The following is a 53,517-nucleotide window of genomic DNA, read 5'->3' as shown; positions in this document are numbered from 1 at the left end:
GCCGATGGTCTTTGGCGTCGTCTCGGACCGGTTGGAAACGCGAATGCCGTTGGTTCTCGGTGCAGTCATAACCGTCACTTTCGTTTGGGTGATGTTCGCCGTGTTCGGGACTGTAAACCTCCTCGTAGTCGGGGCGCTGTTCTTCACCGCACGGTTCATGGGTGGTGGTGGAGCGCTTACATTCACCGTTATCAAAGAGCGGTTCGATCCGGCCGCCGCTGGGACTGCCATTGGAGCGATAAACTCGATGGGCTGGTTCGGTGCGGCAGTCTTTCCGGTACTGTTCGGGGCCATGCTCGATGCATTCTGGACGGGAGAAACGATCAACGGAGCGCGTGTCTACACGGAGACTGGATACAGAATCGGATTTGCGCTTGCGGCTGGTGCTACAGTTCTCATGGTAGTGTGTGCGTTCTGGGCCATACAGCGACTCGATAGCTGATCGATAGTCCTCACGACATCCTGAGCAGGGTCCATCGGACATTCCATACGTCCGCCACGTGAACGAAACGATGGTGTCACACTCGCGGCACGCGTCTAACGGCTGGTGCAGTCGGAGTCAAACGAAATCATCTGCCGCAGGAGTCGTTCGATGACGCCTCCCACTCGGTTCATCGAGCGCCACACCCTCCCCGGCCGACTCGCTTTGGGACTCGCTCCCGCCGGTCGCTCACCGCGTCGCTCGTCCCTCGCACGGGAATCCAGTCGGCGCTCGCTGTCGCTCGCACCCGACCGAAGCGTGCGCCGTGTGGTTCGTCCGGCCAGTCCGTCGTGGTCCGGGCTCGCCGTCGCTCCGATGCCGTGGAGCCGATTCACGGGGGCGACCCGAACCCGTATGATTGAAGCGTCCGCGCCGGAAGGTCAGGGTATGACCAGACCCTCGTTCGTCATCGGCATCGCGGGGGGGACGGGGGCGGGCAAGACGGCCGTCGCACGCGAGGTGAAGGAGGCCGTCGGCGAGGCCGTCACCCGGATTCCGCTCGACAACTACTACCGCGACCTCTCGCATCTCCCCATGGCGGAGCGCGAGGACGTGAACTACGACCACCCCTCCGCGTTCGAGTGGGACCTCCTCGCAGCGCAACTCTCCTCGCTCGTGGCCGGTGACTCGGTGGAGATGCCCCAGTACGACTTCACCGCCCACAACCGGAAGGAGGAGACGGTGACCGTCGAACCCACGCCGATAATCATCGTCGAGGGCATCCTCTCGCTGTACGAGAGTGACGTGCGCGACCTGTTCGACCTCTGCGTTTACGTCCAGACCGACGCCGACGTCCGCATCCTCCGGCGCATCCAGCGCGACGTCATCGAGCGCGGCCGGGAACTGGAGGGCGTGATGGACCAGTACCTGAGCACCGTCAAACCGATGCACGAGCAGTTCATCGAACCGACGAAGAAACACGCCGACGTCATCATCCCGGAGGGGCTGAACCGGTCGGCTATCGACCTCCTCATCAAGAAGATTCACGCCGAGGTGCGCGAGAACGGCGAGCGCACCCTCGAGGCCTGAGTCCCCCACCGCCCTCCGGCCGGTCCCCGACAGTTATTCTCCCCGCACCACGAGTCCCGTCCGATGGACACCAGCTACCCCCCGCAGGAGGGCGACACCTACCGCTACGAGCGGACGTTCACTCACGGGGACGTCGAGCAGTTCAGCGAGGTGACCGGCGACGACCAGGCCATCCACTCCGAACCCGACGAAGAGGGCCGACTCGTCGTGCAGGGTCTCCTCACGGCGAGTCTCCAGACGAAAATCGGCGGGGACCTGAGCGTCCTCGCCCGGGCGATGGAGTTCTACTTCCGGCGGCCCGTCTACACCGGCGAGACCATCCACTGCGAGTGGGTCACCGACTCCGTCGAGGAACGCGAGGACCGCTACGACATCGAGGTGGCGGTGGAGTGTGCGCGCGAACGCGACGACGAGACGGTGCTCACGGCCGAAGTGACGGGGATCATCTGGAAGCAGTAGTCAGTTCCCCCGCCGGTCGTCCGCGGGTCATTCGGCCGCCCGGGCGAGACGCTCGAGTGCAGACTGTGTTTACCGACAAATACCGTCCCGTGACTGCCCCCGTCTCGTGGCTCTCGACGCCACGTGACACTCGACAGCACCGACCAGTCGTGTCTCTAATACTGCATGTTCTCTATTGACACCCTTATACTCATCAAGACACAGTGTGCTATATTATGTTGTGGTAGCAAGGCCTTAAGATGCTTCACTCCCGACCGCCGGATAGACATGCCCGAGACCATCGCCCCCGAACAGGAAGAAGCGGAGACAGCCGAAACCGACGTCGAGGAGGAAGTCGAGGCCGAGGACGCCGAGACGGAGACCGAGGACACGTACGACTTCCCGACGCCCGGCGGCCTGCGCGGCCTGTAAACCGGCCGTTCCGACGCTCGATTCTTCTTCGAGACCCGACCGAGCAGCGGCGCACCACGGCACACCCGGCGAGGTTAACACCGCCCCGCGAGTGGTGACGCCATGGACATCCGCGGTGCGGTCGTCGACCTCGACGGGACGGTCTACCGGGGCGGACGACTGCTCGACGGCGCGCGCGAGGGGGTCGAGGCCCTCCGCGACGGGGGAATCGACTGCCTGTTCGTCACCAACAACCCGACCCGCTCGCCCGAGGCGTACGCCGAACGCCTCGGGTCGCTCGGTCTCCACGTGCGACCCGAGCAGGTCTGTTCGGCGGGGTCGCTCACCGCGACGTACCTCGCGGAGCACCACGCGACGGACGACGTCTTCCTCATCGGGAGCGACGGCCTCCGCGAGATGGTCGCCGACGCGGACGTGCGGACGACCGACGACCCCGACGCCGCGGACGTGGTCGTCACCTCCCACACCTACGACTTCGACTACGACGACCTGACCGAGGGTCTGTGGGCGCTGGACGGCGCGGACGCCTTCGTCGGCACCGACCCCGACCTCACCTACCCCGGCGAGGACGGCCGCGACCGGCCCGGGTCGGGGGCCATCACCCGCGCGGTGGCCACCGTGGCCGAACGCGCCCCCGACCACGTCCTCGGCAAACCCTCCGAAGAGACGCTCGACATCGTACGCGAACGCCTCGGCCACCCCCTCGACCGGTGTCTCGTCGTCGGTGACCGCCCGGACACCGACGTCGCCCTCGGCAAGCGCGGCGGGATGACCACCGTCCTCGTCCTCTCGGGGACGACCACGCGCACGGACGTCGACCTCGACGGCGAGACGCCCCGCCTCGTCGCGCCCGTCGAGGGAGACCTCGACCCCGACTTCGTGGTCGACGGACTCGGCGACCTCCCGACCGTGCTACACGGTGTCGTCTGACATAGGTTTAAGTAGACGGACGCCGGACACAGTGATATGAGGAATCAGGACAGTCCGTACCTGTTCGGCGAGGTGGACGACGACGTGATAGACGACGAACCGACCGAACCCGAGACCGCCGCGGTCAGCCGCGAGACGGTCATCGTGGAGGGGTCGGCGATGAGCTACCGGTCGTACCAGGCTCGCCGGGGTCGCGAGTGACCGATCCGCCGGTCGCCTAGCCCTGTCGCCGCATCGCCCACACAGTTCTCCCTTCGAGACCGACCCGTCACCGACGGGTCTGCCGACGACGTCCGGTGGAAAAAACGGTTCGTGGAGCGGTGGCGTTCCAGCGTCCCCGTACTCTAGCGCGCCGGTGTTCCGGTAGGCCAGTGGTCAGGTGTACTCCCGGCGGAAGCCCTTGAACTCCGCCCGGTGGGCCTCCTCGTCGGCGAGGATGGTCACCGCCAGGTCCTCCGTGACGGGGTCGTCCGCCTCCTCGGCGGCCGTGATGAGCTTTCGGTACGTCTCGATTGCGCTGTTCTCGGCTTCGATGACGCCGTCGATGACCGACAGGACGTCTCCGGGGTCCTCCGGCGGCTGGAGGGACTTCTGGTGGGGGTCGAACTCCATCGACGCCGGCGGGCGGGCGTCGAGCTGTTTCAGGCGCTCGCCGAGCATCTGGGCGTGCTGGAGTTCCTCCTGTTCGGCGTCGGCCCGGAGGCTCTCTTTGACCTCCTCGGCGCTGACGCCTTCGAGGACGATGGCGTTCGTCAGGTAGTTCATCACCGTCTCCATCTCGTCGCTGTACGCCTGTCGCAACAGGTCGATTACTTCCTCGTTGGTCATGGGGGGTGGGCAGTCGGATCACACGCGTCCTCGCGGCCGGACACGGACTGGTCGCCCCTGTCCGATCGTCCGCAACACGCGCGCGTGTCGCTGTCCGGTTGGACAGTACTCTCCCCGGGGCCTTGGTCGCTTGCCCCCACCGCGTCGGGTAAACTCCCCGCCGTCGGTCGGGAGTTCCATACGGTTTTTTGTGTCCCACCACCGATAGTTGCGCTGTCACATGGCAGACCGACAGGAACTCCGCACGCAGATGATCGACGCGTTCGAAGGTGCCGACTACCCCATCAACAGCCCGATGGACCTCGTCCCGGCGCTCCCCAACGGCCCCTCGACGAAGTTCGAGTCCGGCGACTTCTCCATGACGGCCATGGAGCTGAACACGAAACTCGGCGGCGGCGACTTCCCGTACGACTCGCCCGAGGCCTTCGTCGACGACATCCTCGACCAGCTCGAGGACCAGGGCCACCTCGACTGAAACCCCGTCCGCGACCACCTCGCGTTTTCAGCGCAGCCACGTCAGCACAGCGGCGCAGACGGCGAACGTCCCCGCCCCGAGCAGGAGGTAGTTCGCCACGCCGTTGCTCGCGCGCACCAGCCCCAACGAGTAGCGCCGCCGCGACAGCGGCCAGAGGAGCGGGACGCCCGCCGGGGTGACGACGTCGGCGGCGAGGTGCGCGACGATACCGTAGACGCCCACGAACGCGGCGAACGGGGCGAGTCCCCCGCCGACCCCGACCTGTTCGGCGAGCAGGGCCACCGCTCCGCCGAGTGCCGCACCGACCGCGAGGGCGAACAGGAGCGTGTGGGTGATCCCTCGGTGGCTGACGAACGGGAGGCGGAAGTCGACGTCGGGGAGGCGCGACAGCGAGAGGACGCCCACGCCCCCGGCGAGGGCGAGCGCGGGGGCCTCGGCTTCCGACAGCAGGACGAACGCGACGGGGGCGTAGAGGAGCAACGAGACGCCCCAGTGGCCGGGCCAGTACATGCCCAGAGGTCCGGACCGGGGGCCAAGAACGTGGCGACACCTTATGCTCGTACCGCGTGAAGTGGAGCCATGTCGGTGCTCCTGCTGTCGGTTCTCGATACCCTCGTCGACACGTTCGGGCCGTTTCTCATCCCCGTCGCCGTCTTCGCGGCCGGACTCGTCGGATACGGCGTCCTCTTCGCGCTGAGCAGGTTGTGGTAAGGGCTTTACCCCCGGCGACGGCACTCCGGGTATGGCAGAGGAACCCATGCGGAACTTCCCCGTCCCCGACCGCGACGAGTTGCCCGAGGACCTCCGGGAGCGCATCGACGAGGAGACCGAACGCGCGGGCTTCACGCCCAACGTCTTCTCCGCGTTCGCGTACAAGCCGAGTCACTTCCGAGCGTTTTTCGACTACCACGACGCCCTCGTCGAGGACACGGCACTCGAACGCGAGGAGATAGAGATGCTCGTCGTCACCGTCTCCGGGGTCAACGACTGCCTGTACTGCGTCGTCGCCCACGGCGCACTCGTGCGTATCTACGCCGACGACCCGCACCTCGCCGACCAGTTGGCGACGAACCACCGCTCGGCGGACCTGAACCCCGCCCACCGCGCGATGCTCGACTTCGCCGTGAAACTCACCGAGTCGCCCGGCGACGTCGAGGAGTCGGACCTCGAACGCCTGCGCGACCACGGCTTCTCCGAGGAGGCCATCTGGGACATCGGGAGCGTCGTCGCCTACTACAACCTCTCGAACCGCCTCGCAACGATGGCGGACATGCGACCCAACGAGGAGTTCTACACGCTCGGACGCTGAGGCCGAAGTGACCGGGACCGCTCCACTGTCACGCCGGTCGACCCGAAACGCGAAGCGGACCCAGACCTAAGTGCTAGACAGATACTACTCCGAAACGAAATTTTAGATGCCCTCGACACGCTCGACGCGCCCGTCGTCGGTGGCGTCCCACGCCGAACGGCGAGGGTGGTCGAGCCGTCGCGACGGGACGACCCTCGTCCGGACCGCGAACGGTCGTCGTGTGACGCCATCCGGCGCTCTGCGGGGCGCTCCTCCGCGGCTCTGGCTGCTACTCCTGTAACCCAAACGTATATGTCGGGACATTCCTACGCCACGAGCGTGGCTCAGCGCCCGGAGACGGGTGGCTGCCACGTGGTCGGTCACATGGGAGTGTGACTCTCGGGCGATACCGCCCGAACCTTTCTACCTTCACTAGTCACGACGCCGCCGCCCCCGACGCGGGGCGGTCACGTCCGACGAGTTGGACGACGCCGACCCGACCACCCACCGACTCCTCGGTGAGGACGGCGGCCCCCCATCTCGTCGGAAGGTTAAACAGTCTCTAACTCCTGATTGTTTCGATGGCAGACCACCGCGACGCCCTCGCACTCGAGGGTGTCAGCAAGCGCTACGGCGACGTGCTCGCCCTCGATTCGCTCTCCCTGCGCGTCGGTCGCGGCGAACTGTTCGGGTTCCTCGGACCGAACGGGGCCGGGAAGAGCACCACCATCTCGCTCCTGACGGGCCAGCGCGTCCCCGACGAGGGTCGAGTCAGCGTCCTCGGGACCGACCCCGCCGCCGACCCCGTCGCGACGCGCCGACGTCTCGGCGTCCTCCCCGAACGCGAGGACCCGCCGAGCTACATGACGCCCCGCGAGTACTTCGCGTTCGTCGGGCGGGTCCGCGACCTGGAGGCGGGGACGGTCGCCCGGCGGGTGGACTCGTGGGCCACGCGACTGGGCTTCCGCGAGAAACTCGACACGCTCTCGACGGACCTCTCGCGCGGCCAGCGCCAGAAGGTGATGATCGCCGGCGCGTTCCTCCACGGCCCGGACCTCGTGTTCATCGACGAACCGCTGGCGAACCTCGACCCCATCGTACAGGAGCGCGTGAAGTCGTTCCTCGTCGAGTACGTCGAGGCGGGCAACACCGTCTTCCTCTCGACGCACCACATCGACGTAGCCGAGGAGATCTGCACCCGCGTCGGCATCCTGCGCGAGGGGGCACTCGTCGACGACCGACGGCCGACGGGCGACGGGTCGCTCCTCGATAGCTTCGTCGCGGGGGTCGAGGGGTCGTGACGGGCCTCCTCCGCGCCATGCTGCGTGAGGAGTTCCGCCTGCACGCCCGCCTGTTCGGCGGGGTGCGCTTCGCGCTCTTCCCGGCGTTCGTCGCCGCCCTCACGGTGGGGGCGCTCTACGGCCTCGACCTGACGGGCACCGACACGGGGACCGTCCTCGCGGGCCTCCACGCCCTCGTGGCGCTGTTCGGCGTCCAGACGGGGCTCGTGGGCCTGCTGAGCGCGGACGCGCTGGACGACCTGCTGGGCGACGTGACGCTCCTCGTCTCCGCCGCCCGCACGCTCCCCGTCTCCGAGCGCCGGGTGTACGCCGTCTTCCTCCTGAAGGACGCAGTCTACTACTCGGGGCTGTTCGTCCTCCCCCTCTCGTTCGCCGTCGGCGGGTACGCACTGGCGACGGGCGACGGAGCGCTCGCGGCGACGGCCCCCCGCCTCGCGACGACGCTCGCCGCCACGTTCGTCCTCGGCCTCTCGGGCACGCTCACCCTCGTCGGGACGGTACGGCGCGGGACGGTCGGGAAGGCGGCGGTCGTTCTCGCCGTCGCGGCAGGGACGGCGGTCTACCTCTCGGGCCACTCGCTGTGGACGTGGACGCCGTACGGTGCCTACGTGGCCCCCACGTCCCCTCGGGTCGGGGCGGTCCTGTCCGTCGTCCTCGGGTTCGCCGTCGCGGGGTGGTGGTCGTTCGACCCCACCTACCGCCGCCCCGAACGCCGCGTCGAAGCACGGTTCGCGTGGCTGGCCGACCGCCTCCCGGCGGACCCACACGGCCTCGCGGCGCGCTCCCTCCTCGAACTCCACCGGAGCGGGGGCGGTCTCCTGAAGGTCGTCCTCTCGGCGGGGCTGGTGTCGGGGTTCGCCGTCGCCGTCCTCGACCTCGCGGCGACCATCACGGGCCGGACGCCGGACGCGGCGGTGACCCTCGGCGCGCTGCTCGGCCTGACGGCGTTCACGACGTACAACTGGCTCACGCAGTTCGACTCGCTGGAGGGCTACCGCGTCCACCCGCTGTCCGTCGCGGACGTGTTCCGCGCGAAGCTCGTGGGGTTCTGCGTGCTGCTCCCCGTCGGCGGCGCGTTCTACCTCGGAGCCGCCGTCCTGCTCGGCGGGTCCCCCGCCTCGCTCGCACTCGGCGGGGTCCTCTACGCCGGTCTCTCGCTGTACCTCTTCGGCCTGACCGTCTACCTCACCGGCGTCGAACCCAACGAGTTCCTCTTCGATTCGTTCCTGTTCGCCCTGTTCACGGCGGGCGCGGCCCTCGCGCTCGTCCCCGTCCTCGTCGTCGGTCTCGTCGTGCCCGTCTCTCCGGGGCTGACGGGCGGTCTCGTCGTTCTGGCCGCCGTGCTCGGCGTACTGGGGTACGGGCTGGTCGGCAGGGCCGCCCCGCGCTGGGAGGCACACCTCCTCCACGGCTGAGAGCGAGACCGACCCGGGGCGGGGGCGTCGTCGGCCGACGCTCCTCGTCCTCGCGGCGGGCTAGTCGCTGACGGGGTCGAAACGCGAGAGAAGTCGATACCGTTACTCGTCGTACATCGGCTGTACGGCCGGCAGTTCCACGTTCTGCTCGCGGCGCGCGAGCGTGCGGAGGGTACGACGCATCTCACCGAAGTCGGGCATGCCCGATGTTGGTGTCCGTGACATGATAGTAGCAACGACGGATTCGAGGGTGTTTGTTATGCCTGCGTATGCAACAGTCAATGAGGTCTTAACTCGTTGAACTGTCCGAAATTTCGTGGGAAAATCGGCCGCTCTCGCCGTTTTCGGCGGTCCTGACGGCGAACTGGTGAACAGAGGTGCGCTGGCCGTCGGTATCGAGGGGTCGAACCCGTCAATGGCGGTCCGGCAGATTCGACGACGTCCGTGGCACGACTCTCTCGGGGTCTCGACACGTCGTCGCCCCGCGTCGGTCCCCCGAGCACTCCACCAGAGGATGAAATGACCGGGTGAGGCGCGAACCGGTCGCAAGCGGTCGCTTCTGTCGGACTCCGCCGCGATTCGAACGCCGAAACGTGGGACGGAAATGGACCCCTAACGGCCATCCGGGTAGTGGTCGACGTCGGCGGGTTCGGCCCGCGTCGTTCTCGACCCCTGGACTGTCTCGGACGGTACGGAGCAGTCGGACGAGTGACCGTTCGGTTCCGGACACCTGTCGAAATGTCTACTAGCTTAGTCGATGGGCTTATCTATCATCATTCCTCTCGGTATGTCATGCACCGACGGGGAGGGAAGGGGGAGACCACTCGCCCGGTTTCGAGGTGGTGGGCGTGACGAGCCTCGCCGCTCTGACCACCCTGACGTGGACGTTCAGGCGCGCTATCCTGCTGACGGTCCTCGGGTGGCAGGCCACCTACGCGACGCTCGGGGCCATCGCGTCGGAGCAGGCGGTGCTCTCGCTCGTCACCCTCGTGGTCGCCCTCGTCCTCGCGGTGTCCGTGGGCGTGTTCGCCCGCGGTCGGACCGCCCTCGTCCCGATGAGCTTCGGCGCGGGGTACACGTTCGCCGCCGCGCTGACGTTCGCGGTGGCGGTTCCCCTCGGCGTCTTCGGGCCCGTGCCGAACACCGACGCCTATCAGGTCGTTCCGTGGCGGGCCGTCGCCGCCGTGATGTACTTCGCGCTGTTCGCGGGCCTGCCGTGTTTCGCCCTCGCGGCGTGGATGCTCCTCACGGGCCGCGACGGTCTGCGCTCGCACGGGTTCGTCCCCGACGTGACCGAGTGACTCCGGCGCGTCCCCGCCGCACCGGGTCGTACGACCCGCTCGGTCGGACCGCGATAGCTCTCCCGGATGACTGTCGTGTGAAAAGCGGGTGTGAACTGCCGACTCTCAGTCGTCGCTCTCCTCGGCGACCAGCAGACTGTCCTCGAGCGCTTCCGCATCGAGGTCCGCGGGGTCCGGTTCGATCTCGACGTCGACGTCGGCCTCGGGAAGCGTGCTGGCGAGTTCGTGGTCGTACAGACGCTGGGTGAGTTGTCGCTCCTTCTCTAACCCTTTGCGCTCGCGGCCACGTTTCGTGTCTGCCATGTCGGACCATACCATGTCCGAGGTCATGAATCTTTCCTCGGCGCGCGCCGGGGTTCAGGGGCGGACGACGGACTTCCCGAACAGGTCGCGCGACTGCATGTCCGCGAACGCCTGTGCCGTCTCGTCCAGCGGGTACTCCTCGCCCACCACGGGGTCGAACGCGCCCTCGGCGACGAGGTCGACGAGTCGTTCGAGGTCGGCCTGCGTCCCCATCGTCGACCCGACGATGCGGTGGTGCGAGAGGAACAGTCGGGCCACGTCGAACGTCGACTCGCCGCCCGCCGTCCGCCCACAGACGACCATCCGACCCGCGCGCCGGAGGACCCGCAGGCCCGCCTCGGTGTACTCCCCCGCGAGGTGGTTCAGGACGGCGTCGACGGTCTCGACGGACTCCCGGACCGCCTCGGGACCCCCGGCTTCGACGGGTTCGTCACACCCCAGTTCGGCGAGTCGGTCCAGTTTCTCGGGCGACGTCGACGTGCCGACGCTGTGGACGCCCATCGTGTCGAGCAACTGGACGCAGGCGACGCCGACACCACCCGTCGCCCCGAGGACCAGCACCCTGTCGCCCGGCGAGACGTCCGCGCGGCGAATCATGTGCCACGCCGTCATGTAGGCCGTCGGGATGGCCGCCGCCGCCGTCGCGTCCACCCCGTCCGGGAGGGCGACGAGGCGGTCGGCCCGGACGCACGCCCGTTCGGCGAGGCCACCGTGGAACAGCGAGAAGCGCTCACAGAGGTTCTCCGGCCCCTCGCGGCAGAACTCGCAGGTGCCACACGTCTCGTTGGGACAGAGGACGACCCGGTCGCCCGGTTCAACCGACGAGACGCCCTCGCCGACGCTCGCCACCACGCCCGCGACGTCCAGTCCCGTCACGAACGGGAGGTCCTCACCGCTAACCATCGCGGAGTCCCCCTCCAGAATCCAGAGGTCGTGGCGGTTGATGGCGCAGGCCTCGACGTCTACCACGGCCTCGCCCGGCCCCGGTTCCGGGTCGTCGTGGTCCTGAATCTCGACACCGTCCGGGCCGACGAGGTCGGCGAAGGCAGCGACTCGCATGGGCCACCCTCACACGGCGGGGTCTTCAGTCCTCGTACTCCGGCCGTTCCGCGTAGAGGATGGGGTCGCGCGTCCCGGCGTTCCGGAACGCCTCCAGCCGATACGCACAGGAGTCACACGTCCCGCAGGCGGGTTCCTCGTCGCGGTAGCACGACCACGTGTGCTCGAACGGGACGCCCAGTTCCAGCCCCCGTTCGACGATGTCGGTCTTCGACCACTCCGCGAACGGCGCCTCGATTCCGACGTGGGTGTCGGGGTGCGTGCCCACGTCCACGACTCGCTGGAACGCCTCGAAGAACGCCGGTCGGCAGTCGGGGTAGCCCGCGAAGTCCTCGGAGTGCGCCCCGATGAACACGGCCGTCGCGTCGTTCGCCTCGGCGTACGAGACGGCCATCGACAGCAGGTTCGCGTTCCGAAAGGGGACGTACGTCGCCGGCACCGCCTCGCTGTCCGTGTCGGCGTCTTCGACGGCCATCGACTCGTCGGTGAGCGAGGACCCCCCGATGCGCGCGAGGTGGTCCGTCTCCACGTGCAGGAACTCCGCCGCGCCCGCCTCCGCCGCCAGTCGCTCGGCGCACTCGAACTCCTTCGTCTCGGTCCGCTGGCCGTAGGAGGTGTGCAGGAAGTACGGGTCGTAGCCGGAGTCGAGTGCCTCGTAGACGGCCGTTGCGCTGTCCATCCCGCCGGAGACGAGGACCACCGCCCGGTCCCCGTCGCTGTGTGTCTCGGTCGTGTCTGTCATGTCTCGTGTGTCGTCCGTGTATCGTTCGCGTGTCGTCGCTCGGTCGCTCACGTCCCCGGCGCGTCGTCCCAGAGGTCGACGTGCAGGCGCGGCGTGTACCGGTAACCGTGGACCATCGCCAGTTCGGCCACCTCGTTCCGTCGGTCGTCCAACTCCTCCCGTGTGGTCCCCTCGGGCATCAGGAGCACGTCCGAATCCCGGATCGGGGCGCTCGACACCTCTCGCACCCGGTCGACGAGTCCCTCGATTTCGGGGAGGTCGTCCGGCCCAGTGACGACGAACTTCAACTGGGCGTCGGACTGCTCACAGAGGCGCGCGGTGGCCTCCACGTCCACCCGCCGGGCCTCGTGTCGGTCGGCCCACTCGCCGTCGCCGTTCGGGTCGCGGTCGGCCGTGGGCGTACTGGAGGCGAGTTTCGGGCTGACGCTCGCGAGGTCGATGGGCGCGTCCCTGAAGACGGTCCCGTTCGTCTCGACGGTGATGTGGTAGCCCCGGTCGGCGAGTCGCTCCAGCAACTCGACCGACGCGTCGTGAATCAGCGGTTCGCCGCCCGTCAGGACGACGTGGTCCGCCCCGTCGTGGCTCTCGACCTCCGCCAGTATCCCCTCGAAGTCCATCCACGCGTGCGTCGGCTCCCACGAGGTGTGATAGGAGTCACAGAACCAGCAGCGGAGGTTACAGCCGCTGGTCCGGACGAACACCGAGGGGACGCCCGCCAGTTTCCCCTCGCCCTGCAGCGAGTAGAACAGTTCGTTGACCGGGAGGTCCCCCGATTCGGGGTCGTCGGCCCTGTCGGAACCCCCGGTCCCCACCCCGGCGTCTGCGTCGACGGGCATCTCAGTGGTCCACTCCCGCCGCAGGTCCGGTTCTGAGTTCGCTCGTCTCCGCGACGCTCACCGCCACGTCGCTGACGGTGTCGGGCAGTCGGTCGAGGAGACGGCGTTCGAGGACGACGGCCATCACCTCCGCCGTCGGCGGGTGGTCGATGACGACGAGGGCGTCGTCGTCGCCGCTGGCCTCGAACGCCTCCACGAGGGGGTCGCCCCGTTCGACGAGGAAGCGGTGGTCCCACTCGTCGACGACCGCCGTCACCTCTCCCTTGTCGACGACCCACCCCTCGGGGGTGAGTTCTCCCCGCACGGTCACGGCTACCTCGTAGTTGTGGCCGTGTGGTCGCGAGCACTTCCCCTCGTGGTGCAGGAGACGGTGGCCCGTGCTGATGCGGATAGGCCGGTCCCCGCCGACGTGGAGGGTTCGCTCGCCGGAGATACGGCCCGAGTCACCTTCGAGCACTCTCTCAGTCATATCTGGGGGTTCTCCGGCGAGTACATAAACCCTGCCGAACCGACGCTCCGCCCCCTTCTAATCGGTCGTTATCGGACCCCGGTTGCGGTCGTTGCACCCGGCCCGTCGGCGGGATGGTGCGGAACGGTGGGGACGGTCGTCCCCCTCTATGTAGGGTCCCCGCCGTAGCCGGGAGTGCAACCCATGAACCGAACCGTGGCAGTGCTGGTAGTCGCGCTCGTGGCGTCGATGGCCGTCGTCCCCGCGGGGGCGTCCGCGGCGACGGGTACCGACTCGGAGAGCGACGCGTTCGAGGTCCGTGACCTCACCGTGACGGTGAGCGACGTGCAGGTGAGCGGGACCGGTCTCCCCGACTGGTCCGTCGACCACGCCACCTACACCGTCGAGGACGCGACGGTGGGCACGGACGGCTTCACCGTCGTCTGGAACGGCGAAGAACACCACGTCGGGGCCGTGCAGGTGACGGTGGACGACGTGGGCCTCGTCTTAGAGGACGTCTCCGTCAGCGGCGAGTAGTCGGCTGTTCTCCCGACTCCCCCGTAGTCGGCCCGCATCGCCGTCTCGCCACCACCGTTCGCGGTCGCAGTCCGGTACGGCGACGGCGGGCGCCGACGACGCAATCGGTTTCAATCGGTACCTCCTACCCCGACGCAGTGTCAGATACGGAATCGGACGAGGAGGCGGCGTCCGAATCGGCGGCGGAGTCGGGGCCGGAACTGAGCGCCGAGGAGTTCCAGGCCATCGCCCAGCGACTCCGCCGACCCGTCGTGACGGCCAGTCAGGTGGCGCGACTCCTCGAGTGCTCGCAGGCGGAGGCGACGGACCTGCTCGACGGGTTGGCCGACGCCGGACGAATCGCCCACGCGGACGTCTCCTCGGACCCCGTCGTCTGGTACCCGACGGACCTCCAGTCGTTCGCCGAGCGAGAACACCGCATCCTCTTTCCGGACCGCCGGGAAGTGGTCGTCGAACACCCCCGGCAGTTCACGCGGGCGCAACTCGCCCAGTTCGCCCACCTCGTCGACTCCACGCGGAACGGGGCGTACATCTACAAGATTCGCGAGGAGGACGTCTGGCAGGCGCCCTACGACCACCTCGCGGACCTCCTGCGGACGATGCGCGACGTCCTCCCGGAGCGCTCGCCGCACCTGGAGGAGTGGGTCGAGAACCAGTGGCAACGCGCCCACAAGTTCACGCTCCTCACTCACGACGACGGCTACACCATCCTCCGGGCGGGGAGCGACGACCTGATGGGTAACGTCGCCCGGCAGAAACTCGACCAGGGCGAGCACATCCGCGCGATGGTGACCGACTCGGAGGCGTGGGTGGTCGACGGTGCCGTCGGCGAGATAAAGCGCATCCTCTACGAGGCGGGCTACCCCGTCCAGGACCGCCGCGAACTGGAGACGGGCGACCCCATCGACATCCGACTGGACCTCGACCTGCGAGACTACCAGACGTCGTGGGTCGAACAGTTCATGGAGCGGAAATCGGGCGTGTTCGTCGGCCCACCGGGGTCGGGCAAGACCGTCGCCGGGATGGCCGCCATGGCCGCCGTCGGCGGCGAGACGCTGATTCTCGTCCCCTCGCGTGACCTCGCCGAGCAGTGGCACGAGGAGTTGTTGAACCACACGAACCTCGAACCCGACCAGATCGGCGAGTACCACGGCGGGACGAAGGACGTCCGGCCCGTCACCATCGCCACCTACCAGACAGCGGGGATGGACCGCCACCGGATGCTGTTCGACGAACGGAAGTGGGGGCTCATCCTCTACGACGAGGTCCACCACATCCCGAGTCGCATCTACCGGCGGAGCGCCGACCTGCAGGCTAAACACCGCCTCGGACTCAGTGCGACACCCATCCGGGAAGACGACCGGGAACGAGACATCTACACGCTCATCGGCCCGCCCATCGGCACCGACTGGGCGGCGCTGTTCGAGGCGGGCTTCGTCGCGGAACCCGAAGTCGAGATTCGCTACGTCCCGTGGGCCGACGAGATGGCCAGAAACGAGTACGCCAGCGCAGACGGCCACGAACGCCGGCAAATCGCCTCCGAGAACCCCGCGAAACTCGACGCCATCAGGACGCTCCTCGAAGAGCACGCCGGGGCGAAGGTGCTGGTGTTCGTCGACTACCTCGACCAGGGGAAGGCCATCAGCGAGGCGCTGGACGTCCCGTTCGTCTCCGGGGAGATGCGCCACCACCGGCGACAGGTGCTGTTCGACGAGTTCCGTTCGGGGGGGCGCGACGTCCTCGTCATCTCGCGGGTCGGCGACGAGGGCATCGACCTCCCGAACGCGGAAGTCGCCATCGTCGCCTCCGGCCTCGGTGGGTCACGCAGGCAGGGCGCACAGCGCGCCGGACGGACGATGCGCCCCGTCGGGAGCGCCCTGATGTACGTCCTCGCGACGCGCGGGACGACCGAGGAGGACTTCGCCCGCCAGCAGACCCGCCACCTCGCCGAGAAGGGGATTCGCGTGACCGAACGCGACACACCGCAGGTGGCGGCGGTGGCCGACGGCGAGGACGCGAACGAGGATGCGGGTGAACAGGAAGACGGGACGGAGGCGACCGAAGAGGAAGAGGACTGAGTCGGCCTCGACTCTCACCGTACGACGCTCAGAACGGGTAGTCGCGCGTCTCGCGCTGGACGGACACCCACTTGGGTTCGGTGAACTCCTCGAGGACCCACTCGCCGTTGTACCGGCCGATTCCGGAGGCCTTCATCCCGCCGAACGGGACGTGCGGCTCGTCGTTGACCGGCTGGTCGTTGACGTGGACCATCCCGGCGTCGATGCGGTCGGCCACGTCCTCCGCCCGGTTCCGGTCGCCGCCGAACACCGACGCGGCGAGGCCGTACTCGGTGTCGTTGGCGAGTTCGACCGCCTCCTCGTCGTCCGAGAAGGGGATGACCGGCGCGACGGGACCGAAGTGCTCGTTGCAGGCGGCGCTCATCTCGTTGGTCGCGTCCGAGAGCACGGTCGGTTCGACGAACCGGCCGTCGTGGTCGCCGCCGGCTTCGAGCGTCGCCCCCTCCTCGACCGTCTGCTCGATGTAGGTGGTGATGTCCTCGACCTGACTGTCGTCGATGATGGGGCCGACGACTGCCTCGGGGTCTTCCGAGGGGTTGCCGATGGGGAGGTTCTCCGCGCGTTCGGCCAGTTTCTCGACGTACTCGTCGTACACCGACTCGTGGACGAGGTGGCGGTTGATGGAGATGCAGATCTGACCCTGGTGGAGGAACGTCCCGAACGTCCCCGCGTCCACGGCGTCGTCAACGTCGGCGTCCTCCAGAACCACGTGCGGGCCGTTCCCGCCGAGTTCCATCGCGGGCTGGGCGAAGTTGCCGGCCGCCTCGCTGGCGACGCCACTCCCGACGGCCGACGACCCGGTGAAGGAGACGACGGCAGCGTCGTCGTGGCCCGCGATGCGGTCGCCGACATCCGAGCCGTGGCCCGTGACGACGGTCAGGAGTCCCTCGGGCAGTCCAGCGTCCTCGAAGATACGTGCGAGCAACAGCCCCCCCGTGATGGGCGTGTTCGAGGCGGGCTTGAGGACGACGGCGTTGCCCGTCGCCAGCGCGGGCGCGACGGCCCGCATCGAGAGGTGCAGCGGGAAGTTCCACGGCGAGATGACGGCGACGACGCCCGCCGGTTCCCGCTTGACGACGTTCTCCTTTCCGGGGACGTTCGAGTCGCGGTGGTCGCCGGACATCCGCGTGGGGAAGCTCGCTGCCTCCTGCGTGATGCCCATCGCGCTCTGGAGTTCCACCTCGCCTTTCACCCGGGTGCTCCCGGACTCGACGGCGAGCAGTTCGAGAATCTCCTCGCGGCGCTCCTCCATCGTCTGGAGCGCACCCTGTATCACCTCCGTGCGCTCCTGTGGCGAGGTCTCCGCCCACTCCGCCTGGGCCTCACTCGCCACCTCGTAGGCCCGGTCGACGTCCTCGACGGTGCCCGCCGGGACCTCGGTGAAGACCTCCTCCGTGGCGGGGTCGTCGACCGCGATGGTGTCGCGGTCGTCGCCGTCGACGGGGCCGTCGAGGTACAACTGGTTCCAGTCGGCGTCGGGGCTGTACCGGTCTCGCTCCTCGGCCGTGGATTGCGACATCGTACTCGGAGGGAGGGGCGTCACACTGAAGAGGAGCGGCCAAGCCCACGCCGTTGCCGGAAGACGGGGATACTTGCGTGGCGGGGGTCCGCGTTTTTGCGGTGCGCGCGCGAACGGCCGGTATGAGCTACGAGCGGTTGGTCGGACGCGTCGAGGACGCCTCGCCACTCACGGTCGCGTCGCTCCCCGACGGGAGCGTCGACACCCTCTATCGCGTCGAGGGCGGCGGCGGTCCGGTCGACTCGCGGCGCTCGTTCGGCGAGCGAGTCGCCGCCGGCGAGTCGAGTTCGTTCGTTCGCGAGCGGACCGCACGGGAACCGGGCGGGCAGGCGACGAACATGGCCCAGCAGTGCCACGCCCTCGGGGACGAGGTGACGCTCCTCGGTCACCTCGACGACCCCGTCTTCGAGTCGCTCCCGTTCGAGACCCACTCGATGGGCGACCCGGCGCGAGTGGACGTCTACCGGTTCGACGACGGCGACCTCATGCTGGCGGCCGTCCCCGACAGCCGCGACGGCTGGGGGACGGCGGCGCTCGACGATGCCGCCGAGGGAGCGTCCGGGCCCGTCTACGGCGCGGACGCCCTCCTCGTCGGCAACTGGGCGGCGTTCCCGTCGATGACGGCGGTGCTCTCGGCGCTCGCGGACCGGGTCGATGTCGGGACACTCCTCCTCGACCCGGGTGACGTCTCGGCCATCGACTCGGGGGCCGCACAGGGTCTCTGCGAGGCGCTGGCGTCGCTCGACGAGGGCTGCGAGGTAGTCGTGAGCGCGAACCGCGAGGAGCTGTCGGGCCTCGCGGCGGCCGTCGACGAACGGGGCGGTCACGTCACCGACCGGGTCCGGCGTGCCGCCGGCGTCTCCGCCGTCGTGATGCACGGGTTCGACGAGTCGGTCGCCGCGACGCGCGACGGGCGACATCTCCTCCCGGCGGTCGACGTCGACGAAGGGGTCCGGAACTCGGGTGCCGGCGACCGGTTCTCGGCGGCGCTGGCGCGTGCTCGCGCCGCCGGCTGGGACTGGCCGGTGGCGCTGGCGCTCGGGAACGCGTGCGCCGGCCACTACCTCGAACGGGGCGAGACGCTTCGGTTCGACGGACTGCGGAACTACCTCAACGACCGGGGCGAGGTCGACGGGTAGGGGCGAACAGGCGACGGGGAGGGACGTCGGGTGCCACGTCGCACGACCGCTGTGTGGACGGCTACACCGCCCACGGCTGGCCCGACGGTTGGTGGGTCAGGTCACGCGGAGGATGGTCCCGTCATCACCGAAGAAGGGTCGCACGCGGAACATCCGTGGTCAGTACGTCGCCTTCAGGTACGCGACGAGGCCGGCGACGAGCGACGGGTCGTACGTCCAGACGCCGTAGTACCGTCCCCTCGCCCGCTCCTCGGCGACCAGCGCGCACTTCTGGTAGGGTTCGCCGCCCCCGTCGTACGCGAGGAACCAGTAGTTCGAGAGTTCGGGGACGGGGTCGACGTGGTACGAGAGGTTCGGGTGTTCGAGGCGACCCACCGCCTCGGAACCGAGCGACCCCATGTAGGCATCCACCGTGACACCTCGGGTGAGGAGCGCCTCGTACACCTCGCGTTGTGCCTCGAAGGCCCCCTCTCGCTGGAAGCCGACGTGGAGTGTCCCGTGGCCGATGCGGTAGGCTCGTTCCTCGATTTCACGGCAGGTGAACAGCATCTGCCTGCGGTCGAACGACCGGAAACAGAGTTCGTCGAGTCCGACGACGGCGCTCGGCGTGTCGACGTCCGTCGGGAGCGTCCGCCACTCCGATCCGGCGTTCCCCGAGAGGAGCGCCCTGACGGCCCCGAGCGGGACGGTCCGCTGCGGGAGTCCCTCGCTCCTGACAACGACGAACCCCTCCCGACCGACGGGAATGGTGCGGGTCTCGACCGTGACGTTTCGGGTGGCGAAGTGGTCCTCGAGGTCGGTCGTCGCGTCGGTCTCGTCCGGCGGGACGAAGACGGTGATGGTCCGACGCCTGGCGTCGATTTCGTCGACGAGTGACTGCGGGGAGTACACCTGTTCGTTCATGCGGCGGGCGCTCCGGCCGCGTCTAGTTAGGACTTCGCGGTATATGAAGCGATCCCTACGTGTCACTGGAGTCCTCTCAGCGGGACCCCGACCGGGCGTGTTCGCGTATCTCCTCGACGCGGGCGTGGAACGCCTCGCGTTCCCCTTCGTCCGTGGCGTCCCGGTGGCTGTACACCTGACCGATGCGGTAGGCGCATACGGACCGGACGCCTACTCTCCGGTGCACCCGTCGTTCTGTTTGCATCCCCACGTGACGGTGTGGCGCGGGGGCGCCGGCGCGGACGGCGCGTGGGTGGCTTCGTACGCCTCCCCGCCGACGGTCCCCGACCGCCACGCGCCGATGTGGCTCGTGCCTCCTGGGACCGCGTGCCGCGCGCACTCTTCTCAATCAGAGTTATCTTCTCGTAGTCTGTAGTGATTGCGACGATGTCAAACGGTATCCCCCGACGAAACTTCGTGACGGGTATGGCTTCGGTCGTCGCGCTTGGCGCGCTCGCCGGCTGTTCCGGCGGCGGCGACGGCAACGGTGGCAACGGTGGCGACACCACCACCACGACCGCCAGCAACGGCGGTGACACCACCACGTCCGGTGGGCAGACGACCACGACCGCCGGGAACGGCGGCAACACGACGACCACGTCGGGCGGCGGTGGCGACAACGGGAGTCAGGCCGCCGTCGAGTCCTACCTCTCGGGCGCGAACAACTTCGAGTCCATCGAGGACATGACCGGCCAGAGCGAGGTGACGGTCGACGTCGGCGCCGGCAACGGCCTCGCATTCGGCCCCGCGGCGGTCCGCGTCTCCTCCGGGACGACGGTCAACTGGTCGTGGACGGGCGAGGGTGGCAGCCACAACGTCGTCTCCGCCGAGGACTCCGACTTCGAGTTCCGCAGCGGCGACCCCGTGTCCAGCGGGAGTTTCAGCCAGACGTTCGACCAGGCGGGCCTCGCGCTCTACTACTGCAACCCCCACCGGGGGGCCGGCATGAAGGGCGCGGTCGTCGTCGAGTAAGGCTCGCCCCCGGTCAGGTCCGGTCGACGAACGCGACGATCTCTTCTGCGATGTCCTCGCCCGCGTCCTCCTGCAGGAAGTGCATCGCACCCTCCACCCACACGTCCGGTTGCTCGCTCGCCGTCGGGATGAGGTCGCGAAGCGGGTCGCGGTTCTTCCGCGTGATGGGGTCGCTGTCGGCGAACAGGACGAACGCGGGTTTCTCCCACTCGCCCAGACGCCTCGCCGCCTCCTGTGTCATCTCCGCCCCGTCCCCCCCGTCATTCCGGGGGACCATGTCGGGCCACGCGCGCGCCCCCGCTTTCGCCTCCTCGGTGTGGAAGGGGGCCTCGTAGGCCGCGACGACGTCGTCGGGAAGGTCGGTCGCCGTCGCGTTCTGAATCAGCATCCCGACGGGGAGTTCGTCGACGCGTTCGACGAACGAGCGGAACTCCTCCCACGCCTCGGGCATCTCCTGTCGCCCGCTCGGGACGCCCGTGTTCATCGCCACGAGGCGGGCGAACCGTTCGGGCGCGTGTGCAGCGTAGGTCAACCCGAGGATGCCGCCCCAGTCCTGACAGACGAGGGTGATATCCTGTAAGTCGAGTGCCTCCACGAAGTCCACGAGCGTCCCGTAGTGGAAGTCGAAGCTGTAGGCGTCCCGGTCGGTGAGTTTCTCCGAGCGGCCGAACCCCACGAAGTCCGGGACGACGACGCGCCCGCGCTCGCTGAGGCCGGGTATCATCTTCCGGTAGAGGTAGCCCCACGTCGGTTCGCCGTGGAGACAGAGGAACGTCTCGCCGTTCTCACCACTCTCCTCGCCCACGTCGACGTAGGCCATCTCGAGGCTGTCGCCGACGGTGACGCTGTGGCGCTCGTAGTCGAACTCGGGGAGGTCCTCGAACCGTTCTTCGGGCGTCGTGACCCGCGTCGTGTCACGTGTCATGACAGCGAGTGTCCCGGTCGGGTGTTAGTCGTTCGGGTCACCCCATCGCGCCGAATGGGTTATCACGGTGGGGACGCCAGAGAGTGCCATGCGAGTCGACTTCGAGTTCTACGCGACGCTCCGCGAGTGCGTCGGGGAGCGACACATCGTTCGTGACATGCCGGAGGGAGCGACCGTCGGCGAGGCGCTCTCGTCGGTCGCAGACGAGTTCCCGAACCTCCACGGCCTCCTGTTCGACGCCGAGGGCCGCCTCCGCCCGCACATCAACGTCCTCCGGAACGACGAACCCCTCCACACCCTCGACGGAGCCGACACATCCCTCTCGACGGGCGACACGGTCGGTGCGACGCCGGGCGTCGCCGGCGGCGCTGGTCGGACGACCCGCGCGGGCCACGGGGGTGTGTGCGCGTGAAGGCCATCAGCCTCGGCAACACGGCGTTCGAGGGGCTGAACAACGCCTACCTGCTGGAAGGGGAGGTGACGACGCTCGTCGACACCGGTGTCTCCACACCGAGCACCCGCGAACAACTGGAGGACGGCCTCCGGGAGGCCGGCTACGAGTTCGCGGACATCGATCAGGTGCTCCTCACCCACCACCACGCCGACCACGCGGGACTCGCGGGTGCCGTCCAGCAGGAGTCGGGCGCCGTCGTGCGCGTCCACGAGGCGGACGCGCCGCTGGTCGTACAGGACGAGGACGCCGAGGACGCCTTCGAAGACCGCCAGCGCGAACTGTTCGCCGAGTGGGGGATGCCCGAGGAATCCCGCGAGGAACTCGTCGGGTTCCTCAGGAAGAGCAGCACCATCAGCGGCGACCCCGCCGAGGTGGAGACGTTCACCGACGGCGCGCGCTTCGATGTCGGCGACGGGGAGTTCGAGGCGGTCCACCTGCCCGGCCACACGGCGGGGCTCTGTGGGTTCGCCGTCGAGAGCGACTACCGGTCGTACACGGGCGCGCGCGGCGAGGAACTGTTCAGCGGCGACGCCCTCCTGCCGTACTACACGCCGAACGTCGGCGGCGCGGACGTGCGCGTCGAGGACCCGCTGGCGTCGTATCTCGATACCCTCACCAGAATCGTCGACGCGGGTTACTCCCGGGCGTGGCCCGGCCACCGTGGTCCCATCGTCGACCCGGCGGGCCGCGCGGCGGACATCGCCGTCCACCACCGCGAGCGCACCGACCGCGTCCTCTCCGTCCTGCGCGAGCACGGCCCCGCGGACGCGTGGACGGTGGGCGCCCACCTCTTCGGCGGACTCTCCAGTATCCACATCCTCCACGGACCGGGCGAAGCGAGCGCCCACCTCGGCCATCTCGAAGACGCGGGCGTCGTCGCGGCGACGGAGGAGGCCGCCGCCGACGGCGGTGACGCGTCGAAAGAGTACGAGATAGTCGATGAGGACGCCGACGTCGACGCCCTGTTCCCGGACGTCCCCGGGATGGACGAGCGACCCGACCCGTCGGCCTGAGTCGGCCGAGACGAAGGACCAGTGCTGGGTCAGTCCCCGAGGTCCAGGTGGTCGAACTCGTTGGCGAGGTCCTCCAGAACGTCCTTCGCGTCGTCGACGGTGTCGTCGTCGATATCGTCGACCGCCTCGACGCTGTGGCCGCCGCTGTAGGCCGTCTGTAGTGCGTTACTGTTGAGGTTCCCGTCGGGGTCGACCACGCTCGTCGGACGTTCTGTAGTCGCGATTCGTGACCTCGTATATCGCCGTTCGAGGAGATGAAGTCAGCGTGATTCTCCGTCGAATCCACCACATAGGGGGACCGTGCGCCGAGAATCGAGACCCAGAGCGTCCGCCGAGGCGTCTGTCAGGCAGACGCAGGCACGGCACCTACGTCCATCCGTGGTCTCCAGAAGAACGCAATGGCGCGAGAGTTCACAGACGACGACCGGGACAAGGACGTGTACACCTCGACGGGCCACCGCGTCGGGAGCATCGGCGAGACCCGCGGCCAGACGGCGACGGTCCGCCGAGACCACGACGACGACGACGACGGCATCTTCGACGAGATAAAGGACATGCTCGGCTGGAACGACGACGACGACGAGCACGAACTCCGAAGCGAGGACGTCGACCGGCACGAGGACGACGGCGTCTACCTCCGGAAGCACAACTGAGACGCGCCGACCGCCGACTGCCGACTTTTCTCGACCGACTGACCTCACGACGCGGAGTGCCGACGGAGGTGTGACGCCCGCACCCCGCGGCGGTCAGTCGGCCTGCTGGTGGTGGGACGTCCGACCGGACGACCGACGGGCGAACCGCGGGAGGGGAAACCGCTGTGAGGCGTGGTAGGCCGCGCCCGCGAGGACGGCGGCCGCCATCGCGTCGACGAGCCAGTGGATGCCGAGGTAGAACGTCGAGACGACGATGCCGGCGGCGAGCACCCCCGCGACAGTCGCGTACCGCCGCGAGGAGTGACGCGCGTACAGCGCCGCCAGCACCGACAGCCCGGTGTGGAGGCTCGGGAACGCCTTGACGAGGGTGTCCGTCGCGAGGACGCCCTCGCCCACGACCGGGTGGACCGTCAGCAACAGGGGGTCCACGGTCGGGAGATACTGGCCCGTGATGCGCACCGGGAAGGCGAGGAACAGCGGTGCGGCGACGACGACGAGCAGCGCGTACCCCATCGCGTAACGACACGCCTGCTCCCGGTCGTGGACCTTCAGCTTGAAGTACGAGAACAGGACCAGAAACGGGAACCCGACGAGGTAGAGGACGGCGAACCCGAAGGTCAGCGCCGGGGTCGTCACGGTCTGGAAGGCGGCGACGACGGGCCCCTCGAGGGCGTAGACCGTGTCCGTCACGAGGCGGTCGGCGTGAAACCGGAAGGCGAGTTCGTTGACGACGAGCGTGACGGCCCACGCGACGCCGAGGTACTTCCAGTCGGTGCGGACGAGTTCGCGGACGACGACGCGGGGCCGTCGCTGCTTTCGGGGGATGAACGTCAGCGTTCCGAGCAGCAGCGCACCCAGGGTGGCGAGGGCCATCCCGACGGTGTAGGCGGTGACCGGGGTGGTGACTGCTGCCCGTATCGCTTCCGTGGAGAGCGGAATCGTCATACGGGGGGACACTCCTCAGTCTTGCGACGGTCCGCTTAATACTATTGGTTGTATTGAATTACTTTTCTGCTCGTGAGTAGCGAGTGGACAACCACCTGCGACGGCGACGAGTGGACGGAGGGCCGCCGGAGCGGTCGCTCCGACGGGTGAGAGGAGGGCCGGACCGTCGAACGTCGGTCGGACGGTACCGTAACTGGTGGCTTCGGCGGGTCCAGCGGGCGCTTACCGATGGCGGCGCGCCGACCGCGGTGAGCGACCCGTCGACGCCGACCAGAGCAGAGATGACTCAGTCCGAGAGGTTGCCCCGTTCGGTCATCCAGTCGGCGTACTCGGCGAGGGCGTCTACCCCCATCTCGGAGATGGCGTAGTAGTTCGTCCGCCGGTCGATCTCCCCCTTCTCGATGAACCTGTCGTTCACGAGGGTGTCGAGGTTCGGGTAGAGTCGCCCGTGTGTGATGTCGGTGTTCGTCCGCTCTTCCAGCGCCATCTTGATGGTCTGGCCCGACGGTTCGTCGAGGCCGGACATGACGACGAGCAGGTCGCGCTGGAACCCGGTCAACTCGTGGAACGCACGCGCGGCCTCGCGTGTGCTCGTCCCCTCGGTTCGACGCTCCGTGTGAGTCTCTCCATCCATGGACCGTGCTACGGCCAGACACCATATTGTTACACGCTGGTATGACCCGTCGAACCGTGCAACTGCAACAGTTTCAGATACCGTGACAGTACTGACTGACCGATAGGGCGACACTTACAGTCACGGCGGCCGGACAGCGTGGCTGGCCGACGAAACCGCCCGACGGAGCGTGATGCAAAGAGACATATCGGCGGCGACGACGACCCTGCACGGGAGTTCACGGCGGAATCGGGCCGTCGGCGGCGCGACACGGCAGTCGTCGGTCGCCGGTCGACTCGCACGGCCGAACAGACACTCGTGCGGGCGTGCGTGAACGGGAAGGTTCCACCGTCGAACCTCTCGCGGCGGTGCGGTCGTGACTGCGACGGACCTCTGGCGCTCTCCACAAAAGGGCGTGACGGGACTCCCGCGAGCACTGCGAGCGGGAGTCAGGAACGCCCGTCGACTGAGCGAAGCGAAGGAGACGGGCGTGACGGGATTCGAACCTCGGTCGCTCGCTTCGCTCGCTCCCTGTTTCGAATCCCTGTGCCCGCTGTCGTCACTCGCGTTCGCTCGTGACTGACAGCGGGCGTGACGGGATTCGAACCCGCGATCGAGGAGTTAGGAACCCCTCGCCTTGTCCACTAGGCCACACGCCCCGTGCCCGGAAGCGGGCAGCGAGAGCAAAAATTAGTTCTGCTTTTCGGCTTCCGTCTCAGCGGTCTCGTCCATCGTCGTCTCGGTGGTGCTCTCGGTCGTCGTCGGCTCGGTAGTGGTCGTGGTGTCGGCCGTCGCCTCGCCCTGCTTGGACCCCTCGCCCTTCATCTCCGCGAGCTCCTGCTCGATCTCCTCACGTCCTTTCTTGAACTCGCCCATCGCCTGCCCACTGGAGCGTGCGAGTTTCGGGAGCTTGTTCGCCCCGAACAGGAGCACGACGATGAGCAGGACGACGAATATCTCGATTCCGCCGGGGAGCCCGGGGAACAGCGGTACCAGAGTGGTTGCCATGTCTACTTGTTCTTACCTACTCCCGATTATAGGCCTTTTGCTCGTGAGAGGGTCGCCCTATTTGTGTCCGTCTCCCTAACCGGCGGGTGTGATACAGACCGGCGACATCGCCCCGGACTTCACCGCACCGCTCGCGACGGGCGACGACATCGAGCAGTTCACGCTCTCGGAGATGCTGGAGAGGGGACCCGTCGTCCTCGCCTTTTTCCCCGGCGCGTTCACCAGCGTCTGCTCGCACGAGCTGGCGAGTTTCCGTGACCGCCTCTCGGCGTTCGAGGAGGCGGGCGTGCGCCTCTACGGCGTCAGCGTCGACTCGCCGTTCGCGCTCAACGCCTTCCACGACGAACTGGGGCTGAACTTCCCGCTCATCAGCGACGCGAACGACGAACTCATCGAGCAGTACGACGTGTCGATGGACTTCGCGGAACTGGGCGTCAACGACATCGCCCAGCGCGCCGTGTTCGTCGTGGACACCGACCGGACCGTCACCTACGCGTGGGTCGGCGAGGACCCGGGCGTGGAACCCGACTACGAGGAGGTGGAGGCCGCGGCGACCGACGCTGCGGCCTGAGCGCACCGAGGCAAAGCGGTTTTCCTCTCGCCCGCGAGAGAATACGTATGGCCAGTGCAGACCGCGGCGACGGCGGTCGAACCTACGATCCGTCCGCCGACCACGCCTTCCCGGACGAGCGGCTGAACGAGGTGCTCGCGTTCATCGACGAGGACGAAGAGATTCAGGCGTACCTCGACGCCCAGAACGTCAACCCCGTCGACCGCAAGGGATACAACGACCACGGGCGCAAGCACATCGGCATCGTCCGCAACCGCGCGCTCTGTCTCTACGACCTCCTGAAGACCGGCGGCGTCGAGTTCAACGGCGCGCGCCAGCAGGGCCTCGACGAGGCAGACGAGGCGGTCATCATCGCCCTCGCGGCAACCCTCCACGACATCGGCCACGTCGTCCACCGCGACGACCACAGCTACTACTCCATCCCGCTGTCGGCGGACATCCTCGACCGCGTCCTGCCGAACTTCTACGACGTGGGCGACGTGGTCCGGATGAAAGGCGAGGTCCTCCACGCCATCCTCTGTCACCACACCGAGGAGAAACCCCTCACCCTCGAAGCGGGCGTCCTCCGGGTCGCGGACGGCCTCGACATGGAGCGCGGTCGCTCCCGCATGCCCTACGAACGCGGTGGGCGGGGCATCAACACCCTCTCCAGTCAGGCCATCCGACAGGTGAGCCTCCGCGAGGGCGACACCACGGCCGTCCTCGTCGAGATCGAGATGACCGACGCCGCGGGCGTCTATCAGGTGGACGAACTCCTCAACGCGAAGCTAGAGGGGTCGCTCATCGAGGACGACATCCGCATCGTCGCCATCAACATCCACGAGGGCGACGACCAGTTGGTCGAGCGCATCGAACTCTGAAGCGCGCGCCGTTTTCTCCCCACGGTCAGTCCCCGAGTCGGTCGCCCGTGTGAGGGGTTCTCCTCCCACCGCCTTCCGGGAAAGCCGGATTTAATCGTACCCCCCACGTCGGTTCGACTATCGTGTCACGCGGGTCGTTCGGCGTGTTGCAGGACCGCGAGTTCCTCGCGCTGGGCGGGACGGCGTTCGCCCGGGCGCAGGCGTACTCGACCATCGCAATCGCCCTCGCCCTCTACGCCGACCAGTTCGGGACGACCAGCACCGTCGAGGGCCTGTTCGGCACCGCCTTCGCCCTCGCCCAACTGGTCATCGTTCTCCCCCTCGGGCGGTACGTCGACACCCACAACGCCAAACGGGTGCTCCTCGTCGGCCTCGTGGTCAACGTCCTCGTCTTCGTCGGCTTCTCGCAGGTCTCCTCGGTCACGGACGTGATTCTCGTCAGAGTCCTGCAGGGCGTGGGTGCGAGCCTCCTCTGGATCACGGGGTCGACCGTCGTCGGCGAGATAAGTCCGAACGGCGAGCGCGGTCAGTGGCTCGGGACGTACAACCAGGTCGGGGCGTTCTCCTCGCTCGCGGGCGACCTGGTGGGCGGGTACCTGCTCGCCGTCTACGAGTACACCGTCGCCTACGCCGTCCTCTCGGCGGTGACGGTGGGCGCGACGCTCCTGCTCCTGTTCTGGCTCCGGGACAACCCCGGCGGGAAGACCGATCCCGAGCAGGCGACGGGCGTCGAGACGCTCCGGCGACTCGTGGGGCGGACCGCCATCCGCGCGCTCGTCGTCTTCCGGTTCGGCCTCAGCTTCGGCAAGATGGCCGTCATCCTCTTTCTCCCCATCTACGCCCGGACCGCCTTCGGGATGAGTCCCTTCCTCATCGGCGGCATCCTCGCGGGCGGGAAGGTGACGAAGGGTCTCACCCAGGGGTTCGTCGGCGGCTACACCGACCGCGTGGGGAACAAGCACTACTTCGTGTTCGTCGGCGCGATGCTGTACGCCGTCGGCGCGATGGTCATCCCGCTCGCCGCCTCCGCTGACGCCGTCTTCCCGGCGGTGACCGTCGCCGGGTTCACCCTCGTCCCCGCCTTCTTCGTCCTGTTTCTCGCCTACGGCATCTGCGGCGTCGCCGACAGCATCCGTCTGCCCGCGAGCATGGCCCTGTTCGTCGAGGAGGGCGAACAGTTCGACGCCGTCGCCGCGAGCATGTCGCTTCGCTCCATCGCGTGGAAGGTCGGACAGGTGACCGGCCCGGTCACTGTCGGTGCCATCTGGGACGCGACGGGCGTCCTGATGGCCTTCGCGACGGCCGCGGGACTCATCGTCATCGCGTCGGTGACGTTCGCGTTCCTCTACACCGTCGACCCGGACCTGACGGTCGTGTCAGCGGCGGACCGATGAGCGGGTATCGGGGGACCGTTACTCCGACCGGGTGAAGCCGCTCCCGAGCGTCTCGGTTTCTTCCTCGCCCACCCGGACCTCGCCGTCGAAGACGGCCCTGAGCGTCCCGAGTGTCTGGTCGTCGTGCATCGACGGATCGAGGGTGAACACGCCGAGCCAATTGCCCGCGGTGATGCGGGAGGTGAACACGTGGAGGAAGCGGAAGACGGTGCGCAGGTCGACGTACATCAGGAGCGTCGACACCGAGGTCAGACCGAGTCTGAGTGGGACCTCGCTGTCGAATCGACGGCCGATCTTCGCCGTCCCGAGGCTGATGCCGGTCAGGTCGCCGGTGGACCCGAGGCGCTCGACGAACACGTCCGTCTCCGCGACGGGCGTGTCGGTGGTGTCGACGACGCCCACCCGCTGGGGGTCGAACGGCTCCGAACGCGACCTGAGTGCCTCCACGACGTCGGTCGTCCCCGCGTCCGTCGTGATGACCACGGTGTGGTCGCCGTTCGCGTGCCCGCTCGCGAGCAGGTCGTAGACCAACTCCTCGGTCCGGTCCCCGGGACCGGTGAGAAGGAGGCTCGTCCCTGGCCTGATGCTCTCGACGCCGGTGTCAGCGAGACGCCGCGGGACGCGGTAGGTCACTGGTCGCCCCCCCGCTCGATTTCGCGGACGAGGGCGACGAAGTCCTCGTCGGAGTCGAGGACCTGCCGGTCCATCTCCCGCCTGACCGTCTCGATTCGCCGCTCCAGGTCGGCGTAGCGTCCCTCGCCGTCCGGTTCCTGGTCCGCGGTCGTGTTCTCCAGGACCGCCCGCTTGGACACGAGGCGGTAGAACTCCCGTTCGAGCGCCGAGTAGTTCCGCCGGTCGAGCAGACGGTCGACGGCCGAGAGGAGGAGGTCCCGTTCGAGCGGTTTCGTCAGGTACGCGTCGACCCCGGCTTCGATGATGTCGAGGCCGGGTTCGACCGCCGTCACCATCATGACGAGAGTGTCGAACCCGCGTCGGCGGAGTTCGGCCAGAACCTCGTCGCCCGACATCTCCGGCATCATCCGGTCGAGGAGGACGAGGTCGACGTCGTCGTCGAGGGTCGAGAGCGCCGCCTCGCCGGAGGTCGCCGACCGCACCTCGTGGTCGGCCTCCAACCAGCGGCTGTATATCTCGACGAGCGGTGGTTCGTCCTCAACGACGAGGACCACCGGGCGGTCGTCGGTCATCTACCGTACTCACCTCCGGCCAGCCCATCAGTATTCCGCTCGCGGACGGTCACGCCTCTGCCCTCGGGAGTTCGAGCACGACGGTCGCACCGCCCTCCTCGCTCGGTTCGGTGCGCGCCGTCCCGCCGTAGCGTTCGAGCATCGTCGCCACGAAGTAGAGGCCGAACCCCGACCCCGTCGGGTCGTCGCCGCTCCCGAACCCGCGTTCGAACACCCGGTCGCGCTGGGCCGTCGGGATACCGGGGCCGTCGTCCGAGACGCGCACCCGAGTGACGTCCCCGTCCAGTTCGACCGAGACGTCGATGGTCGGCGCGTCGCCAGCGTGTTCGACGGCGTTCGAGACGACGTTCCCGACGACGTCCGCCAGCAGGTCGTTCGCCCGGCCCCTGACGCCGGGGGGAACGTCGGTGGTCACCGTCGCATCGGGAGCGGCCGCCCGGATCTTTCGGCACTGACGCTCGACGACGGCGGAGACGTCCACCGGTTCGAGCGACTCGTCCCCGTCGGTGATGGCCGTGAGGACGGCCCTGACCTTCTCGACGAGACTCACGATGTCGTCGCTGTACTCGCCGATGGTGTCGAGGTACCACTGTCCGTCCTCGTCGACGTGCTCTCCGAGGAAGTCGGCGTAGTTCGTGATGACCATCATCCCGTTGAGGATGTCGTGGCGCAGGAGGCTGTTGAGGAACTCCAGTCGGTCGTTCTGTCGGCGGAGGTCGGCCTCCCGGTCGCGCAGGAGGCGTTTGCGGTGGACGCTGTCGAGTGCCGCCTCGATGGTGGCGGCGAACAGTCGCAGCAGACCGACCGTGTCGTCGTCGAACGGCCCGCCGCTGGTCCGACCGGTGATGAGGAGCCCGTGGCTCCCGAGTGGGAGTACGACCTCGCACTTGATCGGCGTCTCCGGGTTGTACACCCCGTCGTGGTCCCCGACGCGGTCGTACCACCGGAAGCTCCCCGACTCGAAGGCCTCCCAGGCGAGCGAGTCTCCCGACGAGAACGACGGCACCTCCTCGAAGACGTCGTCGGCCGCCGCCGTGATGGCGACCGGGTCGAGGCTGTCGCGTCCCTCATCGTGGCGCCACAGGCCCGTCAGCGGACAGCCGAGGGCCTCGTCCGCCGTCTCCATGGCGATGCTGGCGACGTCCTCGACGGACTCGGCGCGCATGAGCGCCCTGCTGGCCTCGTTGAGTTCCCTGAGTTTGGTCTGTCGCTCCCGCCGGTCGCTCACGTCGCGGGCGGTCCCACAGAGGTAGACGTCGTCGCCGTGGTCCAACCGGTCCCCGGTGAACTCGTAGGGGATGGTCTCGCCGGACTGGGTCTTGATGCGCGCTTCCGTCGTTGCCCGTCCCTCCATGAACCCGGTCGCCATCGCGTCCGTGACGCGCTCGTGGTGCGCCTCGTCGATGAGGTCGGTCGGCAGGGCCGAGGCGATGGTATCGTCACCGTAGCCGGTCACCTCCGTGATGCGGTCGTTCCAGCGGAGGAACTGGCCGCTGTCGCTGATGATGTAGAAGATGTCGTCGAGGCTGTCGAGCGCGTCGGCGACGAGTTTGCGTTCCTGCTCCAGCGCCTCCTCCGCGCGGATGCGCTCGGTCACGTCGTACAGCAACACGACCCACCCGCCGGCGTGCGGACCGGACGGTATCGGGTGGGCACGGTACCTGACGTGGCGGCGCTCCCCGTCGGTCTCCTTGAGCGCGAAGTCGAACTCGGTCTGCCTCGGGTTGGCCGCCGCGGCCGCCAGCGCCTCCGGGTCCTCCACGACGGACTCAGCGTGGCTCAGCAGGACACTGACGTTCTTGCCGACGACGTCGTCCGGACTCGACCCGAGGTAGCGTTCGACGGCCTGACTCATCCAGACGATGGACTGGGACCGGGTGAGGATGATCGCCCCGACGTCCGAGCCCCAGAGGAGGTCCTCCGCCAGCGGGCGCGACTCGCTCACCGTGGGGACGGCCCCCCGCGCCCCCGCGATGGTCGCGCCGATGCTCGCCACGTCGGCGAGCGCCACCTCCGGTTCACACGCGACGACCAGCACCGTCGACTCGTCGAGGGGAACCGCACAGCTGTCACCCTCCTCGACGGGGCCGTCTTCGGAGAGCGCTCGCGGTGCCACCACCGCCACACCGCCCATGGTCCCCCGTTCGGCGAGGACGCTCGTCCCGTCGTCGACCGCCACGACGGCGGCTCCGGCGAACGGCCCGCGTTCGGTCAGCGTGGCCACCACCGCGTCGTCCAGCCCACGGCGTGTCATCGCGTCGGCGCTGACAGTCCCGACTGCACGCAGAAGATCGTCGGCCGACGCGGTCGTGAGTTCTGTCAATCTGTGTATGGTCTCCCGCCCCGGATACTTATCAATATTGGATAATATGGCACCGTCTAGATAAGGAACGAGCAGGTCCAAGTGTAAGTTCCTATGCCACTCTCAAACCTGCTCAAACAGAGTTTAGACACAGCTACGCTTGAATCTGGCAGCGGGAGCGGACGGCGACGTTAACGAGACGCGACGCGTCTCGTTCGCACACCAGAACCCTCTGGGTTCGTACTCGCTTTCAAATCGCCGTCGCGGGCCTGCTTTTTGAGATGACACGCGTATCGGCGGCAGTCGAGGACGTCGAGGTCCTCGAGGTCCTCGAGGTCCTCGAGGTCCGTCACACCGTGCTCCTCGCGCAGCCAGGTGCGCCACGTCGCGAGGGTCGACGCGAAGTTCTTCCGGGAGTTGCCAGCCTCGACGCTGTCGAGGTACTGCTGGATGGCCGTCTCGACTGGTGTTTCCCCGGGTGTAGCGTCGCCCTCGTCGGGTTCCATGGTTCGTGCTCGACCGACGACGGAGATCCACGTAAATTTACTGTGTACAACTAGGATAATACACAGTTGATCTGAACCTCCGAACCCCCTCCCCCTCTCCCTAAATCGAATGTGAGAATGTCTATAACGTCGATATTCTAGTTTATGGATCATATGTGGATATACGGAGTTTGAGGGGTTCCATAGCTGGGCTTCGGATGTGTGCCGGCGTTCGCTTAGTGGGCGTGAGAGTTGAGATGGGTCCGACGATCTCCGTATCCCGGGCTCAATTCGATGGTGGCGTGATCAACCCCGTGCTCCTCGAGGACGTGATGGATTTGTTGGGTGACTGTGTCGGCCTCGCTCATCGTCTCGACTGAGGTTTCGACGTGTGCCGTCGCGACCGTGATCTGACTACAGATCTGCCACGCGTGCCAGTCATCAATGTGGTCGACACCGTCGACGGCTTCGATTTCCTCCCGGACGTGCTCGGGTTGGAACGGTGTCTTCATGAAGAAGATAGCGCCGCTTCCACGCAGGACCTTTCCGGCAGACCACAGGACGATGCCCGCGATAAGCGCAGCAGCGATGGGATCGATGACGGTGATTCCGGTGACTTCGACCACGACAACGGAGACGATGACGGCGATCGACCCGCCAGCGTCCCCGAGGAGATGATAGAACGCGCCCTTTTCGTTGAGACTCATCTCCCCACCCTGGAGGATGAAGACGCTGCCGACGTTCACTGCGAGCCCGCCGATTGCGATTACGATCGTCGGGACGGTTCCAACCTCGATCGGAGTCAGGAACCGCTGATATGACTCCCAGAGGATGTACCCGACCATCGGGATGAGCAGGACACCGTTGAGGAAGGCAGCCAGCGGTTCGAGCCGGTGGAGCCCGTACGACCACCACTCCGATCCTTCGTATCTATCCGCGACGTAGGAAGCGGTAAACGCCATCACGTACGCCAGAGCGTCGAAAAGCATGTGGACTGCGTCGCTGATGAGCGCAACAGAGCCGAAGAGGAGTCCCCCAGCGAGTTCAACGACGAAGCCGACGATATTGATGGCGGAGACGAGTGCCAGCTTTCGACTGCTAGCTGACCCCCCATGTCCATGGCCAGGATCGTGATCATGCGGGGGTCCAGGGGCTTCGTCCCCCTGGTCGTGATGGTCGACGCCACTCTCGTCGGTCATTCGTGACAGGCCGTACTCGAACGAGATTTATTAAACACCGTATCAGCTATCCGGCCATCTATCCGCAATGTCTAGCATATTATTGGTACAAAATTAACAACCACGGCTGCATTCTCGGTTCCGAGAGGTGTGTTTAGTGGTCAGGTTGTTAGTCCCATCATCTGATGACGATGCCACCGTCGATTTCCATGTACGGGTGTCCATAGCCACAGTAGGTCAGGCAACTCAGCGTGTAATCGCCCCGTTGCGTCGCCCCAAACTGTCGAACGATGGATCTGATGGCATTTTGCGGAAGTGCAACCGAGTGCATCATCATTCCGCCGCCCATGTGAACCTGTCCGGAGGGCATGATCGCGAGACTGTGGTCTGGGTACTGCTCGTTCGCTTGTTCCAGCAGTTCGTGGAACCGTCATCCGCATACGATACTGGCGAGTCGCTGCGCGAGTCCGGTCGATTGCTGATCTGCGTGCTCGATAGCCGCGTCCAGCTCGTCTCGCTCGACGATTCCGATGAACTCCTCAGCTCGATCCGCACCCGAAAGATGTGTGGGTCACAGATTTCGGATTCCAAGGCTGCGTACGTGAGCAACCCTGGAGCTGCTGGTCGCGCCGATTACTCCGAGCGTTCGAGCTTGTCTCGGCGGGTTTTGAACGCTCTCTCGGTGAGATCACCACGGGCGTATGCCATACGCAACTCCTCTATCGCAGGATTCCACGTCGACTGTGATTCCGTCACGCGACGGAAGACGAGATATCCGCCACCCAGTAGGATGAGGAGGAAGACCAGCGGGACAAGCATCCCAACGAGTGGCCACCAGCCGCTGGTCGTCCCGTATCCGCTCATCATTCCACCGTAGCCCATCATCCCGCCGAATCCCATTCCCATCGTGAGCAAGAGAAGAACGGTGATCGCCCCGAGGATGAGGACGATGGTTGTAGTGTCGAGTTGATTCGATGACGACATCGATGCTTAGACCTCCGACGAGGATTCGAGTTCGTCCACGACACTGGCGAGGACGCGCTCGAACCGGTCGTGGACCTCGTTGGCGATCGAGTCGAGCGCCTCGTTGTCTGCGATGCCAACCAACTGTTGCGGGTCGACTGCACTCACCATGACCTCGCCGTCGTCGGTTTCGTAGACGATGACGTTACACGGAAGGAGTGCGCCGAGTTCGATCTCCTCGTTCAGCCCCTCGTGCGCGAGTGCCGGATTGCACGCACCGAGGATGCGGTACTGTCGGAACTCCTCGCCGAGTTTCTCCTTGAGCGTCGCCTGAACGTCGATGTCACAGAGGACGCCGAATCCTTCGTCTTTGAGCGCAGCAATCGTCGTGTCGACGACGTCGTCGAACTCGCCGGTGACTGAAGTCTGTATTGTGTATTCCATGGAATATCAACCCCGTCCACGGGGTTAACGGTTGGGTGCCGCAACGGCGGGCGTTGGGGGTGTGGTGCACCGGTTGGAACAGCTGCGGTTCCGGTCATCTGGTACGTTCGAGGTGTTTTCGCCGCCGATCGAATTCGTCGTCCGAGAGCTCACCGCGGGCGTAGCGCTCGCGGAGAACCGACAGCGACTGCTCATTGTTCCTGCCGGACCCTCGATTGAGTAGCGCATAGCCGATGTAGAGGGGGACGGCGATGAGGAGCCCCATCCAGAGGAGCCCCCAGAGCCCCATCGCTCCGCCGAAAAGTCCCCGGCTACTCCCGCCCATCATACCGCCGACGGAGCTCCCGCTACTGTGGGCAGCAGCCGTTCCAATTGCCGCGACCAGCAGCGGGAGGGAGAGTGTCGCGAGTCGACGAGCAGTGCGTCCGATGTGGGTAGTGAGTTGCGTCATTATCTTGAGTTGGTGTGTTGCGGTCTTCTGTCGAAGCGATCGAAACGGTCAGGGTCGTCAGCAGTAGCCCTGCCCGTACATCCCGCCGTTGTAGTCGTCGTCAGCCATGTCCTGGGCCATCTCGTCGACGGTCACACCCATGTGCGACTCCATCCACTCGACAGCACCGGGGCCCATGTGCTCGGTCATGTGGTCTTCCATCCAGGCCGCCCAGTCGTCGGCGGTCCCGTCGTACGGGGGCGCGTCGTCTGCGGACGTTTCGTTGCCGTGTGCGCTGACCACAGGCGCAGCGAACGCGAGTCCGATGGTCGCGAGCGCCACGAGCAGCCAGCGGCCGATGGTGAAGTTGGTCATTGTCATTCTCCTCGGTTAGTCGTAGGACCCCTCTGGAGTTATCGCGATGGGTGTGAATCCGCGCAGGAGAACGTTCGAGAACGTGTATAGGGTGTTCTAATCGTCTTTCAGGAACGGAACCGTTCGTAGCCGCCGAATTCGATGAGGATTGCGTATCTGTTCGGCTACGCCCTGACAGTCGGTCCGCTGATGCAGGAGGGTGTCGGCTTCGGCGAGGCGATGCTCGCCGCCCTCCACAGCGAGACGCCGAGCATCACCATCATGGAGATCGCTGCTATCGGAACGGATCTGCTGATCGCCAGCCAGGCTCACATCTCCGATCTGCTGTTCTGGGGGGCGCTGGCGTTCTCACTGTCGGTCGGATTCGTCTTCGCGTTCCCGGTTAACACCGTTTTGGTCCACTTCGGCGTCAAGGAAGGCATGAAGAATCCGGCCGAGATGAGACAGAGCGGCGGACAGGCACAGGCCGCCGACTAGTGCATCTCACAATGATGTTCAGATGGCACCACCATCGACGATGAACTCGCCGCCTGTCCCTGCGCGGTTTGCTCCGACTTCGGGGAGAACGACAGACCAATGAACTATCTCTACTTCGGCTTGGGCGTAAGTCTGCTCATCGTGGCCGTGATCGACCTCCTGTGGACGACTCTTTGGGTCGAGGGCGGTGCCGGACCCCTTACCGCACGCCTGATGCAGGGGACGTGGAAGCTGCTACGACGCGTTGGAACCTATAGCCCCCGCATTCGGACGCTGGCCGGCCCGGTGGTTCTCGTCCTCGGGCTTGGGATGTGGATCGCCCTGCTCTGGTGCGGGTGGATGTTCGTCTTCGCGAGTGCCGACAACGCTCTGAGAGACACCATCGACACAGGCCCTATCTCTTGGGTCGAGCGGTTCTACTTCGTGGGATATTCGTTGTTCACGATGGGAAACGGCGATTTCGCGCCCCGAGATGGCCTCTGGCAGATCCTGACTGCACTGATGACCGCCAGTGGGATGTTGCTGGTGACACTGAGCATCACCTACGTCCTCTCTGTCCTCGACGCAGTCACGCAGAAACGCACGTTCGCGCGGAACGTAAGCGGGCTCGGACTGGACGGCGAATCGATCGTCACCACCGCCTGGAACGGTGATGAGTTCGACGACGTCGCGCTCCCCCTCAACAGTATCACCACGGCGCTGAACGAACTAACGTCTAACCACAAAGCCTACCCAATCCTACACTACTTCTACACCGACGACCGCGAGGCCGCCGCCGTGTTGAGCGTCGCCAGTCTTGACGATGCTTTGACCCTCTGGCAGCGAGCGACGCCCGAGGCGAAGAGGCCCAGTGACTCGGTTCTCGAAAACGCACGGTCGAGTGTTCAGAGCTACCTCGACACGGTCAGTGTGTTCGTGACACAGTCCGACGAGCATCCACCGCTGCCCGACCTCGCCGTCCTACGCAAGGCGGGTGTCCCGACGGTGTCCGACGAGGAGTTCGATGCCGTACTCGAAGAGCTGAAAGAGCGACGCCGAACCATGCATGGATTGATTCAGGCGGACGCGCGCCAGTGGCCGGGGACCTGGGAGGAGTAGTACCGACGGGTGAACACCCCACTCTCAGTCCTAGTTGACACACCGATCTTCATTTCGTCGCTACATCAAGAGCGTACGTCGAGGTTCAATTGATTTCTCAGTGGCAGTTGTTTGAGTATGAGTCCTGTATCAAATGCGGACGTCTTCCAGTCCCCGTAATAGGCGACGAACATGAATCAGAGTATGCGAGCAACAGTGGCCTTTGTTCGACTGGAAACTCGCTACTGAGCTACTCGACGTATCTCACGACACGCGCCATGCCCGCATCGAGATGATACAAATTGTGACAGTGGAACAACCACCGGCCGGGATTGTCCGCGTGGAAGTCGATTGTCACCTGCCCTCGATGTCCCGGAACGATGACCGTGTCTTTGACTGCGTTACCGACCTGGAAGAAGTGGCCGTGAAGGTGCATCGGATGGACGACTGGACTCTGGTTGGTCATCCGAATCCGAACGTGTTCTCCGGGTCGAATAGTTAGCGGATCGGCGTCCGGATAGGCCTGTCCGTCAATCGTCCACACGTACTCACCCCTGCCGCGAGACAGCGTCAGGTCGAACGACCGGTCGGGACGCCCACTCACACCGTCGAGCGAGGAGAGTGCTCGAAGGTCGGTGTACTGCAATCGGTTACTCGAGGATGATGGGGGCTGAGGGGTGCCCGAACCACCTGTGGATTCGTACGCAACGACGGCTCTAGCTGGTGGTTCGTTCCCGTCGAGTGCGTCCGCCTGAACGAACCATCTTCCCGGATTCGCCGCTTCGACGACGACGTCGTACCGCTCGCCGGCTCCGAAGACGAACGAATCTACGTCGACGGGTTCGACGGGTCGGCCATCGGTGTGGGTCACCGTCATCTCGTGGCCTGCGATCCGTACCCCGAAGACCGTCGCACTGGCGGCGTTCACGAATCGGAAGCGAATCCGCTCGCCCTCAGTTACGTCGAACGTCGGTGGGTTCTCGGGGAGGCGACCATTGACGAGGAGCCCCTCGTATGGCGGCCGAACGTCACCCATCATTCCGCCTCCCCCACTCATTCCACCACCGCCACCCATTCCACCACCGCCACCCATCCCACCGTCCGACGGAAGACGGGGCTCTCCAGAGAGGTAATCGTCGACGACGACGACGTACTCGCGGTCGTACTCGACGTGTGGGTCGGATTCTTCGATGATCAGTGGACCGAGCAGCCCACGATCGAGTTGGAGTCCGACGTGACTGTGATAGAAGTACGTCCCGGCGGGTTCGGCACGGAACGTGTAGATGAACGTGTCGCCGGAAGCGATCGGGTCTTGGGTCACGTTTGGCACGCCGTCGACTGGGTTCGGAACGGGAACCCCGTGCCAGTGAATCGTCGTCTCTTCTTGGAGATCGTTGGTCAGCTCGACGCTGAGCACGTCACCCTCCTGAACGCGTAGCTCCGGCCCCGGGAATTGCTCGTTGTACGTCCAGTTCGTCGCCGAAGTCTCGGGGGACGGTCGAATGGTTCCGGCCGCCGCGGTGAGGCTGACGGACGTATCTGGCTCGTCAGTGACCGTCGGGCGTGGCGTCACCTCACGACCTCCACCATTGTCGATGCCCGGTAGCTGACCGGCACAGCCCGCGAGTGTTCCGAGGGTGGTCGCCCCAGTCAGTTGGAGGAGCCTGCGGCGCGAGAGCGACCGTTGTTCTCTATGCGGCACAGTTGTTCGGCCCCAGTTCGAGTTCTGTCGCCTCACCCTCGTCGTCGACGGTCTCTTTGCCGGTGTTGATGGTGATAACTGTCTCGTAGTTCGGGGGCTTCTCTGGGGCATCCTCGGTTAATCGCTCGATGAACGCTTCGCGGTCGAGCCCGAGGAAGTCGAGTTCCTCGCGTAGATTGCCAAGCTGGGCATCGAGGGGTTCGCCGGGCGAGCCGTTCTCGTAGCGCCCGTCGCTCGTGACGGTGAGGTGCCCCGGCAGAATCGTGGTGTCGTCCGGGAGGTCGAGGATCGTCTCGTGGAGCGAGTCGTACAGCAGTTCGGCCCCACGCGAGGCATCGTCCTCCCCGAATTGGAGTTCCGTCCGCCCGACGGAGTCGACGAACAGCGTATCGCCAGTCAACAGGAGTTCGCCGTCGACGAGGTAGTTCATCATCTCGGAGGTGTGACCCGGTGTGTGGAGCGCCTCGATCTCGACGTCGCCGACTTCGATGACTTCTCCATCTGATAGCGGTTCGTACTCGTACTCGACATCGCGCTCGCTGGCTGCTTCGCCGAGGTGGTAGGGCACGCCGATCTCGTCGGCGAGTGTCGGACTGCCCGAGATGTGGTCGGCGTGGACGTGCGTGTCGAGCACGCGTGTTATGGAGAGCCCAGCGTCCTGGGCGGCGACTTTGAACCGGTCGGTCTGTCTGGTCGCATCGACCACGACGGCCTCTTGCGTCGCTTTCGAGCCGACGACGTAGCCGAGACAGCCCTTCGCCCGGCGCTGGACCTGCCGAATGACGAGGTCGTCACTCGTCGTCTCGATGGGAACCACCTCGTAGAGTTTGCTCCACTCTTCCATTCCGCCGGTGACGACCTCGGCGTCGTCGTAGCCGTGTTCGTCGAGCTCGAACCCGAACGGCGTCGACGTCAGACCCTTCCCGCAGATAGCGACGATCGGCCGGCCGTCCACCACCGCGTCCACCTCGTTCAGTTGGTCCTCGCTCAACCCCTCGTCAGGGTCGTACGGAACGTTCTCTGCGTTGCGCACGTGCCAGGCCTCGAAGCTGTCTTCGGGACGTGTGTCGATGAGTGTGAACTGTTCGTCGGCGTCGATCTTGTCCGCGAGTTGTTCCGCGGTAATGTTCTTAACCATCGTATCTCACCTGTGTCGTGCCGAGTTTGCCGTTCGCCGGAGCGGTCGCGTGCGCCCTCGCCGTCTAGCGCGTTCGATTACGCCCTTCTTCGGGGAAAGCGTTCCCGCGCGGAATCATGGACGTCTCACAGTACGCCTCTCCGCCCTGATAGTCGACGCCTGGTTGGATGAACGGGTACGGCCCGTCGGCGGGTGTGTTCTGGGCACCACCGCCATCGTCCGCGGTCTCGACCAGCCCCATTACTTCGTAGTCGACTGGTGAGTGTTCTTCGAGGTACTCGACGATGACGTCGACTGGAATCGTCCCGTCGTCAACCTCGACGTCCTGGAAGGGAAAGCCACAGTTGCCGAGGTCGCGTTCGGGGTCACCGGGTCGGCGGAATGTCGCCACCGAGTACGTCTCCTCCGGGTCGACCGCTTCGTCGTCGATCCGCATCTCGACGAGGCGACGGCCGCGCTTGGCGGTCGGGTCGACGGTCACCTCGACGTTCGATGAGAAGTTCCGGACGCGTCCGTCCTCCTGGTCGTACGGATAGGGCGTGAAGTTGTCCTCGAGGAATTCCTCCATGTGGGACGTGAGCTGCTGGCCGTACGCGACACCACGGGCGACGGGTGTCGCCATCGGGAAGAAGGTGTAGAGTTCGCCGAGCGTGATCTCCCCGGGAGGGATGGCGGTCCCGTACCGGAATCCGTGCGAGACGGCAAGGTCGGTGTCGAAGTGGCTCCGGAGTGCGTCGTTGAACAGTGTGTTCCAGGCGCTCTCGAGGAACGACTGCCGGTAGAGCGGCGTCTCTGTCTGTCCGACAACCGTATCGAGGGATTTCTCGAGGGTGCCGGCTCCGCGCTCGAATCCCGGGGCGTCCTCGAAGAACGACTCACGCACCGATTCGACCGTCTCCTGTGCGTTAGCGTCCGGTTCCGGCGTGTACTCGCCGTCCTCGGTCAGACAGTAGAGGTGGTGTCTGAACTGTATCTCCCCGTCCTGAACACGGAGGTCGACCCGGCCGAGCGCCTCGCCCATCCCGGACTCGACGACCACGGTTTCGGTCTCCTTGACGACAATCGGGTCGTAGGTGTATTCGTGGGTATGCGCGCTGAACATCACGTCCACGCTAGCGCAGTCCTTGGCGGCTTGGACCATCCACGGCAGGCCAATTTCAGTGACCGCCACCACGACGTCCGCGCCGTCCTCGCGGGCGGCCTGTGCGGTCTCTTCGAGGAGCGCGGGGTGCTTACCGAAGCGGTACTTCCCCTCGGAGAACGCGGGTGCCATCCGGTCGACGTAGACGTTCGTCATCCCCACGACGCCCACAGAGAGTCCGCCGACCTCGATGACGCTGTACGCATCGTACAGTCGATCGCCGGTCTCCCAGTCGTAGAGATTGTTCGCAAGGACCGGGGCGTCGAGGGCGTCCATTAGCTCCACAACGTTGCCGTCCTCGGCGGCCTCGTTCGAGTAATCCCAGTTCCCGGGGACGTAGACGTCGGGTGCAACGTGCTCGTTGATAGGCTTGAGCATCGCTCGCCCGTCGGTGTAGGTGGTCACGGCAGAGCCATGGAAGGTGTCACCACTCATCAGCGTACAGACCTCGTAGTCCGCGCGGAGTTCGTCGAGTTTGGCCGCGAGCAGTGGAATCCCGCCACCGCGCTTGATGACGCGGTCGTCCTCTCCGAAGTCGAAGTTTGGCTTCGACGTTGGATTGTCGTAGTAGACCTGATAGCGCGGCGTTAGCTGTCCGTGGAGGTCGCTGACGTGGGTGAAGACCACGTCGGGGGCACCTGCGCTGTCGCTGGCAGGATCGCCACCGAGGGACTTCCACTCACCAATGGACGTCTCGTTCCCGTTCATCGTGGCGCGATTGCAGATACGCCCTCCTACGGTTCATGGATTGTGGTTGCTATTCGAAATACCGCACAAGACCCTCTACGGGCACTGTGTCGCAGAAGATTGGACGCGATGACTGAGACGCACTATCCCCGAGTTGGAAATAGAAACTCGTGGCGTGGCAGAGGCGTGATCTCGATAGCTGACTAGGGATGTATCCTTCCGGCTCTTAGGGACAATTAGCCTAAGCGAGGAAGCCATAGTATCGTCCGTAGAGATGCGCACGCTGACTCAATCGAGGAGGCGGTGACGATGACGAGTAGCTGGGTGACGACGGGACTGTCTGCGGTCGTCATTCTGGTCGCATCCGTTATTCACGGGATCGCCGGGTTCGGTTTCGCGCAGGTGTCGATGGGGCTGATGCCGCTGTTCCGGTCTCCTTCGAGCGCATCGATCATCTTCACGGCGACGGCAGTCGTGAGTAACGCCCGCGTCTGGTGGAGCGTTCGGGACGCGTTCGACTGGCGCAAGTGGATCGTTCCTGTCGGTGGACTCGTGCTGGGGATGCCGCTCGGCATCTACGTGTTCAGTCAGTTCAACAAGGCACAGATGCGCGTCGCCATCGAGATCGTCCTCGTGTTAGCTGTCGTAATCGTCGGCGCGACCCAGCAACTCGATATCGTCACCGATTGGATCGAAGCACGGGACTACCGGCCGGGGAACATCGTCGGCGCGACGGCCGGTTTCCTTGCGGGGGTTTTTGGTGGCGCCGTCGCAGTCCCCGGCCCGCCGATGATTGTCTATGGGGCGTTCATGTCCGCCAGCGGGTTCTGGAGCGACGAAGAAAGTTGGCGACCGAGAATCGGTGCGATTGTGGCTTACGCCATCGATCGGCAGGACTCCGCGCACTCGCGGAGCGGTTCGACACAAGCCTGACAGTGGTCGTGGTCGTGCTGTTCACACTCGTCGGCGCAGGCTTCACACACGTCGGCGCACGTCTCCGCGATATCGCTGTTGAATTGCGAGCCCGATGCACAGAGCTGAGCGCACGTCGAGGCGACTGTGACTACGTCGCGACAGAGTCGGGGGCACTCTTCCATCTCCTCGCCCTTACCGATGCACTCGTCGGCGCAATGGGCGCACGCCTTCACAGCTTCATGACAGTTGTCGATACACTCGCGGGTCGAATCGTCGAGCAAATCGTTGATTTGAGCCATCGCGTTCAGTACTACGACCGACTCCTTTTCGTGAGTTGTGGCTACCGATCCAAGTGGGGAAACAAACGATTCCCTCCTGTCCGCTTAGGGGCTCAAAAAGGCAGATATCGGTCATCTGGTGCATAGATGAATCAGCGTCTGACTTCACGTTGGAGCGAATCGACGCTCCAGTTGTTTCACACCCCAAAATAGCAGGCTGATCAATCCAGGGTTTGTAATCGCGGACAAGGAGCTGATTCAGATAGCCGCGTCTACTCGTCGGCTGCCTGTTTCAGGGACTCGTACTGCTCGACGATTTTCTCCGCGCACGACGAGCAACAGACGTGATACAGGTCTCCGGAGTCCACCTCTATTTTTTGACCATCCCCCGAGATCGGTTTTCCGCAGATCGTACACTCGATCGTTAGGTCGTCTGTTCCGAGCTGCGGCTGCCATGAAGAACCCAGAATTGACGTCACGTGATAATCCTCGATCTGATCGTCGCTCAGCGTGTCAGCGAGCAGCGAGCGGAGTTCGGCCGGGGGAAGAACCGCCTTGACGACCACCGTCGAGTCGACTGTGTAGAAGACGTGTTCCACTCCGTCGATATCTTGCAACTGGGAGAAGACGTCTTCAGTATGGGCGAGTCGCGTGTCAATTACCACGAGACACTCGTCCTCGTCGGCGAACTTCGTTCGATCCACGTCAACCGTGAACCGCCGTATGACGCCGAGGTCACACAGTCGGTCGACACGATTTGAAACGGTCGGTGGTGAGAGTTCTACCTCCTCCGCAATTTCGCGAAACGACCGATGGGCATCCTCCAGTAACAACTCCAAGTTGACATCCTCCCGCGCCTGAAGACGCGGGAATCCCACGGCACCGCACCGCTGAGTTGGGATATTAGGGTTTGCAGTCTACCACTTGAGCCTGCGGTTGGAATCCGCTGGACAAGTCATGAAGGTAGACTCCGGGCTGTGCCAACCAGCCGGTACTCCTATCGCCACCCAGATCGGGTGCAGACTCGGAGTTACTTTCTGCGTTGTTGATGTTGAGACGGATGTTCTCCGCCCCGTTCACGTCAGCGTTGAACGTCGCATCACACGTCTCGCACACGTACAGGCCGCGTTCAACACGCTGATTGTCGTCTTCTCTACCGCAGATGCAACACGTTTTGCTCGTGTCGCGCTCGGACACTTCCACGACTTCGATGCCCTCAACTTTCGCCTTGTATTCGAGGATGTTGGTGAAACGGTCGAACGCCCACCCGTGCAAGTCAAGGTTGCCGTGCCGACCCCAGTTCTTCGAGTCCCCATTCTCGTCTTCACGGGCACCTGCAAGTTTCCCGATGTTGATGCGCCCTACGCCACGCTTGATACACTGTTCAACGATGTGTTTTGCGAGACTGTGGAAGAAGTGGGTGCGACGCTCCGACCACTTGTGATGAAGTCTCGTGGCCCTGTCGCCACCCGAGTCGTCACACTTGGCGATTTCCTTCGGGAAGTAGTACCCATCTTGTTTCAGGTGGTTGCCGGGGTACAGGTCGGCCTCTTCAGTGCTGTACGCGACCGCCGCGAAGTTACTGATACCAAGGTCAACACCAGCCGTCTCGTTACCGGGTGCAGTGGGCGTCTCGACTTCGTGTTTGCACACTAAGTGCAGTTCCCAGCGTCCTTTCGCCTTATCGTAGACAGCTCGAACCTGTTGCAGATTCTCGACGGTGACGTCGGGGCGGGTTTCGTACTCGACAAGGATGTATTCCCACGCTCGGGGGTGTTCCTTGTGATTCGCGCCTTTCGAGAGGCGCACTCGACCATTTTCGGTGTCGTGTCGGATGCCTTTCTGCTTCCACGTTACGGTGCTACGCGGGTGTTCTTCGTGGACGCGATGACCTTGCTGGTCGTAGTAGTTTTTCTTGCGGTAGCCGGGCGGATTCGCGCGCGAGTCGTTCTTGCGTTTGCCGTACCACGAGTTGAAGGATTCAGCGAGTTCCTCCAGAACGCGCTGACTGGACTGACTATGCAGTCCCTTGTACTTTGGATGTGTCTTCAACTCGCGTTTCAGGTCCGAGTCGTCGGGAATCTCGCCCGTGTTATCCCACACTTGGCGGGAATGATAGTTTGCAACGTTCCAGAGCTTCGATGCACTCCACCCGTGCCGGTTAAGTGGTTCCTCTACCTGACTGTGGTTGAGGATGTTCGCTCGGTGGGTTCGATGGATGTGCATCGTGGAACGCTTCCATAACTGGTTATGTAGATTTCTGTTGTATACGTTCGGATTGGGGCGCGGAATATCTAACCATGCTATCGTCGGTGGACTATGGAAGCGTTGTCGGATTCATCCCGCGCCTAAAGGCGCAGGTACTCTCCTTGATTCTGTATAACTGCATCTGTTGAATCTAGCTCAGCCATGGGTACATGGATGGGCAGGGACGTTTTCTGACTACTGCTATCGAAGACGATGCTGATGAAACGAGGATCTCGCCCTCACGAGTCATGCGAAACGCGGACTGGGAGAGTAGCCTGCCGTGTCCAATTCACCAGCTAATTCAGAGTCTGGTATCTCAGTCGTCGACACGTTCCGGACAGAAAATTACGACCCTGTCTCACCCATGGAGTGTTAGCCGAAGGTCCGTAAAAGATCGAACCCCATGTATCCTATATGGAGAAAAAGGAATACGCGATCCTCGCCGTCGTTGCGCTCGCGACGGTCGCACTCGGTGTCCTCACGACATCGAAGCCCTTGTGGCCGTTCTTCGTCGAGAGCACGCGCCAGTTCCTGACGACGACCGCTGCGATGGCGTGGATCACGTGGTGGGCGCTCGTGATCGGCTTCGCAATCGCCGGCGGCGTCGAAGCCTGGACCTCGAATGAGCAGGTCGCGGACCTCCTTGACGGTCACGGACTGCGCGAGATCGGCTACGGGTCGCTGTTCGGGTTCGTCTCCTCGTCGTGCTCGTACAGCGCGATCGCAACTGCGAAGAACCTCTTCAAGAAGGGCGGTTCCGCCGCCGCGACCATCGGGGCGTTCATGTTCGCCTCGACGAACCTCGTCATCGAGATCGGTATCGTGATCTACATCCTGTTGGGCTGGCAGTTCCTCGTCGCGGACCTCGTCGGCGGATTCATGCTCATCGGCCTGATGGCGTTCGGCTTCGTTTACCTTACTCCTGACAAGGTGATCGATCAGGCCCGGCAAAACGTCCTTGACGAGGGTACCCCGACCGTGCAAGACCCGGTCTGCGGGATGGAGGTCAACCCCGAGGAAGCCGACTACTCGACTGAACACGACGGTCAGACTTACTACTTCTGCTCGCAGTCCTGTAAGGACAGCTTCGACCCGGAAGAGGCCAATACCACGATTCGCGAGCAGGCGACCTCCCTCTCGGGTTGGAAGGCGCTCGCGGACAAGCAGTGGTCGGAGTGGGGGATGCTCTGGGACGAAATCGCCATCGGCTTCATCTTCGCCGGACTCATCGCTGGCTTCATTCCCGAGAGCGTCTGGACCTCCGTCTTCTCCGGGCCGACGTTCGGACTCCCGGTGTACGTCTTCTGGACGGCAGTCTTGGGTGCGGTCATCGGCGTCGCGACGTTCGTCTGCTCGGTCGGGAACGTCCCGTTCGGCGCCGTCCTCTACGCCAACGGCTTGCCGTTCGGATCGGTGCTCTCGTACATCTACGCCGACCTCATCGTCCCGCCGATCATGGACGCGTACCGTGAGTACTACGGCACGAAGTTCGCGGCCATCCTCTCTGGAATGATCTTCGTCTCCGCCGTGCTCACGGGCTTTGTCATTCACTTCATCTTCCTCGGGGCGGGGGTCATCCCAGACCCATCGAGCGTCCAGATTGCAGAGGTGAAGATCGAGATGAACTACAAGATGGTCTTGAACGTCCTCGCAACGGTGTTCTTCCTATTCCTCTACTGGCTGCACCGTTCGGACTCGATCGGAGATGAGGAGCATGGCGAGCACGTGCACACAGCCGACTAACGCTCTCGGTCTCTCTCGTTCAGTCGGTCGGCATCTTTGCTGTGCCAGTAGTCGGTGATCGTGGTGACGAGATCGTCGATGAATCTGACCCCTCGGCTGGGACAGACACCCCGCGACCCCGGCGAAATAGTACTTGCACGCACTATAGACACGGCTGGTGAAAACGGGGTCGCACGGACGTAGCTCGTCTCGAGTTCAGCACCCATGACGATGGTACCAAACGGTTCTAGTTCGCGGTAGCGATTGCTAGTGCGCTTGATTCTGCTGCAAGTCGTCACTCGGATAGATTCGATACGTCCGCCCCTGCCGTTCACGATACAACAATCCGCGCTTCTCGAGGGCGCTGACCGTCTGACTTACCTTGCTCTTCGAGAAATCTGAGCGATCCCGCAACTCGATCTGCGTAATGCCGGGCGAGGATAGGACTGGTTCGAGGATACGGCGTTCGTCTTCCGGAAGGAGGTCTAACACGCGAGCCTGTGGCTGAGATTCTGGATTGATGGCCCCATCTGGTTGGGTGGCCCCCTCCGGCGAATCGGCGCTCTCAGGGTGGGTCGGAACCGCCATCTCATTCTGTGAGCGGTCCTTTACCTCTGTGCTGGTGAGGTCGTCCCGAGCCGCGAGATACCCTCCACCGATGACTGCCGAGACGAGGAGGGTCCCGAGGACGTACCAGAGCGGGTTCGTTCCGTGAACCGCCCCCATCGACGTTCCCATCATCGATCCCATTTGCTCGAAGGCCTGCTGTTGCTGGTACGCTTGCCAACTGAGCGCACCGCCGACGATGAGGACGGCAGCGACCAGGCCACCGACAACTGTATCGACCCGCCGTCGATTCATCCATCCCACCTCGATCTGCCAGTGGACTCGTTCATGCCTGAGAGATGGAACAACACCGATGTACCAGTTGTGATCCTTACGAATGCTAAGCCCGAGAGCCTCAATACCGACATTACGACGTATCGGCAACTCCAATCGTCGTATTCTACGCCGGTAACTGCTCTCCTCTCCGGAGAGTAGTACTTTTACTGTAGACTAGTCCGGTCACGACACGAGTACTCGTCTCGAAATTCCGTCTCGAGATCGCTGCCGTATCTTCTATCCATCTGGTATTCCTGATCGACATCGCCGATGCGGCGTGTACGTTCGATTCTAAGCAGCAAACCAATTGAACCAGTCGGACGTATCTCTACACATGAGTACTGCTATCACCGACCAAGAACCGTACGAGATGGGAACGACCTCCGACGTGATGCATCTTGACGCACTGGCGCTCGCCGGCACTGCGGCACTCGTGTCTGCCATCGTCATGCTCCTGCTCGGCGTGTTCGGAGCCATCGGCGTCTACGAGGGCGCGGTCGAGATGATGCAGCAGTGGCACATGTTCTTCGAGCCGACGGTCGTCGGGACTGTGGCTGGCATGATCGAGGCGGCCGTCATCAGCTTCGTCCTCGTGTACCCCTTCGCGTGGCTGTACAACCTCTTCGCTCGATAGGAGACGAACTGGAGGCCATCCAATGTATGTAACCGACAAAGCCGAAATCGTCATCGATGCCACCCCTGCTGAGATTTGGGTGTACGTGACCGACCCCGTCCACTGGACGGCGTCGAATCGCTATGGAGGACGCCCGGAACCTCGACACGGTGATGTTCGACAAGACGGGGACACTCACGAAGGGTGAGCAGGGCGTCGTCGACGTCGAGACGGCGGGTAGCTGGAACGAGGAACGGGCGTTCGAGACAAACCGCGATAGCAAGAGTGGCTGGTTCGAGTGCAACGAGTGTGCCTACTCGGTTGATGGCGACTACAACGCCTCGAAGAACATCGGACTCAAGTTGCTAACTGTACCAGAGGGCAAACGCCCCTCTGGATTGGGCGACGGTCATCTCGCCCTCAAGTCCGAGACGCTGAACCGGAACGGCGAGTACACCACCTACTCCACTACGGAGGTAGACCGGGAGTCCACGGACAAGCCCACGACTTCAGTCGTGGGTCGATGACTAAGACTCTCCACATCGAAATCTGGACAATGAGCGCACGTGACGATGTTACGCGGTATCGTCGAAATATACAGGACGAAATAGACAGTGCGACCGTCTACGAGGCCATGGCCGAAGCGGAATCTCAACCGCAGCTCGCCGACGTGTATCGACGCTTGGCGGCGACCGAGCGTGAACACGCGGAGTTCTGGGCCGAGAAACTTCGCGAGGCGGGCACCGATATGTCTACTCCACGGCCGTCTTGGAGAGCTCGTGTTCTCGCGTGGCTCGCCCGACGGTTCGGTCCTGGCGTCGTCGCCCCGACGATGCGTGCCGGAGAAGCAACTGGCGGTGCAGGATACGCCACGCAACCGGAAGTCGAGGGAACGGGGATGGTGGCTGACGAACGATCCCACGATCGCCTGCTTGCAGCAATCGCCGAGGCACCCGGCCGTGGCGCAGAAGGGAACGTCCTCGCCCGCCTCGAAGGGCGACATCGAGCATCGAGTGGTAACGCCCTCCGGGCGGCCGTTCTCGGTGCGAACGACGGCCTCGTGTCGAACCTGAGTCTCGTGATGGGTGTCGCAGGGGCCGCTCTCAACGCGACAGCCATCCTCATCACTGGATTAGCCGGGCTGCTCGCCGGTGCCGGGTCGATGGCGATGGGCGAGTGGCTCTCCGTCCAGAGTTCGCGGGAACTCTACCAGCGCCAGATCGACATCGAGGCCGCCGAACTCGCTGAAGTTCCCGAAGAGGAGGAAGAAGAGCTGGCCCTTATCTACGAAGCGAAAGGCCTCTCCAGAGAGCAAGCAGAGCAATTGGCAGAACGTCTGGTTGCAGACCAGGCCACAGCGCTCGATACACTTGCTCGTGAGGAGTTAGGCATCGATCCCGAAGAGTTGGGCGGGTCTGCCTGGGAGGCTGCAGGTGCGTCGTTCATCCTCTTCGCACTGGGAGCGATCGTCCCCGTCATCCCGTTCTTCGCATTCACCGGAATCACTGCTGTCGGGGCGAGTCTCCTGCTGAGTGCAGTTGCACTCTTTGTGGTTGGTGCTGCAATCACCGTGTTGACAGGCCGCAGCGTGCTCTATTCTGGCACTAGACAGGTCGTGATCGGGCTCGCCGCCGCTGGTCTTACCTACGGCGTTGGGACGCTCATCGGCGTTTCCATCGCCGGATAAACGAGAAACTCCTCACAGCGTTACGATCGGTTCCGGACGAAACCAATCCTGACACCCTCCGTGCAAGCGGCTACGTGGTCGATACGCTGCAAACATCGCTGTATCACGGACTTACTACGGACTCGGCGGAGGATGCCATCGTCTCTGCTGTAAACATGGGACCTGACACCGACACCGTCGGTGCAGTTACAGGAGCTGTCACAGGGGCTCGGTCCGGGGCAGACGCACTCCCCGATCGATGGACCGGCGAGTTGGAGTGTGCCGATGAAATCGCGCGCCTCGAGTCGGTACTTATGACTGCAGAACTCACCGTGGACGAGAGTTCCGTTAGCTAGCTCCCCCGAGGCGTCGTCCCAGCCTTAATATTAATAAAAATAAGAATAAGATTAAGCACAGCTGGCTGCTGACAGCTTACAGTATCGAATCTGGCTGCTGTTCCGATTCTGTGTGAGGGAGACGTCCGTCTGGTCGGGGAACGTGCCCTGCATCGATTTCGATATCGACGCGGCGCATATGCTTACTGCCCCCTTCCGGTTCGCGTCGCTGCCAGTCGAGACATGTACACGTCTCAGCAGCGACATCGACATCGTGAACGGCCTCGGAGTCACGTCTCGAGGCTTCCCGTGGGTTAGTCGGACACTCCCATCTGACCATCGGCAGGGGAGCCTTGAACGGTCGGGTGGGTCACGGTCGGGGCGTCCACGGCCCCCGATGCCCGCCGTCGCACCTTCCGAACTTGGGGAAGATTGTTGAGAGCGGGCACATTCCAATCTTGATGATCCTTGGTGCCTTTCACGGCGATGTTGATGCTTGCACCTCGGTCGCTGTGGTCTTGGTGCGCACAATCTTTGCACTTGAACCGCTTCTTGTTACGGTTCGCTCGTTCCGTGTGCCCACATAGCGGGCACTGCTGGCTGGTGTACTCTGGGTTAATCCAGCCAGTTGGGATGCCCTCGAACGACGCTTTGTACGACGTATAGAACTGGAGGGCGCGGAACGGGAGGTGGTGCAAGCGTCGGTTCATCCGCGTGCCGTAGTCGATACTATCGCGCATCTCTTTGAGGTCTTCAAAGACGATGCACGGCTTCTCAAACTGCTGGCTCCACTCCACGATGTGACGACTTACCTTGTGGAGTCGGTCGCGGACGAACCGTTCCTCACGTCCGTCCAGCGTGTCGTGGAGGCTGTCCTTTCCCGCGTTTTGGACGCGCTTACGCATCGTGAAGTAGCGGTGGCGCTCGAACTTGATTTCGGGGAGGTCGATGACCAACGTATCTTCGACACCGTTCTCGGAGAGTGCGGTCAACGCCACGTTGTCCTCGTTCACGTCCACGCCGACGACCGTCTGCGAGTCCTGCTTGTTTCGAACGGTCTGCTCAGTGTTAGTGACGGTGACGTGCAACTCGGGGTTGTCGTTGTGGAACAGGGCTTCCGCCGTCCCAATTTTCCACTGGTCGCTTTCGAGTGCAGTCGTAAGAATATCGAGATGACCGTCACTCCCTTCGAGGACGCCCGTGACGTGCTTGTACGGTTTCGCGCTGATGCGGAATGACACATGTCGGACCGTCTTCCGGACCGTGACGTGGTCGGCGTCGCGACCACTGTCGTCCCAACCGTCGGCCGTCCAGAACTCGCCGAACTGCGCCCCGCGATGCAGACCATTCCTGTCGAGGTCAGGATTCCGAAAATCGTTATCGAGCATTCCGACCGGGCACTCGAGGGTATCGAACTGCGACTGCTGATACGTGCAGTCCTCGCGAAATCCAGGGAGGAAGCCGAGAGTCAGCGCATCGATCGCAAACGGAACCCGATGGAGGAACGCCACGTACGCCGCTTGCCGGGCGTCAGAGTGTGTCTCAGTCGGACTGTTGTTAACTGAGTCTGCGCTGTCGTGGATGGCCATGAGGAGTCTCCTGCGGGACTCCGTCGCCCCGCAGGGCTCTCCGGGGCAAGATAGACCTCGCTAGCATTAACCAACAGCAGTAGAAACTGGGACTGCGTGTTGGTTACTCTCCGAATAGGCACTGCATCGCTGACTCGTCACCTGTGAGCGTCTGTTGGTCGGCGTCAGTATCCGCGAAGAGCGTCGACTGACCGATTACTCGTCGGGAGATCGTCGTCGGCGTACCTGCTCCGGATTCGCCATCTAGGGATATTCAGGAATTAGTTACTGAAATTTTCGCTCCACTTCTCGGAAATCATCAACCGAGTTCACGTCGGTAAAGGTCCGACGTGATGTCCGGGATAGCACTTCTGATGTGGACAGAATCGTCGTGTCAAGGCGATTAATAACGCCATGAAGGCTCCCGTCGCCGCATTCGACTACGTCACCGGCCGCGGAGCGGGCTGCCGCCGTCCGGTATACTGCGTGCATCGGCTGGACGTGACCATCGATGTGCGGGACGCTCCCGTCGCGCCCGGCCGCCAAATCGAACAAGTCATCGAAAAACTCGGCGTCGACAAACGGCATGTCGGCGGCGACGACGGCGACGTATGGTGTCGAAACCGCCCGGAGTCCAGCTGCAATGCCGGCCACTGGCCCTTTGTCAGGGACCGGATCCGGTGCGAAAGCGATGTCGACATCAACCGATGTGGTTCGTAACACCGGGCGGAACGAAGAGAGTTGCTCCCACCGGCAAT

Annotated in this window: 64 protein-coding genes, 1 tRNA gene and 2 pseudogenes (2 of these 67 cut by a window edge); 30 read left to right on the top strand and 37 right to left on the bottom strand. The window is 64.8% G+C overall.

Annotation, left to right across the window (positions count from 1 at the left end):
- From NKG96_RS10745 to NKG96_RS10720, 6 genes are all read left to right on the top strand, one after another.
- A protein-coding gene (locus tag NKG96_RS10745) for an MFS transporter (RefSeq protein ID WP_438267349.1) crosses the window boundary here: on the top strand, positions 1-442 show its final stretch. It extends 881 nt beyond the left edge of the window; 442 of the gene's 1,323 nt are visible here — the last part of the coding sequence; the start codon falls outside the window, past its left edge; it ends in the stop codon at positions 440-442.
- Between the two features lie 426 nt (positions 443-868).
- Positions 869-1,510 (top strand): uridine kinase, encoded by a 642-nt coding sequence (gene udk, locus NKG96_RS10740; RefSeq protein WP_254534930.1) that lies wholly within the window; start codon positions 869-871, stop codon positions 1,508-1,510.
- 63 nt (positions 1,511-1,573) lie between these two features.
- A complete protein-coding gene (locus tag NKG96_RS10735) occupies positions 1,574-1,969 on the top strand; it encodes a MaoC/PaaZ C-terminal domain-containing protein (protein WP_254534929.1) in 396 nt (131 codons plus the stop codon).
- 267 nt (positions 1,970-2,236) lie between these two features.
- Positions 2,237-2,380 (top strand): hypothetical protein, encoded by a 144-nt coding sequence (locus NKG96_RS10730; protein ID WP_254534928.1) that lies wholly within the window; start codon positions 2,237-2,239, stop codon positions 2,378-2,380.
- Between the two features lie 102 nt (positions 2,381-2,482).
- Entirely contained in the window at positions 2,483-3,310 is an 828-nt protein-coding gene (locus NKG96_RS10725; protein WP_254534927.1) for an HAD-IIA family hydrolase, read from the top strand.
- A gap of 36 nt (positions 3,311-3,346) precedes the next feature.
- The gene (locus NKG96_RS10720) at positions 3,347-3,511 is read left to right on the top strand and encodes a hypothetical protein (RefSeq protein WP_254534926.1); all 165 of its coding nucleotides are present in this window, start codon (positions 3,347-3,349) and stop codon (positions 3,509-3,511) included.
- Between the two features lie 174 nt (positions 3,512-3,685).
- On the opposite strand, the gene NKG96_RS10715 is transcribed toward NKG96_RS10720, so the two are convergent.
- Positions 3,686-4,138, bottom strand: coding sequence for a ferritin-like domain-containing protein (locus tag NKG96_RS10715; protein WP_254534925.1), 453 nt, complete (start codon positions 4,136-4,138; stop codon positions 3,686-3,688).
- Positions 4,139-4,358: 220 nt separating this feature from the next.
- Between NKG96_RS10715 and NKG96_RS10710 the strand changes: the two genes are divergently transcribed.
- On the top strand, positions 4,359-4,613 hold the full coding sequence (locus tag NKG96_RS10710; protein ID WP_254534924.1) for an MTH865 family protein: 255 nt from the start codon (positions 4,359-4,361) through the stop codon (positions 4,611-4,613).
- Between the two features lie 27 nt (positions 4,614-4,640).
- On the opposite strand, the gene NKG96_RS10705 is transcribed toward NKG96_RS10710, so the two are convergent.
- Positions 4,641-5,123 carry a metal-dependent hydrolase gene (locus tag NKG96_RS10705; RefSeq protein ID WP_254534923.1) on the bottom strand — a complete coding sequence of 161 codons (483 nt, stop codon included), beginning with the start codon at positions 5,121-5,123 and terminating at the stop codon, positions 4,641-4,643.
- A gap of 69 nt (positions 5,124-5,192) precedes the next feature.
- Here NKG96_RS10705 and NKG96_RS20905 point away from each other — a divergent pair, with 69 nt between their 5' ends.
- The 4 genes from NKG96_RS20905 (at position 5,193) to NKG96_RS10690 (ending at position 8,617) form a co-directional block, all read left to right on the top strand.
- Positions 5,193-5,324 (top strand): hypothetical protein, encoded by a 132-nt coding sequence (locus NKG96_RS20905; protein ID WP_256558085.1) that lies wholly within the window; start codon positions 5,193-5,195, stop codon positions 5,322-5,324.
- Positions 5,325-5,355: 31 nt separating this feature from the next.
- Positions 5,356-5,922, top strand: coding sequence for a peroxidase-related enzyme (locus NKG96_RS10700; protein ID WP_254534922.1), 567 nt, complete (start codon positions 5,356-5,358; stop codon positions 5,920-5,922).
- Positions 5,923-6,482: 560 nt separating this feature from the next.
- On the top strand, positions 6,483-7,202 hold the full coding sequence (locus tag NKG96_RS10695) for an ABC transporter ATP-binding protein (protein ID WP_254534921.1): 720 nt from the start codon (positions 6,483-6,485) through the stop codon (positions 7,200-7,202).
- Entirely contained in the window at positions 7,199-8,617 is a 1,419-nt protein-coding gene (locus NKG96_RS10690) for a hypothetical protein (protein WP_254534920.1), read from the top strand. The genes NKG96_RS10695 and NKG96_RS10690 overlap by 4 nt, the downstream gene beginning before the upstream one ends.
- A gap of 102 nt (positions 8,618-8,719) precedes the next feature.
- On the opposite strand, the gene NKG96_RS20900 is transcribed toward NKG96_RS10690, so the two are convergent.
- Positions 8,720-8,842 (bottom strand): hypothetical protein, encoded by a 123-nt coding sequence (locus NKG96_RS20900; RefSeq protein ID WP_256558084.1) that lies wholly within the window; start codon positions 8,840-8,842, stop codon positions 8,720-8,722.
- A gap of 623 nt (positions 8,843-9,465) precedes the next feature.
- On the opposite strand from NKG96_RS20900, the gene NKG96_RS10685 reads away from it, so the two are divergent.
- The gene (locus tag NKG96_RS10685) at positions 9,466-9,918 is read left to right on the top strand and encodes a hypothetical protein (protein ID WP_254534919.1); all 453 of its coding nucleotides are present in this window, start codon (positions 9,466-9,468) and stop codon (positions 9,916-9,918) included.
- A 105-nt stretch (positions 9,919-10,023) separates the two neighbouring features.
- On the opposite strand, the gene NKG96_RS10680 is transcribed toward NKG96_RS10685, so the two are convergent.
- From NKG96_RS10680 to NKG96_RS10660, 5 genes are read right to left on the bottom strand one after another with little or no spacing between them, the layout of a single operon-like run.
- The gene (locus NKG96_RS10680) at positions 10,024-10,221 is read right to left on the bottom strand and encodes a hypothetical protein (protein ID WP_254534918.1); all 198 of its coding nucleotides are present in this window, start codon (positions 10,219-10,221) and stop codon (positions 10,024-10,026) included.
- A gap of 54 nt (positions 10,222-10,275) precedes the next feature.
- Positions 10,276-11,280: an alcohol dehydrogenase catalytic domain-containing protein gene (locus NKG96_RS10675; RefSeq protein ID WP_254534917.1), complete on the bottom strand. Its 1,005-nt coding sequence runs from the start codon at positions 11,278-11,280 to the stop codon at positions 10,276-10,278.
- 25 nt (positions 11,281-11,305) lie between these two features.
- Positions 11,306-12,022 carry a 7-cyano-7-deazaguanine synthase QueC gene (queC, locus tag NKG96_RS10670; RefSeq protein WP_254534916.1) on the bottom strand — a complete coding sequence of 239 codons (717 nt, stop codon included), beginning with the start codon at positions 12,020-12,022 and terminating at the stop codon, positions 11,306-11,308.
- Between the two features lie 47 nt (positions 12,023-12,069).
- Positions 12,070-12,858 (bottom strand): 7-carboxy-7-deazaguanine synthase QueE, encoded by a 789-nt coding sequence (locus NKG96_RS10665; RefSeq protein WP_254534915.1) that lies wholly within the window; start codon positions 12,856-12,858, stop codon positions 12,070-12,072.
- A gap of 1 nt (position 12,859) precedes the next feature.
- Positions 12,860-13,327, bottom strand: a complete 468-nt coding sequence (locus NKG96_RS10660) for a 6-pyruvoyl trahydropterin synthase family protein (RefSeq protein WP_254534914.1) — start codon at positions 13,325-13,327, stop codon at positions 12,860-12,862.
- A 183-nt stretch (positions 13,328-13,510) separates the two neighbouring features.
- Between NKG96_RS10660 and NKG96_RS10655 the strand changes: the two genes are divergently transcribed.
- A complete protein-coding gene (locus NKG96_RS10655) occupies positions 13,511-13,843 on the top strand; it encodes a hypothetical protein (protein ID WP_254534913.1) in 333 nt (110 codons plus the stop codon).
- Between the two features lie 137 nt (positions 13,844-13,980).
- Complete coding sequence (locus NKG96_RS10650) at positions 13,981-15,921, top strand: DEAD/DEAH box helicase (RefSeq protein WP_438267348.1); 1,941 nt, start codon at positions 13,981-13,983, stop codon at positions 15,919-15,921.
- 28 nt (positions 15,922-15,949) lie between these two features.
- Here the strand turns inward: NKG96_RS10650 and NKG96_RS10645 are convergent, their stop codons facing one another.
- Entirely contained in the window at positions 15,950-17,440 is a 1,491-nt protein-coding gene (locus NKG96_RS10645; RefSeq protein WP_254534912.1) for an aldehyde dehydrogenase family protein, read from the bottom strand.
- 122 nt (positions 17,441-17,562) lie between these two features.
- On the opposite strand from NKG96_RS10645, the gene NKG96_RS10640 reads away from it, so the two are divergent.
- On the top strand, positions 17,563-18,579 hold the full coding sequence (locus tag NKG96_RS10640; protein ID WP_254534911.1) for a PfkB family carbohydrate kinase: 1,017 nt from the start codon (positions 17,563-17,565) through the stop codon (positions 18,577-18,579).
- Between the two features lie 159 nt (positions 18,580-18,738).
- Here NKG96_RS10640 and NKG96_RS10635 read toward each other — a convergent pair whose 3' ends face one another.
- Both NKG96_RS10635 and NKG96_RS10630 read right to left on the bottom strand, forming a co-directional pair.
- Complete coding sequence (locus tag NKG96_RS10635; RefSeq protein ID WP_254534910.1) at positions 18,739-19,482, bottom strand: DICT sensory domain-containing protein; 744 nt, start codon at positions 19,480-19,482, stop codon at positions 18,739-18,741.
- A gap of 76 nt (positions 19,483-19,558) precedes the next feature.
- Entirely contained in the window at positions 19,559-19,708 is a 150-nt protein-coding gene (locus NKG96_RS10630; RefSeq protein ID WP_254534909.1) for a hypothetical protein, read from the bottom strand.
- Between the two features lie 239 nt (positions 19,709-19,947).
- Between NKG96_RS10630 and NKG96_RS10625 the strand changes: the two genes are divergently transcribed.
- Positions 19,948-20,493 carry a halocyanin domain-containing protein gene (locus NKG96_RS10625; protein ID WP_254534908.1) on the top strand — a complete coding sequence of 182 codons (546 nt, stop codon included), beginning with the start codon at positions 19,948-19,950 and terminating at the stop codon, positions 20,491-20,493.
- A gap of 13 nt (positions 20,494-20,506) precedes the next feature.
- Here the strand turns inward: NKG96_RS10625 and NKG96_RS10620 are convergent, their stop codons facing one another.
- The gene (locus NKG96_RS10620; protein ID WP_254534907.1) at positions 20,507-21,418 is read right to left on the bottom strand and encodes a haloalkane dehalogenase; all 912 of its coding nucleotides are present in this window, start codon (positions 21,416-21,418) and stop codon (positions 20,507-20,509) included.
- Between the two features lie 88 nt (positions 21,419-21,506).
- Here NKG96_RS10620 and NKG96_RS10615 point away from each other — a divergent pair, with 88 nt between their 5' ends.
- Both NKG96_RS10615 and NKG96_RS10610 read left to right on the top strand, forming a co-directional pair.
- Entirely contained in the window at positions 21,507-21,830 is a 324-nt protein-coding gene (locus tag NKG96_RS10615) for a ubiquitin-like small modifier protein 1 (RefSeq protein ID WP_254534906.1), read from the top strand.
- Complete coding sequence (locus NKG96_RS10610) at positions 21,827-22,885, top strand: MBL fold metallo-hydrolase (RefSeq protein WP_254534905.1); 1,059 nt, start codon at positions 21,827-21,829, stop codon at positions 22,883-22,885. The genes NKG96_RS10615 and NKG96_RS10610 overlap by 4 nt, the downstream gene beginning before the upstream one ends.
- Before the next feature lie 29 nt (positions 22,886-22,914).
- Here the strand turns inward: NKG96_RS10610 and NKG96_RS10605 are convergent, their stop codons facing one another.
- Complete coding sequence (locus tag NKG96_RS10605; protein ID WP_254534904.1) at positions 22,915-23,082, bottom strand: hypothetical protein; 168 nt, start codon at positions 23,080-23,082, stop codon at positions 22,915-22,917.
- A 201-nt stretch (positions 23,083-23,283) separates the two neighbouring features.
- Here NKG96_RS10605 and NKG96_RS10600 point away from each other — a divergent pair, with 201 nt between their 5' ends.
- Positions 23,284-23,538, top strand: coding sequence for a DUF8593 domain-containing protein (locus NKG96_RS10600; RefSeq protein ID WP_254534903.1), 255 nt, complete (start codon positions 23,284-23,286; stop codon positions 23,536-23,538).
- A gap of 93 nt (positions 23,539-23,631) precedes the next feature.
- Here the strand turns inward: NKG96_RS10600 and NKG96_RS10595 are convergent, their stop codons facing one another.
- The 4 genes from NKG96_RS10595 to tatA form a co-directional block, all read right to left on the bottom strand.
- Positions 23,632-24,483, bottom strand: coding sequence for a phosphatase PAP2 family protein (locus NKG96_RS10595; RefSeq protein WP_254534902.1), 852 nt, complete (start codon positions 24,481-24,483; stop codon positions 23,632-23,634).
- A gap of 286 nt (positions 24,484-24,769) precedes the next feature.
- Positions 24,770-25,009 carry a PadR family transcriptional regulator gene (locus NKG96_RS10590; RefSeq protein WP_254538139.1) on the bottom strand — a complete coding sequence of 80 codons (240 nt, stop codon included), beginning with the start codon at positions 25,007-25,009 and terminating at the stop codon, positions 24,770-24,772.
- A gap of 673 nt (positions 25,010-25,682) precedes the next feature.
- A tRNA-Arg gene (locus NKG96_RS10585) sits at positions 25,683-25,755 on the bottom strand.
- A gap of 31 nt (positions 25,756-25,786) precedes the next feature.
- Positions 25,787-26,104 (bottom strand): twin-arginine translocase TatA/TatE family subunit, encoded by a 318-nt coding sequence (tatA, locus tag NKG96_RS10580; protein WP_254534901.1) that lies wholly within the window; start codon positions 26,102-26,104, stop codon positions 25,787-25,789.
- 88 nt (positions 26,105-26,192) lie between these two features.
- Between tatA and NKG96_RS10575 the strand changes: the two genes are divergently transcribed.
- The 3 genes from NKG96_RS10575 to NKG96_RS10565 all read left to right on the top strand — a co-directional run bounded on the left by NKG96_RS10575 (position 26,193) and on the right by NKG96_RS10565 (position 28,929).
- Positions 26,193-26,675 (top strand): redoxin domain-containing protein, encoded by a 483-nt coding sequence (locus tag NKG96_RS10575; RefSeq protein WP_254534900.1) that lies wholly within the window; start codon positions 26,193-26,195, stop codon positions 26,673-26,675.
- Positions 26,676-26,722: 47 nt separating this feature from the next.
- A complete protein-coding gene (locus NKG96_RS10570) occupies positions 26,723-27,535 on the top strand; it encodes an HD domain-containing protein (protein ID WP_254534899.1) in 813 nt (270 codons plus the stop codon).
- Positions 27,536-27,657: 122 nt separating this feature from the next.
- Positions 27,658-28,929: an MFS transporter gene (locus tag NKG96_RS10565; RefSeq protein WP_254534898.1), complete on the top strand. Its 1,272-nt coding sequence runs from the start codon at positions 27,658-27,660 to the stop codon at positions 28,927-28,929.
- An 18-nt stretch (positions 28,930-28,947) separates the two neighbouring features.
- Here NKG96_RS10565 and NKG96_RS10560 read toward each other — a convergent pair whose 3' ends face one another.
- The 9 genes from NKG96_RS10560 to NKG96_RS10520 all read right to left on the bottom strand — a co-directional run bounded on the left by NKG96_RS10560 (position 28,948) and on the right by NKG96_RS10520 (position 36,311).
- Positions 28,948-29,562: a DUF7504 family protein gene (locus tag NKG96_RS10560; protein ID WP_254534897.1), complete on the bottom strand. Its 615-nt coding sequence runs from the start codon at positions 29,560-29,562 to the stop codon at positions 28,948-28,950.
- On the bottom strand, positions 29,559-30,134 hold the full coding sequence (locus NKG96_RS10555; RefSeq protein ID WP_254534896.1) for a response regulator: 576 nt from the start codon (positions 30,132-30,134) through the stop codon (positions 29,559-29,561). The genes NKG96_RS10560 and NKG96_RS10555 overlap by 4 nt, the downstream gene beginning before the upstream one ends.
- Positions 30,135-30,183: 49 nt before the next feature.
- Positions 30,184-32,388, bottom strand: coding sequence for a sensor histidine kinase (locus tag NKG96_RS10550; protein ID WP_254534895.1), 2,205 nt, complete (start codon positions 32,386-32,388; stop codon positions 30,184-30,186).
- A 239-nt stretch (positions 32,389-32,627) separates the two neighbouring features.
- Positions 32,628-32,942, bottom strand: coding sequence for a hypothetical protein (locus NKG96_RS10545; RefSeq protein ID WP_254534894.1), 315 nt, complete (start codon positions 32,940-32,942; stop codon positions 32,628-32,630).
- Between the two features lie 215 nt (positions 32,943-33,157).
- A complete protein-coding gene (locus NKG96_RS10540) occupies positions 33,158-34,120 on the bottom strand; it encodes a cation diffusion facilitator family transporter (RefSeq protein ID WP_254534893.1) in 963 nt (320 codons plus the stop codon).
- Positions 34,121-34,732: 612 nt separating this feature from the next.
- Entirely contained in the window at positions 34,733-35,083 is a 351-nt protein-coding gene (locus NKG96_RS10535) for an SHOCT domain-containing protein (RefSeq protein ID WP_254534892.1), read from the bottom strand.
- 6 nt (positions 35,084-35,089) lie between these two features.
- Positions 35,090-35,506: a DUF302 domain-containing protein gene (locus NKG96_RS10530; RefSeq protein ID WP_254534891.1), complete on the bottom strand. Its 417-nt coding sequence runs from the start codon at positions 35,504-35,506 to the stop codon at positions 35,090-35,092.
- Positions 35,507-35,600: 94 nt separating this feature from the next.
- Positions 35,601-35,957, bottom strand: coding sequence for an SHOCT domain-containing protein (locus NKG96_RS10525; RefSeq protein ID WP_254534890.1), 357 nt, complete (start codon positions 35,955-35,957; stop codon positions 35,601-35,603).
- A gap of 57 nt (positions 35,958-36,014) precedes the next feature.
- Complete coding sequence (locus NKG96_RS10520; RefSeq protein WP_254534889.1) at positions 36,015-36,311, bottom strand: hypothetical protein; 297 nt, start codon at positions 36,309-36,311, stop codon at positions 36,015-36,017.
- A 150-nt stretch (positions 36,312-36,461) separates the two neighbouring features.
- Between NKG96_RS10520 and NKG96_RS10515 the strand changes: the two are divergent.
- A pseudogene (locus NKG96_RS10515) lies at positions 36,462-36,788 on the top strand (DUF4396 domain-containing protein); the annotation flags it as partial.
- 99 nt (positions 36,789-36,887) lie between these two features.
- On the top strand, positions 36,888-37,886 hold the full coding sequence (locus NKG96_RS10510; protein ID WP_254534887.1) for a potassium channel family protein: 999 nt from the start codon (positions 36,888-36,890) through the stop codon (positions 37,884-37,886).
- 229 nt (positions 37,887-38,115) lie between these two features.
- Here NKG96_RS10510 and NKG96_RS10505 read toward each other — a convergent pair whose 3' ends face one another.
- The 3 genes from NKG96_RS10505 to NKG96_RS10495 form a co-directional block, all read right to left on the bottom strand.
- On the bottom strand, positions 38,116-39,438 hold the full coding sequence (locus NKG96_RS10505) for a multicopper oxidase family protein (RefSeq protein ID WP_254534886.1): 1,323 nt from the start codon (positions 39,436-39,438) through the stop codon (positions 38,116-38,118).
- A 118-nt stretch (positions 39,439-39,556) separates the two neighbouring features.
- On the bottom strand, positions 39,557-40,705 hold the full coding sequence (locus NKG96_RS10500) for an MBL fold metallo-hydrolase (protein WP_254534885.1): 1,149 nt from the start codon (positions 40,703-40,705) through the stop codon (positions 39,557-39,559).
- Positions 40,706-40,769: 64 nt separating this feature from the next.
- Complete coding sequence (locus NKG96_RS10495) at positions 40,770-42,554, bottom strand: 5'-nucleotidase C-terminal domain-containing protein (RefSeq protein ID WP_254534884.1); 1,785 nt, start codon at positions 42,552-42,554, stop codon at positions 40,770-40,772.
- Between the two features lie 288 nt (positions 42,555-42,842).
- Here NKG96_RS10495 and NKG96_RS10490 point away from each other — a divergent pair, with 288 nt between their 5' ends.
- A complete protein-coding gene (locus NKG96_RS10490; RefSeq protein WP_254534883.1) occupies positions 42,843-43,466 on the top strand; it encodes a sulfite exporter TauE/SafE family protein in 624 nt (207 codons plus the stop codon).
- Here NKG96_RS10490 and NKG96_RS10485 read toward each other — a convergent pair.
- From NKG96_RS10485 to NKG96_RS10470, 4 genes are all read right to left on the bottom strand, one after another.
- Positions 43,409-43,747: a four-helix bundle copper-binding protein gene (locus NKG96_RS10485; RefSeq protein ID WP_254534882.1), complete on the bottom strand. Its 339-nt coding sequence runs from the start codon at positions 43,745-43,747 to the stop codon at positions 43,409-43,411. The two genes, NKG96_RS10490 and NKG96_RS10485, sit on opposite strands and share 58 nt — an antisense overlap.
- A gap of 251 nt (positions 43,748-43,998) precedes the next feature.
- Positions 43,999-44,604: an Lrp/AsnC family transcriptional regulator gene (locus tag NKG96_RS10480; protein WP_254534881.1), complete on the bottom strand. Its 606-nt coding sequence runs from the start codon at positions 44,602-44,604 to the stop codon at positions 43,999-44,001.
- 25 nt (positions 44,605-44,629) lie between these two features.
- Positions 44,630-45,952, bottom strand: coding sequence for an RNA-guided endonuclease InsQ/TnpB family protein (locus tag NKG96_RS10475; protein WP_254534880.1), 1,323 nt, complete (start codon positions 45,950-45,952; stop codon positions 44,630-44,632).
- A gap of 431 nt (positions 45,953-46,383) precedes the next feature.
- Complete coding sequence (locus tag NKG96_RS10470) at positions 46,384-46,536, bottom strand: hypothetical protein (RefSeq protein WP_254534879.1); 153 nt, start codon at positions 46,534-46,536, stop codon at positions 46,384-46,386.
- On the opposite strand from NKG96_RS10470, the gene NKG96_RS10465 reads away from it, so the two are divergent.
- Positions 46,523-47,716, top strand: a complete 1,194-nt coding sequence (locus NKG96_RS10465) for a permease (RefSeq protein WP_254534878.1) — start codon at positions 46,523-46,525, stop codon at positions 47,714-47,716. The two genes, NKG96_RS10470 and NKG96_RS10465, sit on opposite strands and share 14 nt — an antisense overlap.
- A 246-nt stretch (positions 47,717-47,962) precedes the next feature.
- Here the strand turns inward: NKG96_RS10465 and NKG96_RS10460 are convergent, their stop codons facing one another.
- A complete protein-coding gene (locus tag NKG96_RS10460) occupies positions 47,963-48,556 on the bottom strand; it encodes a helix-turn-helix transcriptional regulator (protein ID WP_254534877.1) in 594 nt (197 codons plus the stop codon).
- 355 nt (positions 48,557-48,911) lie between these two features.
- On the opposite strand from NKG96_RS10460, the gene NKG96_RS10455 reads away from it, so the two are divergent.
- The 4 genes from NKG96_RS10455 to NKG96_RS10440 all read left to right on the top strand — a co-directional run bounded on the left by NKG96_RS10455 (position 48,912) and on the right by NKG96_RS10440 (position 51,212).
- On the top strand, positions 48,912-49,211 hold the full coding sequence (locus tag NKG96_RS10455) for a hypothetical protein (RefSeq protein WP_254534876.1): 300 nt from the start codon (positions 48,912-48,914) through the stop codon (positions 49,209-49,211).
- Between the two features lie 122 nt (positions 49,212-49,333).
- Positions 49,334-49,717, top strand: a complete 384-nt coding sequence (locus NKG96_RS10450) for a hypothetical protein (RefSeq protein ID WP_254534875.1) — start codon at positions 49,334-49,336, stop codon at positions 49,715-49,717.
- Positions 49,714-50,877, top strand: a complete 1,164-nt coding sequence (locus NKG96_RS10445) for a VIT1/CCC1 transporter family protein (protein ID WP_254534874.1) — start codon at positions 49,714-49,716, stop codon at positions 50,875-50,877. The genes NKG96_RS10450 and NKG96_RS10445 overlap by 4 nt, the downstream gene beginning before the upstream one ends.
- Positions 50,874-51,212, top strand: a complete 339-nt coding sequence (locus NKG96_RS10440) for an ADP-ribosylglycohydrolase family protein (protein WP_254538138.1) — start codon at positions 50,874-50,876, stop codon at positions 51,210-51,212. The genes NKG96_RS10445 and NKG96_RS10440 overlap by 4 nt, the downstream gene beginning before the upstream one ends.
- A 76-nt stretch (positions 51,213-51,288) precedes the next feature.
- On the opposite strand, the pseudogene NKG96_RS10435 reads toward NKG96_RS10440, so the two are convergent.
- The 3 genes and pseudogenes from NKG96_RS10435 to mobA all read right to left on the bottom strand — a co-directional run.
- A pseudogene (locus NKG96_RS10435) lies at positions 51,289-51,468 on the bottom strand (hypothetical protein); the annotation flags it as partial.
- A 37-nt stretch (positions 51,469-51,505) separates the two neighbouring features.
- Complete coding sequence (locus NKG96_RS10430; RefSeq protein ID WP_254534873.1) at positions 51,506-52,780, bottom strand: RNA-guided endonuclease TnpB family protein; 1,275 nt, start codon at positions 52,778-52,780, stop codon at positions 51,506-51,508.
- Between the two features lie 264 nt (positions 52,781-53,044).
- Positions 53,045-53,517, bottom strand: partial view of a molybdenum cofactor guanylyltransferase gene (gene mobA, locus NKG96_RS10425; protein WP_254534872.1) — the 3' portion only. Its footprint extends 154 nt past the window's final position; only the last 473 of its 627 coding nucleotides appear in the window; the start codon falls outside the window, past its right edge; it ends in the stop codon at positions 53,045-53,047.

This window comes from Halomarina litorea, from assembly GCF_024227715.1.
In the GTDB taxonomy this organism is placed as follows: Archaea; Halobacteriota; Halobacteria; order Halobacteriales; family Haloarculaceae; genus Halomarina; species Halomarina litorea.
The sequence above is the reverse complement of the archived record's forward strand: the minus strand, read 5'-3'. Positions and strand labels throughout refer to the sequence as shown.

Bases quoted from the DNA above. Each gene is read 5' to 3' on its own strand.
- udk (WP_254534930.1), top strand. From the start codon at position 869: ATGACCAGACCCTCGTTCGTCATCGGCATCGCGGGGGGGACGGGGGCG.
- NKG96_RS10735 (WP_254534929.1), top strand. From the start codon at position 1,574: ATGGACACCAGCTACCCCCCGCAGGAGGGCGACACCTACCGCTACGAG.
- NKG96_RS10730 (WP_254534928.1), top strand. From the start codon at position 2,237: ATGCCCGAGACCATCGCCCCCGAACAGGAAGAAGCGGAGACAGCCGAA.
- NKG96_RS10725 (WP_254534927.1), top strand. From the start codon at position 2,483: ATGGACATCCGCGGTGCGGTCGTCGACCTCGACGGGACGGTCTACCGG.
- NKG96_RS10720 (WP_254534926.1), top strand. From the start codon at position 3,347: ATGAGGAATCAGGACAGTCCGTACCTGTTCGGCGAGGTGGACGACGAC.
- NKG96_RS10715 (WP_254534925.1), bottom strand. From the start codon at position 4,138: ATGACCAACGAGGAAGTAATCGACCTGTTGCGACAGGCGTACAGCGAC.
- NKG96_RS10710 (WP_254534924.1), top strand. From the start codon at position 4,359: ATGGCAGACCGACAGGAACTCCGCACGCAGATGATCGACGCGTTCGAA.
- NKG96_RS10705 (WP_254534923.1), bottom strand. From the start codon at position 5,123: ATGTACTGGCCCGGCCACTGGGGCGTCTCGTTGCTCCTCTACGCCCCC.
- NKG96_RS20905 (WP_256558085.1), top strand. From the start codon at position 5,193: ATGTCGGTGCTCCTGCTGTCGGTTCTCGATACCCTCGTCGACACGTTC.
- NKG96_RS10700 (WP_254534922.1), top strand. From the start codon at position 5,356: ATGGCAGAGGAACCCATGCGGAACTTCCCCGTCCCCGACCGCGACGAG.
- NKG96_RS10695 (WP_254534921.1), top strand. From the start codon at position 6,483: ATGGCAGACCACCGCGACGCCCTCGCACTCGAGGGTGTCAGCAAGCGC.
- NKG96_RS20900 (WP_256558084.1), bottom strand. From the start codon at position 8,842: ATGTCACGGACACCAACATCGGGCATGCCCGACTTCGGTGAGATGCGT.
- NKG96_RS10680 (WP_254534918.1), bottom strand. From the start codon at position 10,221: ATGGCAGACACGAAACGTGGCCGCGAGCGCAAAGGGTTAGAGAAGGAG.
- NKG96_RS10675 (WP_254534917.1), bottom strand. From the start codon at position 11,280: ATGCGAGTCGCTGCCTTCGCCGACCTCGTCGGCCCGGACGGTGTCGAG.
- queC (WP_254534916.1), bottom strand. From the start codon at position 12,022: ATGACAGACACGACCGAGACACACAGCGACGGGGACCGGGCGGTGGTC.
- NKG96_RS10665 (WP_254534915.1), bottom strand. From the start codon at position 12,858: ATGCCCGTCGACGCAGACGCCGGGGTGGGGACCGGGGGTTCCGACAGG.
- NKG96_RS10660 (WP_254534914.1), bottom strand. From the start codon at position 13,327: ATGACTGAGAGAGTGCTCGAAGGTGACTCGGGCCGTATCTCCGGCGAG.
- NKG96_RS10655 (WP_254534913.1), top strand. From the start codon at position 13,511: ATGAACCGAACCGTGGCAGTGCTGGTAGTCGCGCTCGTGGCGTCGATG.
- NKG96_RS10645 (WP_254534912.1), bottom strand. From the start codon at position 17,440: ATGTCGCAATCCACGGCCGAGGAGCGAGACCGGTACAGCCCCGACGCC.
- NKG96_RS10640 (WP_254534911.1), top strand. From the start codon at position 17,563: ATGAGCTACGAGCGGTTGGTCGGACGCGTCGAGGACGCCTCGCCACTC.
- NKG96_RS10635 (WP_254534910.1), bottom strand. From the start codon at position 19,482: ATGAACGAACAGGTGTACTCCCCGCAGTCACTCGTCGACGAAATCGAC.
- NKG96_RS10625 (WP_254534908.1), top strand. From the start codon at position 19,948: ATGGCTTCGGTCGTCGCGCTTGGCGCGCTCGCCGGCTGTTCCGGCGGC.
- NKG96_RS10620 (WP_254534907.1), bottom strand. From the start codon at position 21,418: ATGACACGTGACACGACGCGGGTCACGACGCCCGAAGAACGGTTCGAG.
- NKG96_RS10615 (WP_254534906.1), top strand. From the start codon at position 21,507: ATGCGAGTCGACTTCGAGTTCTACGCGACGCTCCGCGAGTGCGTCGGG.
- NKG96_RS10600 (WP_254534903.1), top strand. From the start codon at position 23,284: ATGGCGCGAGAGTTCACAGACGACGACCGGGACAAGGACGTGTACACC.
- NKG96_RS10595 (WP_254534902.1), bottom strand. From the start codon at position 24,483: ATGACGATTCCGCTCTCCACGGAAGCGATACGGGCAGCAGTCACCACC.
- NKG96_RS10590 (WP_254538139.1), bottom strand. From the start codon at position 25,009: ATGTCCGGCCTCGACGAACCGTCGGGCCAGACCATCAAGATGGCGCTG.
- tatA (WP_254534901.1), bottom strand. From the start codon at position 26,104: ATGGCAACCACTCTGGTACCGCTGTTCCCCGGGCTCCCCGGCGGAATC.
- NKG96_RS10570 (WP_254534899.1), top strand. From the start codon at position 26,723: ATGGCCAGTGCAGACCGCGGCGACGGCGGTCGAACCTACGATCCGTCC.
- NKG96_RS10555 (WP_254534896.1), bottom strand. From the start codon at position 30,134: ATGACCGACGACCGCCCGGTGGTCCTCGTCGTTGAGGACGAACCACCG.
- NKG96_RS10550 (WP_254534895.1), bottom strand. From the start codon at position 32,388: ATGACACGCCGTGGGCTGGACGACGCGGTGGTGGCCACGCTGACCGAA.
- NKG96_RS10545 (WP_254534894.1), bottom strand. From the start codon at position 32,942: ATGGAACCCGACGAGGGCGACGCTACACCCGGGGAAACACCAGTCGAG.
- NKG96_RS10540 (WP_254534893.1), bottom strand. From the start codon at position 34,120: ATGACCGACGAGAGTGGCGTCGACCATCACGACCAGGGGGACGAAGCC.
- NKG96_RS10535 (WP_254534892.1), bottom strand. From the start codon at position 35,083: ATGTCGTCATCGAATCAACTCGACACTACAACCATCGTCCTCATCCTC.
- NKG96_RS10530 (WP_254534891.1), bottom strand. From the start codon at position 35,506: ATGGAATACACAATACAGACTTCAGTCACCGGCGAGTTCGACGACGTC.
- NKG96_RS10525 (WP_254534890.1), bottom strand. From the start codon at position 35,957: ATGACGCAACTCACTACCCACATCGGACGCACTGCTCGTCGACTCGCG.
- NKG96_RS10520 (WP_254534889.1), bottom strand. From the start codon at position 36,311: ATGACCAACTTCACCATCGGCCGCTGGCTGCTCGTGGCGCTCGCGACC.
- NKG96_RS10510 (WP_254534887.1), top strand. From the start codon at position 36,888: ATGAACTATCTCTACTTCGGCTTGGGCGTAAGTCTGCTCATCGTGGCC.
- NKG96_RS10500 (WP_254534885.1), bottom strand. From the start codon at position 40,705: ATGGTTAAGAACATTACCGCGGAACAACTCGCGGACAAGATCGACGCC.
- NKG96_RS10495 (WP_254534884.1), bottom strand. From the start codon at position 42,554: ATGAACGGGAACGAGACGTCCATTGGTGAGTGGAAGTCCCTCGGTGGC.
- NKG96_RS10490 (WP_254534883.1), top strand. From the start codon at position 42,843: ATGACGAGTAGCTGGGTGACGACGGGACTGTCTGCGGTCGTCATTCTG.
- NKG96_RS10485 (WP_254534882.1), bottom strand. From the start codon at position 43,747: ATGGCTCAAATCAACGATTTGCTCGACGATTCGACCCGCGAGTGTATC.
- NKG96_RS10475 (WP_254534880.1), bottom strand. From the start codon at position 45,952: ATGCACATCCATCGAACCCACCGAGCGAACATCCTCAACCACAGTCAG.
- NKG96_RS10465 (WP_254534878.1), top strand. From the start codon at position 46,523: ATGGCGTGGATCACGTGGTGGGCGCTCGTGATCGGCTTCGCAATCGCC.
- NKG96_RS10460 (WP_254534877.1), bottom strand. From the start codon at position 48,556: ATGAATCGACGGCGGGTCGATACAGTTGTCGGTGGCCTGGTCGCTGCC.
- NKG96_RS10455 (WP_254534876.1), top strand. From the start codon at position 48,912: ATGAGTACTGCTATCACCGACCAAGAACCGTACGAGATGGGAACGACC.
- NKG96_RS10450 (WP_254534875.1), top strand. From the start codon at position 49,334: ATGGAGGACGCCCGGAACCTCGACACGGTGATGTTCGACAAGACGGGG.
- NKG96_RS10445 (WP_254534874.1), top strand. From the start codon at position 49,714: ATGACTAAGACTCTCCACATCGAAATCTGGACAATGAGCGCACGTGAC.
- NKG96_RS10430 (WP_254534873.1), bottom strand. From the start codon at position 52,780: ATGGCCATCCACGACAGCGCAGACTCAGTTAACAACAGTCCGACTGAG.